This window comes from Tessaracoccus sp. ZS01 (assembly GCF_022342445.1).
Classification (GTDB): domain Bacteria; phylum Actinomycetota; class Actinomycetes; order Propionibacteriales; family Propionibacteriaceae; genus Arachnia.
Map to the genome: position 1 here is coordinate 1 of NZ_PQFE01000001.1, position 55,044 is coordinate 55,044.

At 67.6% G+C, this 55,044-nt stretch carries 61 protein-coding genes, 1 other RNA gene and 1 riboswitch (1 of these 63 only partly in view); of the genes, 43 read left to right on the forward strand and 19 right to left on the reverse strand.

The genetic code is table 11. The features are described from left to right. Positions 1-1,711 (reverse strand): hypothetical protein (locus C3E87_RS00005; RefSeq protein WP_143570823.1); only part of this gene is annotated, 1,711 nt, incomplete at its 3' end. 146 nt (positions 1,712-1,857) lie between these two features. Between C3E87_RS00005 and C3E87_RS00010 the strand changes: the two genes are divergently transcribed. From C3E87_RS00010 to C3E87_RS00090, 17 genes are all read left to right on the forward strand, one after another. After that, entirely contained in the window at positions 1,858-5,157 is a 3,300-nt protein-coding gene (locus tag C3E87_RS00010; protein WP_076058001.1) for an ABC transporter ATP-binding protein/permease, read from the forward strand. Positions 5,158-5,438: 281 nt separating this feature from the next. Continuing rightward, complete coding sequence (gene rplN, locus C3E87_RS00015; protein WP_076058004.1) at positions 5,439-5,807, forward strand: 50S ribosomal protein L14; 369 nt, start codon at positions 5,439-5,441, stop codon at positions 5,805-5,807. Position 5,808: 1 nt separating this feature from the next. Beyond that, positions 5,809-6,177: a 50S ribosomal protein L24 gene (rplX, locus tag C3E87_RS00020; RefSeq protein ID WP_076058006.1), complete on the forward strand. Its 369-nt coding sequence runs from the start codon at positions 5,809-5,811 to the stop codon at positions 6,175-6,177. Continuing rightward, positions 6,177-6,806, forward strand: coding sequence for a 50S ribosomal protein L5 (gene rplE, locus C3E87_RS00025; protein ID WP_076058008.1), 630 nt, complete (start codon positions 6,177-6,179; stop codon positions 6,804-6,806). The genes rplX and rplE overlap by 1 nt, the downstream gene beginning before the upstream one ends. A gap of 7 nt (positions 6,807-6,813) precedes the next feature. Continuing rightward, positions 6,814-6,999 (forward strand): type Z 30S ribosomal protein S14, encoded by a 186-nt coding sequence (locus C3E87_RS00030; protein WP_076058010.1) that lies wholly within the window; start codon positions 6,814-6,816, stop codon positions 6,997-6,999. Between the two features lie 76 nt (positions 7,000-7,075). Continuing rightward, a complete protein-coding gene (gene rpsH / locus C3E87_RS00035; protein ID WP_076058012.1) occupies positions 7,076-7,480 on the forward strand; it encodes a 30S ribosomal protein S8 in 405 nt (134 codons plus the stop codon). Positions 7,481-7,507: 27 nt separating this feature from the next. Continuing rightward, positions 7,508-8,050, forward strand: a complete 543-nt coding sequence (rplF, locus tag C3E87_RS00040) for a 50S ribosomal protein L6 (protein WP_076058013.1) — start codon at positions 7,508-7,510, stop codon at positions 8,048-8,050. A gap of 3 nt (positions 8,051-8,053) precedes the next feature. Beyond that, the gene (gene rplR / locus C3E87_RS00045) at positions 8,054-8,437 is read left to right on the forward strand and encodes a 50S ribosomal protein L18 (RefSeq protein ID WP_076058016.1); all 384 of its coding nucleotides are present in this window, start codon (positions 8,054-8,056) and stop codon (positions 8,435-8,437) included. A 24-nt stretch (positions 8,438-8,461) separates the two neighbouring features. Beyond that, a complete protein-coding gene (rpsE, locus tag C3E87_RS00050; protein ID WP_076058018.1) occupies positions 8,462-9,076 on the forward strand; it encodes a 30S ribosomal protein S5 in 615 nt (204 codons plus the stop codon). Then, on the forward strand, positions 9,076-9,258 hold the full coding sequence (gene rpmD, locus C3E87_RS00055) for a 50S ribosomal protein L30 (protein ID WP_076058020.1): 183 nt from the start codon (positions 9,076-9,078) through the stop codon (positions 9,256-9,258). The genes rpsE and rpmD overlap by 1 nt, the downstream gene beginning before the upstream one ends. Before the next feature lies 1 nt (position 9,259). Next, on the forward strand, positions 9,260-9,700 hold the full coding sequence (rplO, locus tag C3E87_RS00060) for a 50S ribosomal protein L15 (protein WP_076058022.1): 441 nt from the start codon (positions 9,260-9,262) through the stop codon (positions 9,698-9,700). A 183-nt stretch (positions 9,701-9,883) separates the two neighbouring features. Further along, positions 9,884-11,197: a preprotein translocase subunit SecY gene (secY, locus tag C3E87_RS00065; RefSeq protein WP_076058024.1), complete on the forward strand. Its 1,314-nt coding sequence runs from the start codon at positions 9,884-9,886 to the stop codon at positions 11,195-11,197. Continuing rightward, on the forward strand, positions 11,194-11,772 hold the full coding sequence (locus C3E87_RS00070) for an adenylate kinase (protein ID WP_076058026.1): 579 nt from the start codon (positions 11,194-11,196) through the stop codon (positions 11,770-11,772). Before secY ends, C3E87_RS00070 begins: the two co-directional genes overlap by 4 nt. Then, positions 11,769-12,587 (forward strand): type I methionyl aminopeptidase, encoded by an 819-nt coding sequence (map, locus tag C3E87_RS00075; protein WP_076058028.1) that lies wholly within the window; start codon positions 11,769-11,771, stop codon positions 12,585-12,587. Before C3E87_RS00070 ends, map (C3E87_RS00075) begins: the two co-directional genes overlap by 4 nt. Before the next feature lie 31 nt (positions 12,588-12,618). Beyond that, on the forward strand, positions 12,619-12,978 hold the full coding sequence (locus C3E87_RS00080; protein WP_076058030.1) for a DUF1707 domain-containing protein: 360 nt from the start codon (positions 12,619-12,621) through the stop codon (positions 12,976-12,978). Positions 12,979-13,100: 122 nt separating this feature from the next. Next, complete coding sequence (locus C3E87_RS00085; RefSeq protein ID WP_076058032.1) at positions 13,101-13,943, forward strand: neutral zinc metallopeptidase; 843 nt, start codon at positions 13,101-13,103, stop codon at positions 13,941-13,943. 185 nt (positions 13,944-14,128) lie between these two features. Beyond that, a complete protein-coding gene (locus tag C3E87_RS00090; protein WP_076058034.1) occupies positions 14,129-14,572 on the forward strand; it encodes a VOC family protein in 444 nt (147 codons plus the stop codon). Positions 14,573-14,576: 4 nt separating this feature from the next. Here C3E87_RS00090 and C3E87_RS00095 read toward each other — a convergent pair whose 3' ends face one another. After that, the gene (locus tag C3E87_RS00095; RefSeq protein WP_076058036.1) at positions 14,577-14,864 is read right to left on the reverse strand and encodes a YciI family protein; all 288 of its coding nucleotides are present in this window, start codon (positions 14,862-14,864) and stop codon (positions 14,577-14,579) included. 129 nt (positions 14,865-14,993) lie between these two features. Between C3E87_RS00095 and infA the strand changes: the two genes are divergently transcribed. From infA to C3E87_RS14765, 14 genes are all read left to right on the forward strand, one after another. Further along, positions 14,994-15,215, forward strand: a complete 222-nt coding sequence (infA, locus tag C3E87_RS00100) for a translation initiation factor IF-1 (protein WP_040284660.1) — start codon at positions 14,994-14,996, stop codon at positions 15,213-15,215. A 276-nt stretch (positions 15,216-15,491) separates the two neighbouring features. Continuing rightward, entirely contained in the window at positions 15,492-15,605 is a 114-nt protein-coding gene (rpmJ, locus tag C3E87_RS00105; protein ID WP_002514836.1) for a 50S ribosomal protein L36, read from the forward strand. Between the two features lie 192 nt (positions 15,606-15,797). Further along, positions 15,798-16,172 (forward strand): 30S ribosomal protein S13, encoded by a 375-nt coding sequence (gene rpsM, locus C3E87_RS00110; RefSeq protein ID WP_076058038.1) that lies wholly within the window; start codon positions 15,798-15,800, stop codon positions 16,170-16,172. Positions 16,173-16,222: 50 nt separating this feature from the next. Continuing rightward, a complete protein-coding gene (gene rpsK, locus C3E87_RS00115; protein WP_076058040.1) occupies positions 16,223-16,630 on the forward strand; it encodes a 30S ribosomal protein S11 in 408 nt (135 codons plus the stop codon). A 30-nt stretch (positions 16,631-16,660) separates the two neighbouring features. Then, positions 16,661-17,266, forward strand: coding sequence for a 30S ribosomal protein S4 (gene rpsD / locus C3E87_RS00120; protein WP_076058042.1), 606 nt, complete (start codon positions 16,661-16,663; stop codon positions 17,264-17,266). Positions 17,267-17,391: 125 nt separating this feature from the next. Further along, positions 17,392-18,414: a DNA-directed RNA polymerase subunit alpha gene (locus C3E87_RS00125; protein WP_076058045.1), complete on the forward strand. Its 1,023-nt coding sequence runs from the start codon at positions 17,392-17,394 to the stop codon at positions 18,412-18,414. Between the two features lie 36 nt (positions 18,415-18,450). After that, positions 18,451-18,987, forward strand: coding sequence for a 50S ribosomal protein L17 (gene rplQ, locus C3E87_RS00130; protein WP_076058046.1), 537 nt, complete (start codon positions 18,451-18,453; stop codon positions 18,985-18,987). Between the two features lie 88 nt (positions 18,988-19,075). Next, positions 19,076-20,038 carry an ABC transporter substrate-binding protein gene (locus tag C3E87_RS00135; protein ID WP_076058049.1) on the forward strand — a complete coding sequence of 321 codons (963 nt, stop codon included), beginning with the start codon at positions 19,076-19,078 and terminating at the stop codon, positions 20,036-20,038. Positions 20,039-20,115: 77 nt separating this feature from the next. After that, entirely contained in the window at positions 20,116-21,081 is a 966-nt protein-coding gene (locus C3E87_RS00140) for an ABC transporter substrate-binding protein (protein ID WP_076058052.1), read from the forward strand. A 7-nt stretch (positions 21,082-21,088) separates the two neighbouring features. After that, entirely contained in the window at positions 21,089-21,991 is a 903-nt protein-coding gene (locus C3E87_RS00145) for an ABC transporter permease (RefSeq protein ID WP_076058055.1), read from the forward strand. Beyond that, a complete protein-coding gene (locus C3E87_RS00150; RefSeq protein ID WP_076058057.1) occupies positions 21,991-22,782 on the forward strand; it encodes an ABC transporter ATP-binding protein in 792 nt (263 codons plus the stop codon). The genes C3E87_RS00145 and C3E87_RS00150 overlap by 1 nt, the downstream gene beginning before the upstream one ends. Before the next feature lie 63 nt (positions 22,783-22,845). After that, entirely contained in the window at positions 22,846-23,991 is a 1,146-nt protein-coding gene (locus C3E87_RS00155; protein ID WP_076058059.1) for a glycosyltransferase, read from the forward strand. Then, positions 23,988-24,632 carry a hypothetical protein gene (locus tag C3E87_RS00160; protein ID WP_083665280.1) on the forward strand — a complete coding sequence of 215 codons (645 nt, stop codon included), beginning with the start codon at positions 23,988-23,990 and terminating at the stop codon, positions 24,630-24,632. The genes C3E87_RS00155 and C3E87_RS00160 overlap by 4 nt, the downstream gene beginning before the upstream one ends. Positions 24,633-24,649: 17 nt before the next feature. Next, positions 24,650-26,617 carry an acyltransferase family protein gene (locus C3E87_RS14765; protein WP_076058067.1) on the forward strand — a complete coding sequence of 656 codons (1,968 nt, stop codon included), beginning with the start codon at positions 24,650-24,652 and terminating at the stop codon, positions 26,615-26,617. Between the two features lie 65 nt (positions 26,618-26,682). Here C3E87_RS14765 and C3E87_RS00170 read toward each other — a convergent pair whose 3' ends face one another. The 4 genes from C3E87_RS00170 to trmB all read right to left on the reverse strand — a co-directional run bounded on the left by C3E87_RS00170 (position 26,683) and on the right by trmB (position 29,514). Then, positions 26,683-27,294 carry a superoxide dismutase gene (locus C3E87_RS00170; RefSeq protein ID WP_076058069.1) on the reverse strand — a complete coding sequence of 204 codons (612 nt, stop codon included), beginning with the start codon at positions 27,292-27,294 and terminating at the stop codon, positions 26,683-26,685. Between the two features lie 108 nt (positions 27,295-27,402). Then, positions 27,403-27,999 (reverse strand): class I SAM-dependent methyltransferase, encoded by a 597-nt coding sequence (locus tag C3E87_RS00175; RefSeq protein ID WP_076058071.1) that lies wholly within the window; start codon positions 27,997-27,999, stop codon positions 27,403-27,405. Beyond that, a complete protein-coding gene (truA, locus tag C3E87_RS00180) occupies positions 27,996-28,799 on the reverse strand; it encodes a tRNA pseudouridine(38-40) synthase TruA (protein WP_076058073.1) in 804 nt (267 codons plus the stop codon). Before truA ends, C3E87_RS00175 begins: the two co-directional genes overlap by 4 nt. Then, the gene (trmB, locus tag C3E87_RS00185; protein WP_233120648.1) at positions 28,783-29,514 is read right to left on the reverse strand and encodes a tRNA (guanosine(46)-N7)-methyltransferase TrmB; all 732 of its coding nucleotides are present in this window, start codon (positions 29,512-29,514) and stop codon (positions 28,783-28,785) included. Before trmB ends, truA begins: the two co-directional genes overlap by 17 nt. Before the next feature lie 70 nt (positions 29,515-29,584). Between trmB and C3E87_RS00190 the strand changes: the two genes are divergently transcribed. Next, entirely contained in the window at positions 29,585-29,968 is a 384-nt protein-coding gene (locus C3E87_RS00190) for a YccF domain-containing protein (protein WP_076059354.1), read from the forward strand. Positions 29,969-29,980: 12 nt separating this feature from the next. Here C3E87_RS00190 and C3E87_RS00195 read toward each other — a convergent pair whose 3' ends face one another. Beyond that, on the reverse strand, positions 29,981-30,688 hold the full coding sequence (locus C3E87_RS00195; protein ID WP_198928169.1) for an NRDE family protein: 708 nt from the start codon (positions 30,686-30,688) through the stop codon (positions 29,981-29,983). A gap of 45 nt (positions 30,689-30,733) precedes the next feature. Between C3E87_RS00195 and coaBC the strand changes: the two genes are divergently transcribed. After that, the gene (gene coaBC, locus C3E87_RS00200; protein ID WP_076058077.1) at positions 30,734-31,921 is read left to right on the forward strand and encodes a bifunctional phosphopantothenoylcysteine decarboxylase/phosphopantothenate--cysteine ligase CoaBC; all 1,188 of its coding nucleotides are present in this window, start codon (positions 30,734-30,736) and stop codon (positions 31,919-31,921) included. Here coaBC and C3E87_RS00205 read toward each other — a convergent pair. Then, positions 31,918-33,996 carry an elongation factor G-like protein EF-G2 gene (locus tag C3E87_RS00205; RefSeq protein ID WP_076058079.1) on the reverse strand — a complete coding sequence of 693 codons (2,079 nt, stop codon included), beginning with the start codon at positions 33,994-33,996 and terminating at the stop codon, positions 31,918-31,920. The genes coaBC and C3E87_RS00205 overlap by 4 nt on opposite strands. Positions 33,997-34,345: 349 nt before the next feature. Here C3E87_RS00205 and rplM point away from each other — a divergent pair, with 349 nt between their 5' ends. The 5 genes from rplM (at position 34,346) to C3E87_RS00230 (ending at position 39,030) form a co-directional block, all read left to right on the forward strand. Beyond that, positions 34,346-34,789: a 50S ribosomal protein L13 gene (gene rplM / locus C3E87_RS00210; protein WP_076058081.1), complete on the forward strand. Its 444-nt coding sequence runs from the start codon at positions 34,346-34,348 to the stop codon at positions 34,787-34,789. Positions 34,790-34,806: 17 nt separating this feature from the next. Next, complete coding sequence (gene rpsI / locus C3E87_RS00215; RefSeq protein ID WP_076059356.1) at positions 34,807-35,334, forward strand: 30S ribosomal protein S9; 528 nt, start codon at positions 34,807-34,809, stop codon at positions 35,332-35,334. A 117-nt stretch (positions 35,335-35,451) separates the two neighbouring features. After that, positions 35,452-36,801 (forward strand): phosphoglucosamine mutase, encoded by a 1,350-nt coding sequence (gene glmM, locus C3E87_RS00220; RefSeq protein ID WP_076058083.1) that lies wholly within the window; start codon positions 35,452-35,454, stop codon positions 36,799-36,801. 55 nt (positions 36,802-36,856) lie between these two features. Then, entirely contained in the window at positions 36,857-37,597 is a 741-nt protein-coding gene (locus C3E87_RS00225; RefSeq protein ID WP_076058085.1) for a zinc ribbon domain-containing protein, read from the forward strand. After that, positions 37,597-39,030, forward strand: a complete 1,434-nt coding sequence (locus C3E87_RS00230) for an RNB domain-containing ribonuclease (RefSeq protein WP_076058087.1) — start codon at positions 37,597-37,599, stop codon at positions 39,028-39,030. The genes C3E87_RS00225 and C3E87_RS00230 overlap by 1 nt, the downstream gene beginning before the upstream one ends. A gap of 7 nt (positions 39,031-39,037) precedes the next feature. On the opposite strand, the gene C3E87_RS00235 is transcribed toward C3E87_RS00230, so the two are convergent. From C3E87_RS00235 to C3E87_RS00260, 6 genes are all read right to left on the reverse strand, one after another. Beyond that, complete coding sequence (locus tag C3E87_RS00235) at positions 39,038-39,226, reverse strand: DUF5302 domain-containing protein (RefSeq protein WP_076058089.1); 189 nt, start codon at positions 39,224-39,226, stop codon at positions 39,038-39,040. A 453-nt stretch (positions 39,227-39,679) separates the two neighbouring features. Further along, positions 39,680-41,098, reverse strand: coding sequence for an HNH endonuclease signature motif containing protein (locus tag C3E87_RS00240; RefSeq protein ID WP_076058093.1), 1,419 nt, complete (start codon positions 41,096-41,098; stop codon positions 39,680-39,682). A gap of 90 nt (positions 41,099-41,188) precedes the next feature. Next, positions 41,189-41,848, reverse strand: a complete 660-nt coding sequence (locus tag C3E87_RS00245; protein WP_076058095.1) for a TRM11 family methyltransferase — start codon at positions 41,846-41,848, stop codon at positions 41,189-41,191. A gap of 77 nt (positions 41,849-41,925) precedes the next feature. Then, positions 41,926-42,290, reverse strand: an RNA gene (gene rnpB / locus C3E87_RS00250) — RNase P RNA component class A. A gap of 77 nt (positions 42,291-42,367) precedes the next feature. Continuing rightward, positions 42,368-43,216: a type I methionyl aminopeptidase gene (gene map, locus C3E87_RS00255; RefSeq protein ID WP_083665281.1), complete on the reverse strand. Its 849-nt coding sequence runs from the start codon at positions 43,214-43,216 to the stop codon at positions 42,368-42,370. A gap of 46 nt (positions 43,217-43,262) precedes the next feature. Next, positions 43,263-44,108: a DUF2510 domain-containing protein gene (locus C3E87_RS00260; RefSeq protein WP_158069013.1), complete on the reverse strand. Its 846-nt coding sequence runs from the start codon at positions 44,106-44,108 to the stop codon at positions 43,263-43,265. A 118-nt stretch (positions 44,109-44,226) separates the two neighbouring features. Here C3E87_RS00260 and C3E87_RS00265 point away from each other — a divergent pair, with 118 nt between their 5' ends. Beyond that, a complete protein-coding gene (locus tag C3E87_RS00265; protein ID WP_076058101.1) occupies positions 44,227-45,519 on the forward strand; it encodes a glutamine synthetase family protein in 1,293 nt (430 codons plus the stop codon). Positions 45,520-45,523: 4 nt separating this feature from the next. Here the strand turns inward: C3E87_RS00265 and C3E87_RS00270 are convergent, their stop codons facing one another. Together C3E87_RS00270 and C3E87_RS00275 are read right to left on the reverse strand one after the other, a co-directional pair. Continuing rightward, on the reverse strand, positions 45,524-46,429 hold the full coding sequence (locus C3E87_RS00270) for an aldo/keto reductase (RefSeq protein WP_233120649.1): 906 nt from the start codon (positions 46,427-46,429) through the stop codon (positions 45,524-45,526). Between the two features lie 149 nt (positions 46,430-46,578). Continuing rightward, positions 46,579-47,007: a sterol carrier family protein gene (locus C3E87_RS00275; RefSeq protein WP_076058103.1), complete on the reverse strand. Its 429-nt coding sequence runs from the start codon at positions 47,005-47,007 to the stop codon at positions 46,579-46,581. A gap of 90 nt (positions 47,008-47,097) precedes the next feature. On the opposite strand from C3E87_RS00275, the gene C3E87_RS00280 reads away from it, so the two are divergent. The 4 genes from C3E87_RS00280 to C3E87_RS00295 all read left to right on the forward strand — a co-directional run bounded on the left by C3E87_RS00280 (position 47,098) and on the right by C3E87_RS00295 (position 52,864). Further along, positions 47,098-50,016, forward strand: coding sequence for a bifunctional [glutamine synthetase] adenylyltransferase/[glutamine synthetase]-adenylyl-L-tyrosine phosphorylase (locus C3E87_RS00280; RefSeq protein WP_076058104.1), 2,919 nt, complete (start codon positions 47,098-47,100; stop codon positions 50,014-50,016). 79 nt (positions 50,017-50,095) lie between these two features. Next, a complete protein-coding gene (locus tag C3E87_RS00285; protein WP_076059360.1) occupies positions 50,096-50,740 on the forward strand; it encodes an NAD(P)-dependent oxidoreductase in 645 nt (214 codons plus the stop codon). A 48-nt stretch (positions 50,741-50,788) separates the two neighbouring features. Further along, positions 50,789-50,917: riboswitch (FMN riboswitch) on the forward strand. 115 nt (positions 50,918-51,032) lie between these two features. Next, a complete protein-coding gene (locus C3E87_RS00290; RefSeq protein WP_158069014.1) occupies positions 51,033-51,872 on the forward strand; it encodes an ABC transporter permease in 840 nt (279 codons plus the stop codon). Further along, positions 51,869-52,864, forward strand: a complete 996-nt coding sequence (locus C3E87_RS00295; RefSeq protein WP_076058106.1) for an ABC transporter substrate-binding protein — start codon at positions 51,869-51,871, stop codon at positions 52,862-52,864. Before C3E87_RS00290 ends, C3E87_RS00295 begins: the two co-directional genes overlap by 4 nt. A gap of 98 nt (positions 52,865-52,962) precedes the next feature. On the opposite strand, the gene C3E87_RS00305 is transcribed toward C3E87_RS00295, so the two are convergent. From C3E87_RS00305 to C3E87_RS00315, 3 genes are all read right to left on the reverse strand, one after another. Continuing rightward, a complete protein-coding gene (locus C3E87_RS00305; protein ID WP_076058108.1) occupies positions 52,963-54,459 on the reverse strand; it encodes a catalase in 1,497 nt (498 codons plus the stop codon). Continuing rightward, positions 54,456-54,875 (reverse strand): Fur family transcriptional regulator, encoded by a 420-nt coding sequence (locus C3E87_RS00310; protein ID WP_076058110.1) that lies wholly within the window; start codon positions 54,873-54,875, stop codon positions 54,456-54,458. Before C3E87_RS00310 ends, C3E87_RS00305 begins: the two co-directional genes overlap by 4 nt. 66 nt (positions 54,876-54,941) lie before the next feature. Further along, a protein-coding gene (locus C3E87_RS00315; protein ID WP_076058112.1) for an MDR family oxidoreductase crosses the window boundary here: on the reverse strand, positions 54,942-55,044 show its final stretch. Its footprint extends 866 nt past the window's final position; 103 of the gene's 969 nt are visible here — the last part of the coding sequence; the start codon falls outside the window, past its right edge — the gene reads right to left on this strand; its stop codon occupies positions 54,942-54,944.

Sequence of the window (55,044 nt, forward strand, 5' to 3'; positions counted from 1 at the left end):
GTTCGGGGGTGGGCCGTGGTGCCGGGGTGACGAGGATGGTCTGTTCCGGGACGCCCAACGGATGCCGGCTGGTGCCCACAGTGGCGGTCCCGTGCCTGATGGTCACCGTCGCCTCCGCTGAGTAGCAGCCCGGCGTCGTCGGCGTAGAGCGCGCCAACCCGTCAAGTGATTCCCCTGTCCATGCCGTGTCTTCGTACTCGACGAGGGTGGCGGCATCCGTCCAGTCGGCGGCCTCGCAGGAGTCCCCGGCCGCCGTCCGGACGGCGGCCACGGGGCCGGCGATCCTCCCGGAGACGCTGACGCTGAGGGGCTCATCACTGCCGGGTACCTCCAGGCCGGGAGGGATGCCGCCGAGGTCGATCCGGTCCGCCAGTACCGTGCCGACCTCCGCGGGTTCCCGCGCCCCGTCGGCGGTCAGCACTGACGTGACGCTCGGGTTCAGCACCACGCTGGTCTCCGGCAGCTGTGGCCAGGCAGGGGGAGCGGGTGGCACCACCGTCGGCCGCGCGTCCAGGGATTCCGCCCAGGTGTAGTAGCCGGCCTCTGGGAAGCGGAGCTCGGTGGTGGCCACCTCCGCGTCGCCATGGGCGTCGTAGCTGCCGGAGAAGGTGGCGGTGTCCACCAGGGGCGCGTCCGAGCGCGAGGACGCCTTCAGTTCTGCCAGGGAGGCGAACGGCCCGTACAGCGCGCTGGTGCCGGTGAACTCCGCACCTGGCCGGCCCTTCGTCAGCGTGACGATGTCCACGGCCGGTGCCCCGCTGTGCGCGATGACGTCGCGGGTCCTGGTGGTGAGCGTGGGGTGGAAGACCTCTGGCTTCAATTCCACGCTCACGGAGTCGTTCAGTTTGACCAGGTCCGGAGCGGCGAGCAGGCGCTGCACGGTGGCCGGTTGGGGGAGGTACAGCTTCGGTCGGGCGCCGGGCAGACCCCGCACCTGGACCGACAACGTGCCCCGCACCGTGGACTCCTCAGGGGACGGGAGGGAAACCCGCACGTGGGCGCCGCCGCCCTCCCCAGTGGACGTGGGGGCCTCGACGATCTGAAGGTTGCCGCTTCCCGCGACGCTGAACGCACGATGCGGGACCGCCACCCCAGCCGCGCTCCGGACCGCCACGATCACGTGCCCCGTGGGGGACTTGCGCGATGGCCGGACCTGCCAGTTGAACTCCAGAGTGTAGGGGCCGGCATAGAGCCGTGCCTCTCTCTCGAGCCGGTCGAACTGGGCCCGCGCACCCGGGTGCGCCGTGACGACGGCGCCCCAGCGTTGCTCCTCGCGGGCCTGCTGGTGTGCGCCGTCGATGGTCCGTAGCCGCACGAAGTGCTCCACCGCCGCACCGATATCGGGCGCGGGTTGCTGTCCGGTGGCCATGAGGACCCAGGCCAGTTCTGCCAACTCACGGTCGGTGGCCGCGGCGCTGCCGTTGCCGTGAGTGCCGTGGCTGGCCCGGTTCTGCTTGCGGAGGACGTAGCCTGCCGGGGCCTGTACCCAGGACGAGGCGTTGCGGGGACCGTCCGCCATGAGGTCCGCGCAGTAGGCCGTCTGCCTGTCCACGTGGTAGGCGCCGTACCAGTTGGTGCCGGTGCCCGGAAGGGCCACCATGTGACCCGAATCGGTGAGGTGGCCGTCCTGCGGACGGGCGGAGGCAGTGGGGATCATGAGCGCGAAGGTGAACAGCGCGATCAGGGCGGTACAGAGCGGACGCCACGTCATTGTTTCTCCAAGGGGGATGGGGTCTGGCACCACCACTGTGGTCAAACCGTCCACGGGATCACCACGCGTTGCCGACCCTGTGGACAACCCGTTTTCGGTCAGTGGGAAACTGGAAGGGGATCACACGCCATCAGGAGAGGCCCGACATGCTCGAGTTGAGGGATGTGCGCAAGTCGTACACCACAGGCGACTTCAGTCAGGTCGCCCTCGACGACGTCTCCATCGCCTTCCGCGACAGTGAGTTCGTCGCGGTCCTCGGCCCCTCCGGTTCCGGCAAGACCACCATGCTCAACCTCATCGGTGGGCTCGACCAGTACGACTCCGGCGACCTGGTCATCGACGGCGTCTCCACCGAGCGGTACCGCGACCGCGACTGGGACACCTACCGCAACAACCGCGTCGGCTTCGTCTTCCAGAGCTACAACCTCATTCCGCACCAGAGCGTGCTGGCCAACGTGGAACTCGCGCTCACGCTGGCAGGTGTCACGCGTTCGGAGCGCCGCCGCCGGGCGCGGGCGGCACTCGAGGATGTGGGGCTGGGGGAGCACATCCACAAGCGGCCCAACCAGCTCTCCGGCGGGCAGATGCAGCGCGTCGCCATCGCCCGGGCGCTGATCAACGATCCGGAGATCCTGCTGGCCGACGAGCCCACCGGCGCCCTGGATTCGGCCACCAGCGTCCAGATCATGGCCCTGCTGACGAGCATCGCGATGGACCGGCTCGTCGTCATGGTCACCCACAACCCCGAGCTCGCCCAGCAGTACGCCACGCGCACGGTGCACCTCAGCGACGGCCGGGTGGTGGAGGACACGGATCCCTTCCTCCCCGCAGCGCTCGCCCCGGCCGGCCACGGTTGGGCCCGTCGCACGAGCATGGGCTTCCTCACCGCCATCGCGTTGTCCTTCAACAACCTGATGACGAAGAAGGGGCGCACGCTCATGACGTCGTTCGCCGGCAGCATCGGGATCATCGGCATCGCCGCCATCCTGGCCCTGGCCAACGGCGTCCAGGGCTACATCAAGGGTGTGGAGGAGGACACGCTCTCGCAGTACCCGCTCACCATTCAAGCGCAGGGTTTCGACATGACCGCGATGCTGGTCTCCGCCGGGCTGGGGGACGACGGGCCGGGCGGGGCGGACGACGCGCAGGTGCGTGAGGTGCCGCTCATGGCCAAGATGTTCTCGAGTGTGGGCACCAACGACCTGGGCTCACTCAAGACCTACCTCGACGACAACGGCGGCGGAATCGACTCGCTGGTCAACGCCGTCGAGTACACCTACGACGTCACCCCCCAGTTGTACGCCGACGACGGGGGCAGCGACCCCCGCCAGGTGAACCCCGACGCGGCCATGGTGGCGCTCGGCTTCGCGCGCTCCCCGGCGGCGGGCGGGGTGACCGCCGGGTTGCGGAGCAGCGCCTTCGACGAGTTGGTGGGTGACCTGGGTCTCGTCGAGGAGCAGTACGACGTGGTCTCAGGGCGCTGGCCCGCCGCGCACGACGAGATGCTCGTGGTGCTGACGGATACCGGCGGCATCAGCGACCTCGCGCTCTACGCAATGGGACTGCTCGATCCCGCCCAGCTCGACGAGATGGTCCGGCAGATGATGGCAGAGGAAGACGTCGTCACACCCACCACCACCCGGGACTTCTCCTACGACGAGGTGATGGACGTCTCGTTCAAGCTCGTGAACGCCGCGGAGTACTACGTGCACGACGACGACTTCGACGTGTGGACCGACCGTAGCCAGGACCAGAGCCACGTCGCACAGTTGGTGGCGGAGGGCACGCCGGTGAAGGTGGTCGGGATCGCGCGGCCCGCGGACGACGGCAACGCCACCCTGAGCCCCGGCATCTACTACACGCCGGCCCTGACCGAGTACCTGATGGCGGAGGTGGCGGAGGCACCCATCGTCCGCGAGCAACTCGCCGAACCATCGGTCAATGTGTTCACCGGCCGGGGCTTCACAGATGAGGCCCCCCGGGAGGAGCTGGACCTGACCTCGCTGTTCACCATCGACGAGGAGGCCGTCACAGCCGCGTTCACCGTCGACGAATCGAAGCTGCAGCCCGATCTGAGCGGCCTCGAGCTGGACCTCGACATGTCGTCGCTCAGCATCGACCCGGCGAAGCTGCCCCCGCTGGACCTCACCTCGGTGCTGGAGGGTCTTGATCCGGCCAACCTCATCCAGTTGCCCGAGATGCCCGCGGTGCCGATGCAGGAACTGCCCGCCGTCAGCACCGAACAGATCCTGGCCCAGCTGCCGGTCTTCCTGCAGACGTACACCATCTACGCCAATGAGAACGGTCTGGACCCGGCTGATCCGACCGTCGCCATGCCCGCCTTCCTGGCCTCACCCGAGGCGGACTCGACGCTCACGGCGATCGCGCTGGAACTGGGGATCGACCGCACCGCCGTCGAGACCCAGCTGGGTGCCTACCTCGCCTGGGCCGCCGAGCAGGGCCTGGATCCCGCTGACGTGACCGGCAACGCCCAGGTGTTCCTCGCGGACCAGCAGCAGGCGCTGCTCGACACCGCCCTGGACGTGGTGGACACCGACGCGCTGGAGCGGCAACTCCAGGCGGAGCTCGGCTCCTACCTCGAACAGGTGATGCAGGTCTACATGGGTGATGTCGCTGCGCAACTGACTGACGAGATCACCGCGCAGCTGGGTAGTGCGGTCGAATCCTCGATGGCCGGGTTGGCCGACGACCTGCGGGAGGCGGTGAGCATCGACCAGGACGCGTTCATGGCCTCGTTCCAGATGGACAAGAGCCAGGAGGAACTCACGCAGCTGCTGATGTCGACCGCCTCCACCCGGGCGGCGACCTACGAGTCCACCCTGAGGACCCTGGGCTACGCGTCGCCCGACGAGCCGTCGGCGGTCAACATCTATCCCATCGACTTCGAGTCCAAAGCGCAGATCACCGACCTGCTCGATTCCTACAATGAGCGGATGCGTGAGACCGGTCGCGAAGGACAGGTCATCACGTACTCCGACCTGGTGGGTGCGTTGATGAGTTCGGTCACCGACATCATCAACACCATCAGCTACGTGCTGATCGCGTTCGTGGCGATCTCCCTGGTGGTGTCGTCGATCATGATCGGCGTGATCACCTACATCTCGGTCCTGGAGCGGCGCAAGGAGATCGGCATCCTGCGCGCCGTCGGCGCCAGCAAGCGCGACATCCGTCGGGTCTTCAACGCCGAAACCCTCATCGTCGGCTTCGTCGCCGGCGTGTTGGGAGTGGCGATCACCGCGCTGCTCACCATCCCGGCCAACGCCATCGTCTATGCCCGCTTCGACGTCCCGAATGTGGCGGTCCTCCCGTGGCAGGCGGCGGTCGGCCTGGTCCTGATCAGCATGGCGCTCACCGCCGTCGCGGGTCTGCTGCCCGCCTCGTCCGCCTCGCGCAAGGACCCCGTCGAGGCGCTGCGGAGCGAGTGACGCCGCCGGCGTCGGCCACCGGGCCAGGGGAGTGGCGCTCAGGTCCGGTCGGCGGTGTGGGGTAGGGTGAACCGCTCAGTGGGGGCGATTTCGCGCGTTGGTGCCGCTGGGCTAGACTAATCAGGTTGCCTTGGGTCTGTGCCCCTTCGGGGGGACCTTTCCCAGGCTTCGCCACAACCTCCTCTCCCTCGAGCTGGGGGTTCCCTCCTGGCAAAATCCAGGGGGTTCGTTTCTAGTTTCACAAGGCCTTTAACGAGGAACCGGTGGAGCAAGGAGTAGTAATGATCCAGCAGGAGTCGCGACTTAAGGTCGCCGACAACACTGGTGCAAAGGAAATTCTCTGCATCCGTGTGCTCGGCGGTTCCGGACGTCGCTACGCATTCCTCGGCGACACCATCGTCGCCACCGTCAAGGACGCGATCCCTGGCGGCAACGTGAAGAAGGGCGACGTGGTCAAGGCCGTCGTCGTCCGCACCACCAAGGAACGCCGTCGTCCCGACGGTTCCTACATCAAGTTCGACGAGAACGCCGCCGTGATCCTCAACGCCAACGGTGAACCCCGCGGCACGCGCATCTTCGGGCCCGTGGCCCGCGAGCTGCGTGACAAGAAGTTCATGCGCATCATCTCGCTCGCCCCGGAGGTGATCTGACATGTCGCTCCACGTCAAGAAGGGTGACCGCGTCAAGGTCCTGTCCGGTAAGGACAAGGGCGTTGTCGCCGAGGTCATCGCTGTCGATCCCGCCAACGAGCGTGTGACGGTCCAGGGTGTCAACCTCGTCAAGAAGCACCGTCGTGAGTCCCAGACTGCGACCGGTCGCAAGGTCGAAGGCGGCATCATCAACGTCGAGGCCCCCATCCACGTCAGCAATGTGCAGCTCGTGGTGAAGGTCGACGGCAAGGAGGTCCCGACGCGCGTCGGTTACAAGCGTGTCGAGGTGTCCAAGCGTCGTCCCGACGGTTCCGAGTACAAGGCGGAGCGCTCCGTGCGCATCGCGCGCAAGACGGGGGAGGAGATCTGATGACCGCCACCGCTACCACCAACGCGATGCCGCGCCTGAAGACCAGGTACCGCGAAGAGATCGTGCCCGCACTCCAGCAGGAGTTCGACTACGCCAACGTCATGCAGATCCCCGGTCTTGTGAAGATCGTGGTGAACATGGGTGTCGGTGAGGCTGCACGTGACTCGAAGATCATCGAAGGGGCCCTCAAGGACCTCACGGCGATCACCGGTCAGAAGCCCACCGTCACGAAGGCCCGCAAGTCGATCGCCCAGTTCAAGCTGCGCGAAGGCATGCCGATCGGCGCCCACGTCACCCTCCGTGGTGACCGCATGTGGGAATTCGCCGACCGTCTCCTGACCCTGGCGCTGCCCCGTATCCGTGACTTCCGTGGCCTGAACGGCAACCAGTTCGACGGCAACGGCAACTTCACCTTCGGTCTGTCTGAGCAGGTCATGTTCCTCGAAATCGACCAGGACAAGATCGACCGCGTCCGTGGCATGGACATCACTTTTGTGACGTCGGCCGCCAACGATGAGGAAGGTCGCGCTCTGCTCAAGCACCTCGGCTTCCCCTTCAAGGCGCAGGACGACCCGAAGAAGCAGAAGACCAAGCGCGGTCCTGCGTTCTACGCCAAGAAGAAGAAGTGAGTAACTAATGGCTAAGACAGCACTCAAGGTCAAGGCAGCCCGCAAGCCCAAGTTCGCGGTCCGCGCCTACACCCGTTGCCAGAAGTGTGGCCGACCGAAGTCGGTCTACCGCAAGTTCGGCCTGTGCCGCGTCTGCGTGCGCGAGATGGCCCACGCGGGTCAGCTCCCGGGCGTGACCAAGTCGTCCTGGTGACGAGACCCACTACGTCAGAATCAACTAACACCAGGTCCGGGCAGCCGGAAACCGGTGTGAGAAAGAGGCAATAGTCATGACGATGACTGATCCGATCGCAGACATGTTGACACGTCTGCGTAACGCCAACCAGGCGTACCAGGACTCCACGTCCATGCCGTCGTCGAAGATCAAGGTGGGCATCGCCGAGATCCTCAAGAAGAACGGTTACATCACCGATTACGAGCTCACCGAGGTCGAAGGCCAGGTCGGCAAGGTCCTGAAGGTGACCCTGAAGTACGGCGACTCGCGCGAGCGCACCATCGTGGGCCTCAAGCGCGTGAGTAAGCCCGGCCTTCGCGTTTACGCGAAGTCCACCGATCTCCCCAAGGTCCTCGGTGGCCTGGGTATCGCCATCATCTCGACGTCGCAGGGTCTTCTGACCGACCGTGACGCCAAGGCCAAGTCCGTCGGTGGCGAAGTACTCGCCTACGTCTGGTGACCGGGCGAAGGAAGAGGAGAAACTGATATGTCGCGAATTGGCAGGATGCCCATCACCATCCCGTCCGGTGTCGACGTCAAGCTCGATGGCCGACAGGTCGACGTCAAGGGGCCCAAGGGCTCGCTGTCGCTGACCATTTCTGAGCCGCTGAGCGTTGACAAGACCGACGAGGGCCAGCTGGAAATCACCCGTCCCAACGACGAGCGTGAGTCCCGCTCCCTCCACGGCCTGACGCGCACCCTGGTCAACAACATGATCGTGGGCGTCACCGAGGGCTACGAGAAGAAACTCGAAATCGTCGGCGTTGGCTACCGTGTCATCTCCAAGGGTCCGAAGCAGCTCGAGTTCGCGCTCGGCTTCTCGCACCCGGTGATCATCGACGCCCCTGAGGGCATCGATTTCATCGTGGAGACCCCCACGAAGCTGACGATCCAGGGCATCGACAAGCAGGTTGTCGGAGAGACTGCGGCAAACATCCGCAAGCTCCGCAAGCCTGAGCCCTACAAGGGCAAGGGCGTCCGCTATGCGGGCGAGCACGTCCGCCGCAAGGCTGGAAAGGCTGGTAAGTAATCCATGGCGATTTCGATCAGGACCAACAAGACGTTGGCCGCCAAGAGCGCTGCGCGTTCGCGTCGCCAGCTCCGTGCCCGTAAGAAGATCAGCGGATCGCCTGAGCGCCCCCGCCTGGTCGTCACCCGCTCCGCTCGTCACCTGTTCGTTCAGGTGATCGACGACCGGGCCGGCAAGACGCTCGCTTCGGCCTCCACCATGGAAGCCGACCTGCGTACCGTTGAAGCCGACAAGTCCGAGAAGGCCCGCAAGGTGGGTGCTCTCATCGCTGAGCGTGCGAAGGCAGCTGGCGTTGAGAACGTCGTCTTCGACCGTGCCGGCAACAAGTACCACGGGCGGATCGCGGCACTCGCCGACGCCGCCCGCGAGGCCGGGCTCGGCTTCTAACGACGAAAGGAAAGGGATATCACGATGAGTGAAACCCAGCAGCGCCGTAGCGGTGCTCAGGGGGAGCGTCGTGGCCGTGACGATCGTCGTGGCCAGCAGGCTTCCAAGGAAGAGAACAAGTACCTCGAGAAGGTCGTGGCGATCAACCGTGTCGCCAAGGTCGTCCAGGGCGGTCGGCGCTTCAGCTTCACCGCACTGGTCGTCGTCGGTGACGGCGAGGGAATGGTCGGTGTCGGTTACGGCAAGGCGAAGGAGGTTCCGGCCGCCATCGCCAAGGGCGTTGAAGAGGCCAAGAAGAACTTCTTCCGCGTGCCGCTGATCCAGCGCACCATCCCGCACTCGGTTCAGGGCGAGAAGGCCGGTGGCGTCGTGCTGCTGCGCCCCGCGTCCCCCGGTACCGGTGTGATCGCCGGTGGCGCCACCCGTGCGGTGCTCGAGTGCGCCGGCGTGCACGATGTGCTCGCCAAGTCGCTCGGCTCGGCCAACGCCATCAACGTCGTCCACTCCACTGTGGTGGCGCTCAAGCAGCTCGAGATGCCGGAAGCCGTGGCCAAGCGCCGCGGTCTGCCGGTCGAGGATGTCGCCCCGGCGGCTCTCCTCCGCGCTGCCCGCGAGACCAAAGAAGGGGTGGCTTCCTGATGGCAGACCTCAAGATCACGCAGGCCAAGTCTTCGGCCGGCGGCAAGCAGTACCAGCGTGACACGCTGCGTACGCTCGGACTCAAGCGCATCGGTGACTCGGTGGTGCGGGAGGATCGTCCCGAGGTTCTCGGCATGATCCGTACCGTGGCCCACCTGGTCACCGTGGAAGAGGTGAAGTGAGATGGCGCTGAAACTGCATCATCTGCAGCCCGCCCCGGGCGCCAAGACGGCTAAGACCCGTGTTGGCCGTGGTGAGGGCTCGAAGGGTAAGACCGCAGGTCGCGGCACCAAGGGCACCGGCGCGCGTAAGAACACCCCTGCGAACTTCGAGGGCGGGCAGATGCCTCTGCACATGCGCCTCCCGAAGCTCAAGGGCTTCAAGAACCCGTTCCGTGTCGAATACCAGGTCGTCAACGTCGGCCGCCTCGCTGAGCTCTTCCCTGAGGGCGGCGAAGTGGGCGTCGAGGATCTGGTCGCGGCCGGCGCGGTGCGCGCAGGCAACCTGGTCAAGGTGCTGGGCAACGGGGATGTCTCCATCGCCCTCAACGTGACCGCCAACGCGTTCTCGAACTCCGCCAAGGCGAAGCTCGAGGGTGCCGGTGGCTCCGTGACCGAACTCTGATTCGGTCACCAGAGACAGAGACGGCGGGGTGGCTCCGGTTGCGGAGCCGCCCCGCTTTCCTGTCCCGCTCACTCACACTGTGAGTTGAGTTTCAGCAGGGACTATCAGCTTGATAGGCTGCCCTGGTTGCCGTGCAGCGATTGCGCGGTCGAAAGTATCTGCTACCTGGAAAGTAGGGGTCGGATGATCTCCGCCTTGGCTAATGCGTTGAGGACGCCGGACCTTCGTAAGAAGCTCCTCTTCACGCTGGGCATCATCGCCGTGTTCCGCCTGGGGTCGACGATCCCTTCCCCGAACGTGAACATGGCACGCATCGATGAGTGTCTGGCCATCGCCACTCAGGGGCCATCCGCTGGCATCTACAACATCATCAACCTGTTCTCGGGCGGGGCGCTGTTGCAGTTGACGATCTTCGCGCTGGGCATCATGCCCTACATCACCGCGTCGATCATCCTCCAGCTCCTCACCGTCGTCATCCCGCGTCTGGAGGCCCTCAAGAAGGAGGGTGCCTCCGGCACGGCGAAGATCACCGAGTACACCCGCTACCTGACGTTGGTCCTGGCCGTCCTGAACGCCACCGCGTTCGTGACGCTGGCCCGGACCGGTCAGCTGCTCCCCGGTTGTGAGGGCATCCTCTACTCCGACGAGCTGTTCCCGCTGGTCACCATGGTCATGGTCATGACCGCCGGCACCGGCATCATCATGTGGATGGGCGAGCTCATCACGGAGCGCGGCGTCGGCAACGGCATGTCGATCATGATCTTCACCCAGATCGTCGCCAGCTTCCCGACGGGCCTGTGGTCCATCAAGCAGTCGCACCAGGGTGCCACGGGCTGGATCCTCTTCTTCCTCGTGATCGGCATCGGCCTCCTGGTGATGCTCGGCATCATCTGGGTGGAGCAGGGTCAGCGCCGCATCCCGGTGCAGTACGCCAAGCGCATGGTCGGTCGTCGCCTCGTCGGCGGCTCCACCACCTACATCCCGCTGAAGGTCAACCAGTCCGGCGTCATCCCGGTCATCTTCGCCTCGTCGATCATGTACCTGCCGGTCCTCTACGCCACCTTCCGGCCGGAGAGCGGCGTCTCCCAGTGGATCCAGGCCAACTTCACCGGCACGGGCATGTACTCGTGGGTCTACAACCTGGTCCAGTTCGTGCTCATCGTCGCGTTCTGCTACTTCTACGTGTCCATCACCTTCAACCCTGAAGAAGTCTCGGACAACATGAAGAAGTACGGCGGCTTCATCCCGGGCATCCGCGCCGGCAAGCCGACCGAGCGTTACCTGGCCTACGTGCTGTCGCGTCTGACGGCGCCCGGCTCGCTCTACCTGGCCACCATCGCCCTCATCCCGACGATCGCCTTCATGGCAGTGGGCGCCCAGCAGAACTTCCCGTTCGGCGGCACCTCCATCCTGATCATCGTCGGTGTAGCCCTGGACACGGTCAAGAAGATCGAGAGCCAGCTCCAGCAGCGCAACTATGAGGGCTTCCTGCGGTGAAGCTACTGATCATGGGTGCCCCAGGGGCGGGAAAAGGCACGCAGGCGACAGCGCTGGCCGACCGCTACGGTGTCCCTGCGATCTCTACCGGCGACATCTTCCGGTTCAACATCAAGAACCAGACCCCGCTCGGCATCAAGGTCAAGGAGATCATCGACGCGGGAGAGTACGTACCCGACGACATGACGGAGCAGATCGTCGCGGACCGCCTGGCGCAGCCGGACTGCGAGCCCGGCTTCCTGCTGGACGGATTCCCCCGCACCATGCACCAGGTCTACTTCCTGGACCGCTACCTCTCGGAGCAGGACCAGCGGCTCGACGCCGTGGTATCGCTGCATGTCGAGCCTGAGGCGCTCGTCGAACGGCTCCTGGCCCGCGCGGCCAAGGAGGGCCGGGCGGACGACAACGCGGACACCATCCGTCGCCGCATGGAGGTCTACGCGGGCCAGACGGCCCCGCTGCTGTTCCACTACGAGTCGAAGGGCCTCCTCGTCGACATCGAGGGCACCGGCACCGTCGAGGAAGTGCAGCAGCGCATGTTTGACGAACTCGACCTGCACATCAGCCGCCGATGAGCATGATCGAACTGAAATCGGCCGATGAACTGCGCCTCATGCGCAGGGCCGGCCTGGTGGTCGCTGAAGGCCTCGACGCCATGGTGGCGGCAGCCACCGCGGGGGTCACGACGGCCGAGGTGGACGCGGTGGGCCGCGAGGTGCTCGCCCGCCACGGCGCCGGCTCCTCCTTCCTGGGCTACGGCGACTACGGCACCCCGTTCCCCGGCGTGGCATGCATCTCCACCAACAACGAACTTGTCCACGGCATCCCTGGTGACAGGGTGCTGCAGGACGGCGACGTGGTCTCCATCGACTTCGGCGCCATCGTGGAGGGCTGGCACGGAGACGCTGCCCGCACCATCATCGTGGGGTCGGGCGCCGCGGAGGACCAGGCCCTGATCGACGCCACCCGCGAGGCCTTCTGGGCCGGCGCCAGGGCGATGCGCGACGGCGGCCGGGTGGGCGACGTCTCCAAAGCCATCGAGGGCTATGTCAAGAGCCTGCCCACGCACTACGGAACGTTGCGGGAGTACACCGGGCACGGCATCGGCTCCGAGATGCACATGGACCCTGACGTGCCCAACTGGCACCGCCGTCGGCCCACCCCCAGGTTGTCCGTGGGCATGGCGCTGGCCATTGAACCCATGCTGACCACCGGCACACACCAGACCCTCGAGCTCGACGACGACTGGACCGTCGTCAGCCGCGACGGGTCGAACGGTTCCCACTGGGAGAACACGGTGGCCCTCACCGAGCACGGCGTCTGGGTGCTCACAGAACATGACGGTGGAGCCTCTAGGCTCGGTGACCTGTTCGGTCCGCTGTCCGACTGAGCGGCTCCCACAGCGGCCTATGATGGTCCTCATGCCGCTGCCACCGAGCTCGAAGTACCTGCAACGCCCAGGCGACCCCATCGACGAGACGGAGCGCGCCTCCATCACCCAGCGGCTCAATGACGCGTTCGCCGACGGGCGTCTCACCCACGACGAGTACGCCACCGCCATGGACGTGGTCTACGACGCACGCACCCTCGGCGACCTGGTCCCCGTGATGGAGAAGCTACCCGCCGCCGCCGCCCAGGTGCCGGCCATCGTCGAGCAGGGCGGGGTCCCGGCAGGACAGATCACGCAGTCGCGCACCCTGGTGCCCGTCGCGATGATGGTGGGCGTCGTCGGCGTTGCCCTGGTGGCAGTGTTGATCATCCTGCTCGTGCTGATCTTCTGAGATACTTCCTGCACGCGCAGTGCAGCCGACGGGGGGAGTGACGGATGCGCACTTCAGCCCATACCGTTCGCCCTCGGCGGGCCAGGCCGCGATTCCGGCTGGGGCTCACCACCCTCATCGCTGTGGTGACCACCTTGGTGCTGTCGCTCGCCCTCGTCATTTTCGGCATGAACCTGAAGCCCCCTCCTGATGCCGGACCGGCCCCTGCCGGGGGTCAGCAGGTCCCGGAGCCGGGAGCCGGGCCGGGGGAGTGGGAGCTGCCCAGGCAGACCTGGGAGCCGTTGCCGGGGCCAGACCCGGTGTCGCCGCTCTACGACGCGCAGGTCACCACCCTGAACGCCCTGGCCCCGGTCGCGCTGGAACACTGCGCCTCCCCGAAGACCGTCCGCGACGAGGCGGAGTGGGAGGCGGCGGTGCGCGACCAGTGGTTCTGCGTGCACCGTTCCTGGGTGCCCACGTTCCAGCAGTTGGGGTGGCTGACGGCGGCTCCGGGCGTCCAGTTCTTCACCGGTGAGGGCGACGACAGCGCCTGTGGCTACCTGGAGGCGCCCGCGTTCTACTGTTCGGCCGAGGGCGGCAGCGTCCACTTCGGTGCGCGGCACTTCGACATGGCGCGCACGTGGGACCTGTCGGTCAACGAGATGGTCAACCACGAGTACGGGCACCACCTGCAGAGCCTGGCCGGCATCACGCGGGCCAAGACAGCGATGGCCAACACCCCCGTGCTGGAGCGGCGCGCGGAGTTGCAGGCCACCTGCTGGTCAGCCGCCATGACCCGTCACAACAGCGCCTTCCGGTTCGGGCAGGAACAGTATGAGTCCTGGATGGAGCGACTCGCGACGATGCGCGCCGACGGGGTGCACGGTTCACGCGAGTCGCTCCTGTACTGGGGTACCCGCGGCCTCTACGCGGCCACCATGAACGACTGCAACACCTGGACGGTGCCGGACGACGAGGTCGCCTAGGAGCTTCTGGTGGGGGAGCTGGCCTGCGAGCATCGCGGCCAGTGCGAGGATGAACCCGCCGAGTTGGGGGAGGGTGAGACTTTCGCCCGGGCCACGGCGGAGGCCGCCGCCGCCCGTGACTGCGCGCAGGGGCTTCTGTCTGAACCCCGCTGCTCGTAATGTCGGGAGAGAGCAGGAGGTTCGACATGCCCAAACCCTATGGAATCCAGATCTGCGTCGACACGCGCGACGCCCACAACCTCGCGGACTGGTGGGCGGAGTCCCTCGGCTGGACGGTGGAGCCCAGCGATCCTGTGTTCATCCAGCGGATGATCGACGGGGGATACGCCACCGAGGCGGACACCCAGACACACAGGGGGAACCTGGTGTGGAGGGGGGCGGCAGCCATCTGCCCGCCGGACGAGGTGGGCAGCCCGGGGCGGCGCCGCATCCTCTTCCAGGATGTGCCTGAGGAGAAGCAGACCAAGAACCGCCTGCACTACGACGTCCACTCCGGTGGCGACGACATCGACGCCCTGCGCGACGAGTTCCTCGCCCGCGGCGCCTCGTACGTCGACTCCCACAACCAGGGGACGCACCGGTGGCACGTCATGCTGGACCCCGAAGGCAACGAGTTCTGCGTCAGCTGACCACTCAGTTGTCGGCGAACACGCCGATGATGGGATTCCATTCCTCGACGAGGCGCTCGCCGATGAGGCCCGCAGCCCAGAAGGGGTCGGCGTCGAGGGCCGACGTCACCTCGTCCCCGGATCCGGCCCGCAGGAGGAGCAGTGCGCTGGGGCGCGCCGCACCGACGAACGGGCCACTGGCCACCAGCGGGCCGGCCGTCAGGGAAGCGAGGAATTCCCGGTGGCTGGGGCGCACCCTGTCCAGCTCGGCGGTGTCGTCGGAGTAGGTGTAGCGGACAGCGAAATAGGCCATGGGGACAGGGTAGTGGCGAGGCAGGGGCGGGCCCCCGTTTGGCCAGCGACGGCTGTGGGCGTAAACTTGCCGATTGCAGTATCATCCGGCGCGCGCTCAGAGCGCCCGGTGGCGAACAGAAGAGAGTTTATGGCGAAGAAAGAGGGAGCTCTCGAACTCGAGGGCACCGTGGTCGAGGCCCTGCCCAACGCGATGTTCCGCGTCGAACTGGCCAACGGCCACAAGGTGTTGACCACGATCAGTGGCAAGATGCGGCAGCACTACATCCGCATCCTGCCGTCGGACCGCGTCGTCGTGGAGCTGTCGCCCTACGACCTCACCCGCGGACGCATCGTCTACCGACACAAGTGAGACCTGCGGCTCCGGCCGCACCCTCTCGAGCGCTGCCCGGTCCCTTCGTGGGCCGGCGGCGCTTTCTATTTTGGATACCGGCCAGTACGCCGTCGGCCCGCACCGCAGCGGGCCCTGAGCGTGCTTTTGCCTTCCGCGCACGCCTAGCGTAAAGTTGCTCCTCGGTCGTCAATGCCCGTGCGCGCCCGCGTGCCCGTGGCCACTTCGACCAAGCTCATCCACCGCAAGATTGGGCGCGCCCTGCGCTCCCAGTCGCCGATTGAAAAGGTTGCTCGAATGAAGGTTCAGCCGAGCGTCAAGAAGATCTGCGACAAGTGCAAGGTCATCCGCCGGCACGGTCGTGTGATGGTGATCTGCGACAACCCGCGCCATAAGCAGCGCCAGGGCTGATCACAGGCCACCGCGGACGAGGGCCCCAGGCCTGGTTCCGCCTGACAACTGAAACAACGTGATAGCTAGATCCCCCAGCGGGATCGACCACCCTTGGACGAAGGCCAAGGCCCCGTCGGTGCTCGAGCCGAGCACCATAGGCGGCGGGGACGCGTCACGCCCACACCTTCGCATAGGAAAGGAAACCGCCTGATGGCACGCCTAGTTGGTGTTGACCTGCCGCGCGAAAAGCGCCTCGAGGTCGCACTCACCTACATCTTCGGCATCGGCCGTACCCGCGCCGCCGAAACCCTCGCCGCGACTGGAGTCTCCGGCGATCTCCGCGTCCACCAGCTGACCGACGACCAGCTCGTCGCGCTGCGCGACCACATCGAAGGCAGCTACGAGATCGAGGGTGACCTCCGTCGTAGCACTGCCGCCGACATCCGCCGCAAGGTCGAGATCGGTAACTACCAGGGCCGTCGCCACCGCAGCGGCCTCCCGGTTCGTGGTCAGCGCACCCGCACCAATGCCCGCACCCGCAAGGGCAAGAAGAAGGCCGTCGCTGGCAAGAAGAAGGCACGCTGACCTCCGGGTCGAGCGCCTCCTCTCAAGGACTCAAGGAGACTTAAGAACATATGGCTACTGCAAGCCGCAAGGCCGGCGCCAAGACCAAGGGCCGCCGCAAGGAAAAGAAGAACGTGCTCGCCGGTCAGGCGCACATCAAGAGCACCTTCAACAACACCATCATCTCGATCACCGACCCCACGGGCAATGTGATTTCGTGGGCCTCCGCCGGCACCGTCGGCTTCAAGGGCTCGCGTAAGTCGACCCCGTTCGCCGCTCAGATGGCCGCCGAGGCCGCTGGTCGTAAGGCCATGGAGCACGGCATGAAGCGCGTCGACGTGTTCGTCAAGGGCCCGGGCTCGGGCCGCGAGACCGCTATCCGTTCGCTCGGTGCCGTCGGCCTGGAGGTCGGCGCCATTTCCGACGTGACCCCCACACCGCACAACGGCTGCCGTCCGCCGAAGCGCCGTCGCGTCTGATCCGGCCCGAGAGAATAGGACTAATACATTATGGCTCGTTATACCGGCCCGATCACCAAGAAGTCCCGTCGACTCGGGACTGACCTTGTCGGCAACGACAAGGCCTTCGAGCGTCGTCCGTACCCTCCGGGTCAGCACGGCCGCGGTCGCACGAAGGACTCCGAATACTCGCTGCAGCTTCGTGAGAAGCAGAAGGCGCGCTTCGCTTACGGCGTGCTCGAGAAGCAGTTCCGTCGCTACTACGAAGAGGCCGACCGTCACCCCGGCAAGACCGGTGACCGTCTGCTGCAGATCCTGGAGTCGCGTCTCGACAACGTCGTGTACCGCTCCGGTTTCGCTTCGACGCGTCGTCAGGCCCGTCAGCTCGTCGTCCACGGCCACTTCCTGGTCAACGGTGGGCGCGTCAACATCCCGTCGTACCGTGTCCGCGCCAAGGACATCATCGACGTGGCTGAGAAGTCGCTGAACCTGACCCCGTTCGTCATCGCCCGTGAGACCCACGGCGAGCGTTCCGTTCCCGCATGGCTGGAGGCCCGTCCCAACCGGATGCGCATCCTCGTGCACCAGCTCCCCGTCCGCGAGCAGATCGTGGTCGATGTCCAGGAGCAGATGATCGTCGAGCTCTACTCGAAGTGATCCGTCGGGGCCTCGTGCCCCACCACCGCCCCGTCCGGCTCGCTCCGGGCGGGGCGCTGGGCCCGACGGTCGGGCTCAGCACTATTCGCGCCTTCATATAGCGGTCGGCGCGGGGAGGAAACACCATGCTCATCGCACAGCGCCCGGGCCTCACGGAAGAGGTCGTCTCGGACCACCGGTCCCGGTTCATCATCGAGCCCCTCGAGCCCGGCTTCGGCTACACGCTCGGCAACTCGCTGCGCCGCACCCTGTTGTCGTCCATCCCGGGTGCCTCGGTCACCAGCATCAAGATCGAAGGCAACCAGCACGAGTTCTCCACGGTGGAGGGCGTCGTCGAGGACGTCACCGAGATCATCCTGAACCTCAAGGGCCTCGTGATCTCCTCGGAGGAGGACGAGCCCGTCGTCATGTACCTCCGCAAGGCAGGCGCCGGATCCGTCACCGCCGGTGACATCCAGCCCCCGGCAGGCGTCGAGATCCACAACCCCGAGCTGCACATCGCCACTCTCAACGAGACCGGCAAGCTCGAGATGGAGCTCGTCGTCGAACGCGGCCGTGGCTACGTCAGCGCAGTGCTGAACAAGGATCCCGATTCCGAGATCGGCCGCATCCCGGTCGACTCGATCTACTCGCCGGTGCTCAAGGTCACCTACAAGGTCGAGGCCACCCGCGTCGCCCAGCGCACCGACTTCGACCGTCTCATCGTCGACGTCGAGACCAAGCCGTCGATGACGCCGCGTGACGCCGTCGCCTCGGCCGGTACCACCCTCGTCGAGCTGTTCGGCCTTGCCCGCGAGCTCAACGTGGACGCCGAAGGCATCGAGATCGGCCCGTCGCCCGTCGACGAGCAGATCGCCGAGTCGTTGAACCTCCCTGTCGAGGATCTGGAACTGTCGGTCCGCTCCTACAACTGCCTCAAGCGCGAGGGCATCCACACCGTGGGTGAGCTCGTGGCCCGCAGCGAAGAGGATCTGCTCGACATCCGCAACTTCGGCAGCAAGTCGATCGACGAGGTTCGCGAGACCCTCGCCAACCTCGGCCTGTCGCTGCGTGACTCGCACCCGGGCTTCGACCCGCTGCAGGCCATCGAGCGCTACGACGAGGACAACGACGAAGACGCTGACTTCGCCGAGACCGAGCAGTACTGACCGCCCACACCGCTACTCACACTGGAGAATTGATCAATGCCTAAGCCGACCAAGGGTGCCCGTCTGGGCGGTAGCCCGACCCATCAGCGCCACATCCTGCGCAACCTGGCCACCCAGCTCTTCGAGCACGGCCGAATCACCACCACCGAGACCCGTGCCCGGCTGCTGCAGCCGGTTGCCGAGCGTCTGATCAGCAAGGCCAAGCGCGGTGACCTGCACAACCGTCGCCTGGTGCTGCAGTCGGTCACCGACGTCGACGTCGTGCGTCGTCTCTTCGACGAGATCGCCCCCACCTTCGAAGGCCGCAACGGTGGCTACACCCGCATCACCAAGATCGGCCCCCGCAAGGGCGACAACGCCCCCATGGCAGTGATCGAACTGATCACCGAGGCCGTGGCCCCGAAGGCCAAGGCGCCCAAGGCCGCACCGGCCGAGGAGCCCAAGGCCGAGGAGATCGCAGAGGTTGAGGAGACTGATCAGGTCGCCGAAACCGACGAGGTCGCCGAGACCGAGGAGTCGCCCGCCGCGGCCGACGAGACGGCCGCTGACGAGGACGCTGCAGAGTCCAAGTGACACCATCCGGAAGGGGCCCCCGTCGTGGGGCCCCTTCTGTTTTACCGGTAGGGTTTCGTTAGTTTTGGCCGTTCAGAGGAGACACCAGATGCTGCGACGGGTTCTTGCAGGTGCGGCTGTCGCCGCCCTGCTGCTCACTGGCTGCGGCGCGCAACAGAGCGCCCCGGACCAGGTGTCGATCGGTGGAGTGACCATCGTTTCCCACCCGTCGCTGGACCTCATCTGGGAGGGCGTGAAGGAGGGCCTCGCCGAGGCGGGTTACGTCGAGGGGGAGAACCTCACACTCGAGTTCCAGAACCCCCAGGGGGACCAGCCCACTCTGACCAACATCGCCAACACCTACGCCGCCTCTCAGCACGACCTGTTCGTGGCGATCGCCACGCCGCCGGCCCAGGCCATGGCGCAGGTGATCCAGGACCGGCCCATCGTGTTCGCGTCCGTGACCGATCCGGTCGCCGCGGGCCTGGTGGATTCGATGGAGAAGCCGGGCGGCAACGTCACGGGTACTTCCGACCAGTTGCCCACCGACCAGCAGTTGAAACTGATCCTCGACATCGACCCCACCGTCGAATCCGTGGGTATCGTCTACTCGGCCTCCGAGGTCAACGCCCAGGTGCAGGCCGAGAAGGCCATCGAGGCGGGCAGGCAACTCGGGGTCGAGGTCAAGACCGCCACCATCCAGAACTCCTCCGAGGTGCAGCAGGCCGCTGAGTCGCTGGACGTCGACGCCTATTTCACCCTCGTCGACAACACCGTCGTCTCGGCGATGGAGTCCATGGTGCAGGTGGCTGAACAGAAGCAGGCGCTGCTGGTCAGTTCGGATCCTGATTCGGTGGAGCGCGGTGCCGCCGCGGCACTCTCGACCGACTACAAGGCGCAGGGTCTGCAGACAGCCAAGATGATCGTCGAACTCCTCAAGGGAGGGGAGCCGGCCGACACCAGCGTCCAACTGCAGGAATCCCTGGAGACCGTGGTCAACCCCGCCGCCGCTGAGCGGATGGGCGTGACCATCCCCAAGGCAGTCATCGAGGAAGCCGCCACCACGTACTGAGGGGTGGACGCCGGCGCCCACCGGCGCCGCGGAAGCCTACGCTTTACAGGCACTCACCCTTTCGCGCAAGGAGAAACATGAAACTCAAGGTTGTCGCGCTCGGCACCATCGCCGCGCTCGCACTGACCGGCTGTGGCGCCGCAGAGGAGGGCTCCACCGAGTCCTACAAGATCGGCATCGCCACCATCGTCTCCCACCCGGCGCTCGACGCCGTCGCAGACGGCTTCAAGGAAGCCATGGCGGAGGCCGGTTACACGGAGGGCGAGAACCTCACCATCGACCTGCAGAACGCCCAGGGCGACCAGTCGACGCTCACGAGCATCGCCAACACGTTCGCCAGCGCGGACTTCAACGGCTACCTCGCCATTGCGACCCCCACTGCCCAGGCACTGGCCAACGTGATCACCGACAAGCCGATCGCCTTCGCCGCCGTCACGGATCCGGTCGCCGCCGGCCTCATGCAGGAGTGGGACGCCCCAGACGCCAACATCACCGGCGTGTCGGACCTCAACCCGATGGACGCGCAGCTCGACCTCATCAAGGAGATCCTGCCCGAGGCCGTCACCGTCGGCATCGTGTACTCCTCCGGCGAGGTCAACTCCGAGGTCCAGGTCGCTGAGGCCGAGAAGGCCGCCGAATCCCGTGGCATGGAGATCAAGACGGCCACCGTCACCAACTCCGCAGAGGTGCAGCAGGCCGCCGAGTCGCTCGACGTCGACGCCTACCTGATCCCCACCGACAACACCGTCGTCTCCGCCGCAGAGTCCCTCGTGCAGGTGGCCGAACAGAAGTCCGTCCCGGTCTTCGCCTCGGACGAGTCGACCATGGAGCGTGGCGCCACCGCAGGCCTTTCGGTGAACTACATCCAGCAGGGCAAGGATGCCGCTGCCGTGCTGCTCAAGATGCTCGAGGGCACTCCCGCCTCCGACATCCCGGTCGAGACGCAGAAGCAGTTCGACCTGTTCGTCAACGAAGAGGCGGCCGCAGCCCAGGGCATCGAGTTGCCCCAGGCGGTCCTCGACCGCGCAACCAAGAAGTTCTGAGTACCAGATGATCATCGCGCTCGAGATCGGCCTGCTCTACGCCATCATGGCGTTGGGCGTCTACCTCACCTACCGGGTCCTGGATTTTCCTGACCTGACGGTGGACGGCTCGTTCACGACAGGTGCCGCCACGTGCGCCATCCTGCTCGTGAACGGGGTGCCGGTCTGGGCCGCGATGATCGCCGGGATGGTCGCCGGCATGCTCGCCGGCGCCATCACCGGGCTGCTCCACGTCTGGGGCAACATCAACCCCCTGCTGGCAGGCATCCTGACCCAGATCGCGCTGTACTCCATCAACCTGCGCATCATGGGCAACCGGGCCAACGTGCCGCTGCTGCGCACCGACACGCTGTTCAGCTGGTTCCGGGGCGAACGGCTGCTCGGCACCTGGATGTCGGTGGCGGCGTTCAGCGTCGTCGTGCTCCTCGTCGGGCTGGTGGTCTACTGGTTCCTCGGCACCAGCTTCGGGGTGTCCATCCGCGCCACCGGCGACAACGAGATGATGGCCCGTTCGCAGGGCATCAACACCGGCGTCACCAAGATCGTCGGCCTGATGATCTCCAACGGCATGGTGGCCCTCTGTGGCGCGCTCGTGGCGCAGTACCAGGGCTTCTCGGACATCTCGATGGGGATCGGCCTCATCGTCGCAGGCCTGGCCTCGGTCATCGTCGGCCAGGCCATCTTCGGGATGACCGCCGTGTGGCAGGCCGTGCTGGCCGCAGCCCTCGGCTCGGTCATCTACCGTGGCGTCATCCAGATCGCCCTCAACAACGGCTTCAACCCCAACGACATGAAGCTCATCTCGGCGGTGCTCGTCGTGCTCGCCCTGGTGCTGCCGCAGTGGGGTCCCCTCAAGAAACTGCGCCGCCAACGCCGTCGTCGTCAGGCCGCAGAGGCAGGAGTCGCCTGATGCTCGAACTCGCCTCAGTCACGAAGCGCTTCTTCCCCGGCACCGTCAACGAGCGGGTCGCGCTGGACGCCATCAACCTCACCCTCCACGAGGGAGACTTCGTCACCGTCATCGGCTCCAACGGCGCCGGTAAGTCCACCATGCTCAACGTGGTCTCCGGGCGGTACCCCGTGGACGGCGGCACGGTGACGATCGACGGCAAGAACGTCAGCCGCACCCCGGAACACCAGAGGGCCAAGTGGGTCGCGCGCGTCTTCCAGGACCCCATGGCCGGCACCTCGCCCCACCTCACCATCGAGGAGAACCTGGCCATCGCGTTCGAGCGTGGCCGCAAGCGCGGTCTGCGGATGGCCGTCACCAGCCCCAAGCGCGCGGTCTTCAAGGAGGCCCTCACCACGCTGGAACTCGGGTTGGAGAACCGCCTCGACATGCGCGTGGGCATGCTGTCGGGCGGCCAGCGCCAGGCACTCAGCCTGCTGATGGCCACCTATGCGCAACCGGCCATCCTTCTCCTCGACGAACACACGGCCGCGCTGGATCCGGCGCGCGCCGCCCTGATCACCCGCCTGACAGGCGAGGCCGTGGAGCGCCATCGGCTGACCACCCTCATGGTCACCCACAACATGCACCAGGCCATCGAGCTGGGCAACAGGTTGATCATGATGCACGAGGGCCGCATCGTCCTCGAGGTCGACGACGAGGCAAAGAAGTCGATCACGGCCGAGCAGCTCACGCAGGAGTTCGCCAAGATCAAGGGCGCCAGCCTGTCGGACCGCACGCTGCTCGACTGACGCTCAGGCTCAGTCCCTCGTCCACTGGGAGCTCACGCCCCACAGAATGGGTACGGTAGGGCAATGCGCATCGCCCAGCTGGCCAACTTCGTCGGCCCCACGTCTGGGGGTATGAAGGTGGTCATCGAAACCCTGGGCCAGGGCTACGTCGACGCCGGGCACACGCGTATCTTCGTCGCGCCGGGGGAGAAGGACCAGATCCTCGAGACCGAGGCCGGCATCCTCGTGCAGGTCCGCGCCCCCAAGGTCACCGAGCAGTACCGCATGATCTTCCAACCCTGGCGGGTGCTCGACGTGCTGGACAGGTTCCGGCCCACCTCCATCGAGGTGTCGGACAAGTGGACCCTCTCGCCGGCGGCGAACTGGGCCGCCAAGCGCAGCGTCGGTTCCGTGCTCTTCAGCCACGAGCGGCTGTCCGACATGTTGGCGATGTTCGTGCGCTCCAGCTTCGGCGTCGAGACCATCGTGGGCGGGCTCAACCGCCGGCTGTCCCGCAACTTCGACACCGTCGTGGTCACCAGCCGCTTCGCGGAGGAGGAGTTCGCCGACACCGGCGCCAACCTGGCGCTCGTCCCACTGGGCGTGGACCTGGAGACGTTCCACCCCGACAAGGGGGAACCGGCCGACGACGGCGTGCTCAAGTTCTGTTACGTGGGCAGGCTCTCCCACGAGAAGAGCCCCCAGCTGGCCGTGGCCACCGTCGTCGAACTGCACCGGAGGGGCCATCAGGTCCGGCTGGACCTGTACGGCACCGGCCCCGACCAGGCCGAACTGGAGGCGGTCGCCGGCAGCGCGCCCGTGTTCTTCCACGGCTTCGTGCCAGGCCGGGACGAGGTGGCCAGGCGCATCGCGCAGCACGACATCTCGTTGTCCGTCTGTCCTGCGGAGACGTTCGGCCTCGCCGTGCTCGAGGCGCTGGCGTGCGGCACCCCCGTCGTCAGTTCCACCAGCGGGGGAGCCAGCGAACTGGTCGACGCCACGTCCGGCGAACGCGGCGACGCCAACCCACTGTCGCTGGCAGACGCCGTGGAACGGCTGATCCCGCGTCTCGGCCCAGAGCTGCGGCGTGCGGCACGGGCGCGCGCCGAGCAGTATCCCTGGCAGCGCACCACCGACGCGATGTTGGCGCTGCACAGACACCTGGCAGACGAGGTGCCGTACCGGAAGCTGCGGGGCTTCGCGCACAATCCGAAGGGGAAACGGCTGTGAGAAGGAAGAAGCGGCTCAAGATCGGTTGGTCGCCGCTGGTGGCGCTGATCGGTGCGCTGGTCCCGGTGGCGGCCCTGGCGCCGCGCAGACCGTTGGTGTCCGGACCGCACACCGTCGCCGCCCTGGCGCAGCAGTGCCGCGAGACGGGCGCGACCGGGAGGGCCCTGGCCGACGAGGCGGTGAAGGCTGTCGCGCGGGCCTTTCCCTACTATTCGCTGTGGCACCTCTGGGAGCCGCCGGAGCGCGCGCTCAGGTCGCACCGGGGTTGGTCGCACCAGTACAACACGGTGCTCCTCCTCGTGCTGCGCGAACTGGGCTTCAAGACCCGTCTGGTGCACTCGGCCATGGTCCGGGGCTTCCAAAATCCATGGTGGCTGCGCGGGCACACCTGGGCCAAGGTGGCCGTGGGCGGCTACGAGCTCGACGCCTGCGCCTCGGACGAGACGAACCGGGTGGGGGCCGTGAACTTCGTCCCGCTGACCAGGGAGCTGCCGCTGCGCCGCGTGACCCGGTGGGCACTGGGCGCCTGGATGGGCTCCTTCGTCGCGATCGCGGTCTGGCACGCCTGGCTGACGGGCCGGGAGGTGGCGCCCTGGGTGTACGGCCGCAAGGTGCGCCGGGGAAGGGCTTCCGCGACCTGACGCGTTAGACTCCCGGGGTGCAGCCGCCAGACAACATCACCTATGTGCCCAGCCTTGATGGTCTCCGCACCATCGCTGTGGGCCTGGTCATCGCGTTCCACCTCAGCGTTCCCAACCTGGAACTGGGGTTCGCCGGCGTCGACGTGTTCTTCGTGCTGTCCGGTTACCTGATCACCTCCGGCCTGCTGCGCGACACCCTGCGGCACGGGAAGCCGCAGTACGGGAAGTTCTGGCAGCGCCGGTTCCGCCGCCTACTGCCCGCCGCCACGCTGGTCCTGCTGCTGGTACTCCTCTACGCCACGTTCCTGATGCCGTTGTTCCGCAAGGCCAGCGCGAGCTGGGACATCTTCTGGACGGTGCTGTACCTGGGCAACTGGCGGTTCATGGGCGCCAACAGCTACTTCGCCTCCGACGGCACACCGTCGTTGCTGCTGCACATGTGGTCCTTGGCCGTTGAGGAGCAGTTCTACTTCTTCTGGCCGGTGCTGATCGGCATCGTCGCGTTCGCCGCCGGGAAGCTGGGCGGCAGGAAGCGGGTCACCACCATCATCGGGGTGGTGGCGGCAGTGCTCATCGTCGTCTCGGCGGCCCTGCTGATGGTGCTGTACGACCCCGCATCGCCCGACCGCGCCTACATGGGCACCGACAGCAAGGCGTTCGAGCCCCTGCTCGGTGCCCTGCTGGCCATCGTGATGAGCAACCACGGGGTGCGCACCGTCTTCCACCGCCACCACCGTCTCATCGCGGCCGTCGGCGTGGTGACGGCCGTGGCCGTGCTGCCGTTCCTGGCCGGACCGAGCGCCTTCTACTTCCAGGGCGGCGCGGTGATCCTCAGCGTCGGCGTCACGCTGCTGATCGGTGCGCTGGTGGTCTCTCCGCCGACGATGCTGTCGGGTTTCCTGTCCTGGCGGCCGATGACCTACCTCGGGCAGATCTCCTACGGGCTGTACCTCTGGCACTGGCCGTGGAGCGTGTGGCTGGACGTGGCCCACAAGGAGGAATTCCGGATGCTGCGGGCTCCGGTGGCGCTGGCGGCGACGCTGATCTGTGCGGTGCTGAGCTACCACTTCGTGGAGGAGCCCATCCGTCGCGGCCGCTTCACCACGTGGCTCACCTTCAAGCGCACGATGCTCACCGTCGCAGTGATCATGGTGATCATCATGACCTGGGCCACGGCGCTGCGCGGGCTGCCCGTGCCCAGCTCGCGCCCGCCCGCGACACCCGTCAGCCCCGGCGGCTCGCCGGTGCCGCAGACCAACCCGGACCTCGTCATCGTGGTGGGCGACTCCGTGCCGTTCCGCCTCATGGAATCGCTCGACCAGGTGGCCAGCGACAACGGCTTCGTCGTCGACAACGCCTCCCGTGGTGGCTGCCCGCCCCTCTCGATCGAGTTGCAGGAGTACCTCAAGCCCGACCACGAGGGTGCAGGCGACTGCACCATGGTCGCCGACATCCAGACCGAGAAGATCGACTCCGAGCGTCCGGCGACGGTGTTCTGGTGGTCGCGCTACGAGGTGCACCAGCGCTGGATCGACGGACGGATCGTCGGCCCCGACGAAGAGATCTTCTGGGAGGCGCTCGAGGAGGACCTGGCGGCCAGCGTCGACCGGCTCACCTCCCAGGGAGCGACTCTGGTGATCGCCCAGACCGAGCGCCCCGGCACCGGCATGCTCAGCCGCTGCACCGAGGACGAGTGCCACCCGCTGCTGGACCTCATGGTCAACCACGACGAGTACCGCCGCCGGTGGAACGACATCGTCGTCGACCTGGCCCAGCGCGACGACAGGGTGGAGACCTTCCGGATGGATCCGTTGCTGTGCAGGGACCCCGAGCCCGAGACGGCCGACGGCCCGGCGCTGTGTGACGACTCCCAGCCCGGTGGGCAGCTGTTGCGGCCCGACGGCAGCCACATCCTGGTGGACCCCTTCGGCTACGAGACCGCCGAGAAGGTGCTCGAGAACGTGTTGACAGCCGCCAGCAGCTGATCTGCGGCTCAGCCGAAACGAGAAGACCCCGGGCCTGGCCCGGGGTCTTCGTGTTACGCGGTGGCTCAGTAGGTGAGCTGGACGTTCTTGGCGGCGGTGAGGCGCTGCGCCACGTCGTCCCAGTTGATGACGTTCCACCAGGCGTTGACGTAGTCGCCCTTGACGTTCTTGTACTGGAGGTAGAAGGCGTGCTCCCACATGTCCAGCTGCAGCACGGGCAGCTGGCCGACCGGCACGTTCGACTGCTGGTCGAACAGCTGGTTGATGTTGAGGCGCTGGCCGAGGGTGTCCCACACGAGCATGGCCCAGCCGGAGCCCTGCAGGCCGTTGGCGGCGGCGTTGAACTGCTTCTTGAAACCGTCGAACGAACCGAAGAACTCGCCGATCGCCTCAGCCACGTCGCCGGTGGGCTCGCCGCCGCCGTTGGGCGACATGTTCTTCCAGAAGACGGAGTGGTTGATGTGACCACCCAGGTGGAAGGCGAGGTCCTTCTCGAGCTTGTTCACTGCGCCGAAGTCGCCCTTGTCGCGCGCGGCGGCGAGCTGCTCGAGGGCGGTGTTGGCACCGGCCACGTAGGCGGCGTGGTGCTTGCTGTGGTGCAGCTCCATGATCTCCGGGGCGATGTGCGGGGCGAGTGCCCCGTAGTCGTAGTCGAGGTCGGGAAGGGTGTAGGTCATGGTGTCTCCTGATCGTTGACTCGCGCCGATGCGCGCTGACGAATCCCATCCTATGCCGCCCATTTGGTCACCGCTTCAACTTCTCACCGGGTTCCGCTGGCGGGGAAATCAGGCCTCTGAAGCGGCGACCTTGAGCACGCGGAAGCCCTTGGCGGACGCCACGCGCTCCGTCGGATGGCCCTGATCCGTCAGCCAGCGCTGCAGCGAGTCACCGCCGAGATTCTTCCCGACGACCAACCAGGCGACACCGTCAGGCGTGAGCCGCGGCAACCACGTCAGGAGGAGTTCGTGCAGCGCCTGCTTGCCGATCCGGATCGGGGGGTTCGACCAGATCTCGTCATAGCGCACGTCAGCCGGCACCTCGTCGGGGGCGACGGCGTGCACCCGCTCGGCGACTCCGTGCCGCTGCGCGTTCATCCGGGTCAGCTCGACGGCGCGGCCGTTCACGTCGACCGCGTCGACGGTGACGCCGGGCGCCGCCACGGCCAGCCCGACGGCGATGGTGCCGACTCCGCACCCGAGGTCCAGCAGATGGCCCCGCTCGGGTGGGCTCACCTCACGCAGCAGGACGGAGGTGCCCAGATCGAGGCGGCCGCCGGAGAACACGCCACCGGCTGTCGTGAACGTCAGGTCGTTGCCGAAGACGGTGGCGTTGAACTCGTGCGTGACCAGCGGCTGGTCAGGGGTGTCGAAGTAGTGGCTCATGATGTCTCCAGGGTGCGCATGGCGCGCGCCGCGGTGGCGCGGGCGGCCAGTTCATCGTCGGGCGGATAGCCCACCTCTTCCAGCGTGAGGCCACGGGCCGGCATGACCTGCACCTCGCCATGGCGGACGCTGCTGGCGGCCACCTCCTCCAACCAGGAGAGGCTGCGCCGCCCCGCCGCCACGGCGGTCAGCGCGCCCATCAGGGAGCGCACCATCGAGTGGCAGAACGCGTCCGCCAGCAGGTGCACCTCGATCACGCCGTCGGGGCGGCGGGTGGCGCTGAGCTCCCGGAGGTCGCGGATGGTGGTGGCACCCTGGCGCGGCCGGCAGAAGGCGGCGAAGTCCCGCAGCCCGATCAGCAGTTCCGTGGCGGCGTTGAGCGCGCCGACGTCGATCGGTTCGCGCGACGGTGTGATGTGCCCGCGCAGCAGCGGATCGGCGACCCCGTCGGTCAGGCGGTAGCAGTAGCGCCGCCAGATGGCCGAGAACCGCGCGTCGAAACCTTCGGGGGCGGGGGTGACGTCGCGGACGGCGATGTCGTCCGGGAGGACGCGGCGGAGACGGCGCAGCAGGGTGGCCGACGGGTCCTCGTCGAGGTCCAGGTCGGCGTGGCAGGTCTGGCGTCTGGCGTGCACGCCCGCGTCGGTGCGGCCCGCGACCACCAGGGTGTGCGGCCCGGCCAGGCGCAGCACCTTGCCGATCCATTCCTCGAGGGTGGCCTGCACCGTGCGGAGGCCGGGTTGGGTGGCCCAGCCGTGGAACTCGGTACCGTCATAGGCCAGATCAATCCTGAGTCGCATCGGCCCTCCCGTAGGTGAGGTCGAAGACGGCGCGGCCCGCGGCCAACCCACGTGCCTCGTACTTGGTGACGGGGCGCTCCTCGAGCCTGGGGGCCCAACCGTCGTGCACGTTGACCAGGCCGGGATGGTCGTCGAGGTGCTCCCGCATCCAGAGCGCGTAGTCCTCCCAGTCGGTGGCCAGTCGCCACACCCCGGACGGCGCCAGTTTGGCGGCCACGACATCGGCGAACCCGGTGCTGACGAGGCGACGCTTGTGGTGGCGCTTCTTGTGCCAGGGGTCTGCGAAGAACGTCCACAGTTCGGTGACCGAGCCGTCGTCGAACAGGCGGGGGAGCGCCTGCGCCCCGTCGATCAGGGCCAGACGCACGTTGGTGGCGCCGATGCGGCCCAGCCGGCCGAGCGTGGACGCGACGGCCGGCTCGAACACCTCGAACGCCACGACGTTGGATTCGGGGCGGCCGGCGGCCATGGGGACGAGGGAGTCGCCAGCGCCGGAGCCGATCTCCACGATCAGCGGCGCCTCACGCCCGAACTCCGCGGCCCAGTCGACGTGGGCCTCAGGCGCCACGGAGGTGTCCAACTCGCCGCGCGGGATGTCCACGAGGTATTCGGCGGCATGCCGCTCCCAGGCCTTGGTCTGCGACTCGTTCATCCGCGTGCTGCGGCGCACGAAACTGACGATGTCGCGGCGGGGGCGTGGGGGTCGGGAAATCACCGGCCCAGCCTACCGGTGACCGCACGAACTAGACTGTGAGGTGCTGATCGGCAACCACGAGGAGTCATCGATGCGCACCATTCTCAACGTCATCTGGGTCATCCTGGGCGGCTTCTGGCTGGCCCTGGGCTACATGCTGGCGGGAGTGATCGCCTGCATCTTCATCGTGACGATCCCGGCCGGGCTCGCGTCGTTCCGCATGGCCAACTACGTGCTCTGGCCGTTCGGCCGCACCGTCGAACCGAAGCCGGGGGCGGGTTGGGGATCAGGGCTCATGAACGTCATCTGGTTCGTGGTGGCGGGCTGGTGGCTGGCGCTCCTGCACATCACCTCGGCGCTCGCGCAGTCGCTGACCATCATCGGTATCGCCAATGCGTGGGTGTCGCTGAAGATGATCCCCGTGACCTGCTTCCCCTTCGGCAAGCGGATCGTGCCGAGGGGCGGGATCCTCTGAGCCGACAGCTGCTCAGGGACGGGGGAGGAGGGGAGCCACCGGTTCCCAGATGCCCGGCTCCCCGAGCACACCCATCGCGCTGGTGACGTTGCCGGGGCCGATCGACGCCACGACGGCCAGCAGCGACAGCGTCGGGAAGCCGTGGGCGCGGTTGTCGCGGATGAGCGCGCGGTCGTCGGTGGGGTCCAGGTTCCGGCCGCCCTCGTCGAGCACCTTGGCCCACTCCGTCCACCAGCGCACACCCTCGGTGGGGGCGTCGGCGAAGCGGTGCAGCCAGTACGCGATGCGCTCCGCCCCGAAGTCGTCGACGTCCGAGTGCGCGATCATGTGCGTGCCCGGCTCGAGGTCGACGGTGCGCGTCGCGCCTCCCTCCCAGGAGGTGACGCGCACGCCGTCGAAGGTGGCCTCCACCAGGTTGAACCCCAGGGTGGTGGGTGTCGCCGGGACCTGGCGTCCCGTGAGAGAGCCGATGACGAGGTCGCCCCGGGTCGTCGGGATGATGCCCTCAGGAGGGCCGCCCGCGCGGTTCAGGAGGACACTGAGCCGCGACTGGTTGTGGGCGAGCCAGGCTCCGCCGGCGGACAGGTCCTGGATACCGGTGATCTCGGGGTGCTGGGGCCACCACTGGCCCAGCGGCCGCCACGGCCGACCCGGGTCCTCGTCCCGGATGGCCAGCAGCCTGACGCGGCCCGGCCCGGGCTCGGGAACGCGAATCACCACGGTGCACATGGTCAGTCAGCGTACCCGGATGAAAGAATCACGGTCATGAACATTGTGGTTGGGGTCAGCGGGGGCATCGCGGCGTACAAGGTGGTGCACCTGGTGCGGCTGCTGATCGGCGACGGGCATGAGGTGCATGTCGTGCCTACAGAGGACGCGCTGCGGTTCGTGGGGCGTCCCACCTGGGAGTCGCTGAGCCGCAACCCGGTCACGACCTCCGTACACGACGACGTCCCCCGGGTGCGCCACGTGGCGCTCGGACAGAACGCCGACCTGGTCATCGTGGCGCCGGCCACGGCCAACACCCTCGCCGCGATGGCCGCCGGTCTGGCGTCGGACCTGCTGGGCACCACGCTGCTGGCCACGAAGGCGCCGGTGCTGGTCGCCCCGGCCATGCACACGGAGATGTGGCTGCATGCCGCCACACAGGCGAACATGGCGACGCTGCGGAGCCGCGGCGTGCACGTCGTGGGCCCCGACGACGGCCCGCTGACCGGTGGTGACTCCGGCCCGGGCAGGATGAGTGAACCCGAGGCCATCTACGAGGCCGCCATGGCGCTGGCCGGTCGTCGACGGGATCTGGAGGGCGTCACCCTGGCCGTGTCGGCCGGCGGTACCCGCGAGCCCATCGACCCGGTGCGTTTCATCGGCAACCGCTCCAGCGGCAAGCAGGGCGTGGCGATCGCCGTCGCCGCTGCCGAACGCGGTGCGCGAGTGCTGCTGGCCGCAACCAACGTCGAGGCGGACGTGCTGCGCCCGGCCCAGCGTCCGGGCGTCGAGATCACGACGGCGGGTTCTGCTGCGGAACTCGCCGGGGTGATGCGCTCACTTGCCGCCGAGGCCGACGTGGTGATCATGGCCGCGGCCGTGGCGGATTTCCGCGTGGCGGAGGTCTCAGAGGGCAAACTCACCAAGGAAGTCGGGGGAGTGCCGTCGCTCACCCTCGTCGAGAACGAGGACATCGTTGCGGGCCTTGCCGCTGAGCGCCGCGACGGACAGACCATCGTGGCCTTCGCGGCGGAAACCGGGGCGGACTACCTCGAGCGCGGGCGTCGGAAACGGCAGAAGAAGGGAGTCGACCTCCTGGCGGTGAACCAGGTGGGCTGGGACAAGGGCTTCGAGACGTCGCACAACACGGTGTACGTGCTGGATGCGCAGGACGAGGTCGTGAAGGAGGCGTCGGGCTCCAAACGTGAAGTCGCCGACGCCCTCCTAGACGTGCTCACCAGCTAGGCGGTGGGCCAGGCCTCCTGCGGCATGAGTTCGTAGCCCACGAACTCGCGGGTGAAGGTGCCCGTGCCCTGAGCGACGCCGCGCAGGTCGATCGGGTAGCTCACCAACTCGATCGCAGGCACCAGCGCCTCGACCACGGCGTGGCCATTGCCGTCCATCTCCGTGCCCTGCACCTGCGCGCGTCGTGCGCCGAGGTCGGTCAGCGCGGCGCCGAGATACTGGTCGCCTACTCGCACCCGGACCCGCTCGATGGGTTCCAGGAGCCCGACCTGACCCTTCTCCGACGCGTCGCGCAGCGCGTACTGCCCGGCGACCTGGAAGGCCATGTCGGAGGAGTCGACGGAGTGGGACTTGCCGTCGTAGAGCGTGACCCGCACGTCGACCATCGGCACGCCGAACTTGGTGCCCAGAGCCAACTGCTGCTCAATGCCCTTCTCGACCGATCCGATGTAGGCGCGGGGCACGGACCCCCCGACGACCTTGTCGACGAACTGGAAACCGGCGCCGCGCTCGAGCGGTTCGAGTTGGATGTTGCAGATGGCGTACTGACCGTGGCCACCGGACTGCTTCACGTTGCGGCCGAGGCCCTTCGACGGCGTCAGTACGGTTTCGCGGAGCGCGACGCGCACCTCCTCCTCGACGACGTTGAGCCCGAAGCGGTCCTTCAACTTGCTCAGCGCGAGGTCCTTCTGCGCCTGGCCCATGACCCAGAGCAGTTGCTGTTCGGTCTCGGGGTTGCGTTCGAGCCGCACGGTGGTGTCCTCCATCGAGATGCGGTGGAGGGCGCCGGCGAGCTTGTCCTCGTCGCCGCGGGTGGTCGCCTTGATGGCCACCGGCAGGAGGGGTCTGGGGAGTTCCCACGGCTCGATCAACGCCGGCCGCTCCGGGGCTGACAGGGTGTCGCCCGTCTCCGCCCTCGACAACTTGGTGACGAGCACGATCTCGCCGGCGATCGCCTGGTTCAGCGGGGTGAACTCGGTGCCGTAGGGCGCCGACATGGGGCCCATCCGCTCCTCTTCGTCCTGGTCCGGGCGCATCGGGTCCGGGTCCCAGCCGAACAGCTCGCGGTTACGTGAGACGTGGACCACCTGGTCGCCGCGGAGCGTGCCGCTGAAGACGCGCACGAGGGAGGAACGGCCGAAGTTGTCGGACGTGGTGCGCACCACCTGGGCCACCAGCGGGCCGCCGGGGTCACAGGTGGCGTCGGGCAACCGCGCGCCGTTGGGCGTGGTGACCGGGGGCACGGGCAGCATCGACGGGGGCGGGAAGCCCTGTTCGATCCAGCGCAGCAGCTCCTCGGTGCCCTTGTCGGAGGTGGTGTGGGCGGGCAGGACGGGGAAGAAGCGGGCGCCGACGACCGCGCGCAGCAGCGCGCCGTTGGCTTCCTCCACCGCGATCTCCTCGCCCTCGAGGTAGCGCTCCATCAGGTCGTCGTCCTGGACCTCGGTGATGATCGCCTCGAGCAGGTCCGCCCTGGCGGCGTCGATCAGAGCGAGTTCCTCAGGAGTGGAGTCGCGGGAGACGCGCTGGCCGCTGGAGTAGTCGTGGGCGCGTTTGTTCAGCAGGGAGAGGTTGCCGACGTTGGTGCCGTCCTTCTCCAGCGGGATCAAGGCCGGGATCACACCCGCGCCGAAGGTCGTCTGGCAGGCCGCGACCATGTCGGCGAACGACGCGCGGCCCTGGTCCAGCTTGGTGATCGCGATGATGCGCGGGGTGTTGGTCTCCGTGCACTCCTCCCACAACGCGACCGTCGTGGGATCGATGTCGTCGCCGGCGGGGACCACGAAGACCGCGGCGTCGGCCGCACGCAGACCGGCGCGCAGCTCACCCACGAAATCCGGGTGCCCGGGAGCGTCGAGGAGGTTGATCTGGACGTCGATCGCCGGGATGGATGCCAGCCACAGCGTGGCGGCACGCTCCTGGGTTTCCTTTTCGCCGCGATATCCATCCACCCGCGCACGCAGGAGGTGTTCGAACAGGGTTGTCTTGCCCGATCCGCTCGCGCCGACGAGGACGACGTTGCGTACATCGTCCGGGGACGTGATCGTGATCTGGGAACTCGTCTTTGAGGCCATGCACATACGTTAGTGTGCGCGGTGCCGCCGTGGGCCCCGACCCCCTCAAATGGCCTGCCAAAGGTCAATCGGTGCGGTCTGCGAGGGTGCCGACGGCCATCTTGCGGCGCGCCAACATGACGTCGATGTCGACGACGATGGCCACTCAGACCACCTCGTCGAGTTCGGAGCGGAGCGCCCGCACCTCGGACTCGCGCGCGGTGGCCTGGATGAGCTGGAGCGGCCATTTTGCAGATGGGGCGCGCGGCACTTAGGATGGGTAGCTGTTGTACGCCATCTTTTCGGGGCCTAATGGGGCGCTGTCCCGGTGTGCAACCCCCATCAGTTAAGTATGAATGGAAGTGGGACTGTGTCTACGTACACCCCAAAGCCGGGCGAGATCGTCCGCAACTGGCACGTCATCGATGCCGAAAACATCATCCTGGGTCGCCTCGCTGCCCAGATCGCCAACCTGTTGCGTGGCAAGCACAAGCCGCAGTTCGCGCCCCACGTCGACATGGGTGACTTCGTCGTCGTGATCAACGCATCGAAGATCGCGCTCTCCGGCAACAAGCGCTCGGACGATTACCGCTACTCGCACTCCGGTCGTCCCGGTGGTCTGAAGGCCGTCTCCATTGGTGAACTGCTTGACAGGGATCCGCGCCGCGCCGTCGAGAAGGCTGTCTGGGGCATGCTCCCCAAGAACAAGCTCTCCCGTCAGATGCTGAGCAAGCTCAAGGTCTACGCGGGCCCCGAGCACCCCCACGCTGCCCAGAAGCCGCAGCCGTTCGAGATCATTCAGATCGCCCAGTGAGCCGAGGACCGAAGAACATGACTGAGACCAACGAGATCGACGAGACCGTCGTCGAGGAGATCACTCCCTTCGTCGACGAAGAGAACCGCGAAATCGCGTACCGCTCCGACGCCGACCCGGTCGCTGCCTCGGGCATCGACACCCGTCCGGCCATCGTCGCCCCCGGCGGCGGCACCGGTCGTCGCAAGGAAGCCGTCGCCCGCGTGCGTATCGTGCCCGGCTCCGGCACCTGGAAGATCAACGGCCGCAGCCTCGAGGAGTACTTCCCGAACAAGCTGCACCAGCAGCACGTCAACGAGCCGTTCGTGATCGCGAACGTCGAAGGCTCCTACGACGTGATCGCCCGCATCGACGGTGGCGGCACCTCCGGCCAGGCCGGCGCCCTGCGCCTCGGTGTGGCCCGCGCCCTGAACCAGGTCGACGCTGAGGCGTCGCGCGCCGCTCTGAAGAAGGCCGGCATGCTGACCCGCGACTCGCGCATCATCGAGCGCAAGAAGGCCGGTCTGAAGAAGGCCCGTAAGGCCCCGCAGTACAGCAAGCGCTGATTTCTGCACGTCGAACGCCCATCCTGCTACTGCAGGGTGGGCGTTTGCCTTTCCTCGGTGCGGGGCCGGGCGCGGCGATTCGCTCAGTGTCGATGCGCGACTGTAGAGTCTCCAGACGTGGCACGACTCTTTGGAACCGACGGCGTCCGCGGCGTCGCAAACGTTGAACTGACCGCCGAGCTTGCGCTGGACCTTTCGGTCGCCGCAGCGCACATCCTCGGGGAGGCCGGAGCGTTCCGCGACAACCGGCCGTTGGCCCTCGTGGGCCGCGACCCCCGGGCGAGCGGTGAATTCCTGGAGGCGGCGGTGATCGCCGGGCTCGCGTCGGCGGGTGTCGACGTGGTGCGGCTCGGTGTGGTGCCCACACCCGCCGTCGCGTACCTCGTCAACGAGATGGACGCCGATCTGGGCGTCATGATCTCCGCCTCGCACAACCCCATGCCGGACAACGGCATCAAATTCTTCTCCCGCGGCGGCGTGAAGCTCGACGACTTCCTCGAGGACGCCATCGAGGCCCGGATGGGCGAGGACTGGAAGCGTCCCACCGGCTCGTCCGTCGGCCGCATCCGCAGCGACCTCGGAGCCGTGGAGGCCTATGTGGCCCACCTGGTGGCGTCGCTGGGGGACCCCTCCCTCGAAGGGCTGAAGGTCGTCATCGACTGCGCGAACGGCGCGGCCTCCCAGACCGCCCTCGAGGCGTTCGCGGCCCAGGGTGCCCACATCATCCCGATCCACGCCGAGCCGGACGGCATCAACATCAACGATGACTGCGGCTCCACCCACATCGGCGACCTCGTGAAGCGCGTCGTGGACGAGGGCGCGGATCTGGGCATCGCGCTGGACGGCGATGCCGACCGCTGCCTCGCCGTGGACCACGAGGGCAACCTCGTGGACGGCGACCGCATCCTCGCGATCCTGGCCATCGCCATGAAGGAGGAGCACCGCCTGCACTCTGACACGGTAGTAGCGACGGTGATGAGCAACCTCGGCCTCGTCAATGCCATGCGCGAGCACGGGATCCGCGTCGACCAGACGAAGGTGGGGGACCGCTACGTCCTGGAATCCATGAACGCCAACGGCTTCGCCCTGGGCGGCGAGCAGTCCGGCCACGTGATCATCTCCGAGTTCGCCAACACCGGCGACGGCACGCTCACCGGCCTGCACCTCGCGTCCCGGATGAAGTCCACCGGCAGGTCACTCAAGGACCTTGGGTCCGTGATGACGGTGTTGCCGCAGGTGGTCATCAATGTGCGCAACGTCGACAAGCTGCGCGCGGGCATCGACCCGGATGTCCAGGCTGCCGTCACGGCCGCCGCGCGCGAGCTCGGCGACACCGGCCGCGTCCTGCTGCGCCCCTCCGGCACGGAACCGGTGGTGAGGGTCATGTGCGAGGCGCCCACCGTCGAGCAGGCCCAGCGGATCACGGAGCGGCTCGCGGCGAAGGTGACTGAGCGCCTGAGTCTCTGACGGTCGCCCCCGTCCTAGTAGAGTGAGCCCCACCCAACTGGACAAAGGATTCGCGATGCTCGCTGACCCCGCTGATCAACGCACTCTGCTTACCCTGGCAGAGCTCGACTCGGAGGTGGCGCGCGTCCAACACGCGGCGCGCTCGCTCCCGCAGCACAAGACCATCGCGGAGCTGATGAGTGCGCGCAAGAGTGTCGCTGATGAGCTGGTTGCCTCCAGCACCCGCGTCGACGATCTGCAGATCTGGGTCCGCAAGGCGGAGACGGACCTGACCCCGGTGAAGGCGCGGCTGGAGCGCACGGACCAGCGGTTGGCCGACGGTTCGGTGGGGGACCCGAAGACGCTGCGCTCGCTCACCGAAGAGGTCGAGCACCTCAAGAAGCGCATCATCGAGCTCGAGGACGACCAGCTCGAGGTGATGAGCCGCTTGGAGGACGCGGTCGCCCATCGCGACCGGGTCGCTGCGCGCAAGGTGGAGATTGAGAACGAACTGCACGCCGAGGTGGCCGCCCGCGATGAAGCGGTGGCGAAGCTGAGCAGGGAGGCCAAGGACCTGGCCGCCGATCGTGGTCCCGTCGCGGCGAGGGTGGCGCCGCCGCTGATGTCGCTCTACGAGAAGCTGCGGGCCTCCACAGGGCTGGGCGCCGCGACGCTGAAGGCGGGGCGTTGCACCGGCTGCCAGCTGCAGTTGACGCTCTCTGATCTGGACTCCTACAAGAAGGCCCCCGCGAACCAGGTGTTGCGCTGCGTCGAGTGCGATCGCATCCTGGTGCGTACGGCTGAGTCTGGTCTCTGATGCCCTCGCTGCATCTCCGGGTCCATGGGATCCCCGAGTCCCTCCGGGAGGCCATCCAGCTCCTGCAGGAACGGCTGGAGATGCCGCTCCGCTTCCCGGACGAGGTCGTGGCCGACGCGGAACTCGCCGCTCGGCAATCGGCCGACGACCACGCGGATTTCACCCACGTCGAGTTCGTCACGATCGACCCGCCCACGTCCAAGGACCTCGACCAGGCCATCCAGATCGAGCGTGAGGGCGACGGTTACCTGGTCCGCTACGCCATCTCCGATGTGCCGCATTTCGTGCGGCCCGGGACGGCGTTGGAGGCCGAGACCCATCGTCGTGGGATGACGAAGTACGCGCCCAGCGCGCGTATTCCGCTGCACCCGTCGGTGATCTCCGAGGACGCGGGGTCCCTGTTGGCCGACGGGAAGCCTCGGCCGGCCTTCGTGTGGGAACTCCATCTGGACGCGGGCGGCGAGGTGGTCGACGTCGGCCTGACGCGCGCCTTGGTGCAGAGCCGGGCCAAGCTGAACTACGAGGGCGTCCAGGCAGATTTCGACGGCGGCACGCCTCATGCGAGCATCGCCCTGCTGCCTGAGGTGGGGAGGCTCCGTCAGCAGTTGGAGATCGAGCGCGGCGGCGTGTCGTTGAACCTGCCCGATCAGGAGATCGTCGAGCGCGACGGCACCTGGGAACTGGAGTTCCGTGCGCTCGTGCCGGTGGAGAACTGGAACGCGCAGATTTCGCTGATGACTGGTTTCGTGGCGGCGCAGACCATGCTCAAGGGCAAGGTGGGCGTCCTGCGGACGTTGCCGCCGGCTGAGGAGTGGTCGCTGCAGAAGCTGCGGCGGGCCGTGCGCTCGTTGGGTGTGCCGTGGCCGAAGGAGATGCCGTATCCGGAGTTCGTGCGGTCGCTGTCCCCCAAGGACCCGAAGCAGCTGGCGGCGTTGACCAAGTGCACGATGTTGTTCCGTGGAGCCGGGTACCTGGCCTTCGACGGCGAGGTGCCGGAGGAGAACTTGCTGCACGCGGCGCTGGCCGCGCCCTACGCGCACACGACCGCGCCGTTGCGGAGGCTGGTGGACCGCTACGTCCTGGTCATTTGTCATGCGCTGATCAACGGCCTCGAGGTGCCGCAGTGGGCCCGTGACGGGCTGGCCGCACTGCCGGAGGAGATGGCCGAGACAGGCCGGTCGGCTCGGGCCTACGAGCGTGGCGTCATCGACCTCACGGAGGGCCTCGTGCTCAGTAACCGGGTGGGTGCGATCTTCACCGGCGTCGTCACCGACGTCGACCCCAAGACGCATGTGGGGACGGTGCAGATTGCTGAACCCGCCGTCGAACTCAGGGTGCCGGCCAAGGCGAGCGAAGTTGGCTCCGAGGTGCGGGTGCGTGTGGACAAGGTGGATGTCCGGAGGGGACAGGTCACCCTGTCCCGTCCGAACTGATCAGGCTTTAACCGCCGGACTTGCGGCGGAACTCGCGGCGCCCGACGGCGGGCCCGTGGGCCTGGCCGCCCTGCTTGCGGTCCCCGTGGGTTCCGGCGTTGGCGGAGAGGTGCTCAGCCTGCTTCTTGCGTTCAAGGGCCTGCCGCATGGCCTCTTTGGGGTCCAGCGGGGCGTCGGTCTGCTCAGCGTCACTCATGGCGCAACTGTACCCGGCTGCGGGGTAGCGCGGCGGCGACGTTGTCTCAGGAGCCGCCCCAGGTAAACGGCGCGGCCGGCGAAGGCCGCGACGAGCAGCCACCAGACGGGGCTGTGGACAATTGCCAGCACCATCCCGACGGCAACAACGCCGATGGGAGTGAGCAGGTGTGCTGCCTGGGGGTACTCCCTGTTTTCGCCGTACATGTGTGGTGCTTCCTTCCTCTGTCCTGACGCCCACCCTACGAGAGCGCTCGGACGCGCCAGCTTCGGCTCCCTGACACGCGCGGGCGCGGAGTCAGCCGTGGTCGACATCTATCGGTATGCAGAACGCATCCCTGCCACGGCAGCGCGCTACCTGGAGGAGTGACGGCCTATTGGCCCCGCGGCGCCCGCGTTGAGAGTGGCGCGGCGCGGGCCCGTCCGCCCAGGAGTCGCAGAGCGAACCGGGCCGTCACACGCGCCTCGGGCCGTTGAAGCGCTCGGGTGGGAGTACCTCCGGTGTGCCGGTCATTGGATCGAACTGGATCTTCCATTGGTCTCGGCGGCCGTTGACGTCCGGTTCCACGATGTTGTGGTGGTGCCCGCAGAGCAGCACCAACTCCCTGAGGTTGGTTTTCCCGCCGAGGTTCCAAGGGTTGGTGTGATGGGCGTCGCATTCCTCCGGAGTCTTCGTACAGGTGGGAAAGACGCAGCCTCCGTCGCGCAGCTCGAGAGCTCGGCGTTGTGCGGGCATGACGAGCCTGGAGGCGCGGCCCATGTCCAGAATCTCCGAGCTGCCACCGAGGACGAAGGGGATGATCTCCGCCTCTGCGGCCAGACGGCGCAGCTGGCCGGGCGTCAGTTCGGTGCCCGAATCCAGAACCCCACCGGCGCCGGCGCGGTCGAGGAGATCTGCCAAAGAGATCGTCACGCGGATCTGCGCCCTGGGGGAGCGGCTCCCCCTGTCACGTGGGCACGCGACTCCCTCGGCCCTGACGGCGTCGCTGTGGGCGGATAGCTGAACGGTGGGCTCGTCACCCAGGGGAGTGCGGGTGGCGGGTTCCCCGAAGAGGGTGATGAGTGCGTCCGCGTTGCGCTGCGCCGGGGTGCGCTGCCTGTCGGGGCGGGTCAGGGCACGGCGGGTGCGGGCATTGATCTGCCCGTGGCGTGCCGCCTGCTCCTGGTCCCGCTCTGCCCGCTTGTCCGCCGCGACCATGGCCGACAAGGTCCGGATCCACGGCTCTGCTTCGAGTTCGGGGAGTTGGCCGGTGAACCAGATGGAGCCCTCGCCATCGTTGCCCCACGTGAAGCGGCGGTTCTTGACTGCGTTGGCCCGCTGGCGCTCGACACGTTGGAGCGAGTCTTCGTCCCGGAGCGCGTGCTGCGGAGCGACTGCGGCCAACACATCCGGAGCGAGCCTCGCGAGTTTCCTCGCGGGGACCCCTGCGGCCCTGGCCACGAAGGTTTCGGCGACTTTGGCCATGATCTCTGCCGGCAGCTCCGGAAGGTCCGCGATTCCCTTGGAAATGGCGGCTGCCTGCTGCGCAGAGATGGTTCCGTCGAGTGCCGCCTGCTTGGGCGCCTCGTGTCGGACCATGTCCCCGGCCAAGGCAACCTGACCCGCGGCCTGCCGGTTGTCGAGGTTCTCGTCCAGCGCGATCAGCGAGGTGGTGGGGGTGCCCACGGCCTTCATCGAAGCCTGGCGCCGATTGACATGGTCAGTCACCACGCAGGCCAGCGCGTCGATGCGGCTCCGGAGCCTCCGCGCGCTGCGCATCACATTGACCAGCTCAACCTCGGGACAGGACGCTAGAGCCTCCACGTCAATGCCGGAGAGCAACGCGTCGACGGCGCTGAGCGCCTCGACTGCCGGGTGCTGACCGATCTCCATGGCACCCACAATATTCGCTCGCAGTAACAATTCGCGGCGTGGTGTCCCGGCTGTGGATAAGTACGGCCCGCGGATCGCAGGCGCTGCGGCTCAGCGCTGATCGGCCCCGCGTTGCGCGACGAGCAGGTAGTCGCCCGCGAGGTCGTGCCAGGACCGGTCCCAGCAGACGAAGACGTCCTGGGCCAGGCGCCCGACATCGCCGAGCATCCTCCCCACATCCCACGCCAGGGGGGTGAAATGCGTGCCCGTGTCGATGTTGGCGACGTTCACGACCAGGTGTCCCTCTGGCGTCAGCAGTTCGAGGCACTGCGCCAGGACTCCGCGGAGCTCGGCCAGGTAGCGGTCGTAGGTGCTCGCGCCGGTGTAGGCGGACAACGGATCCTCCGGGCCGTCATCCGCGGCCATGTAGGGCGGGGACGTCAGGATCAGGTCGAAGGGGCCCTCGACCAGCCGCGCGAGCCGGCGGGCGTCGCCTTGCACGATCAAGGCGTCCGGGGCCACCGCGGCGGCGACGGCGCAGCGTTCGGGCAGGAGTTCGACGCCCACAGCCTGTCTTCCCATGGCCGTCGCGACGTGGAGCGTGGTGCCGAAGCCGGCGAACGGGTCGAGCACCCGGTGGTTCGGCTGGGACAGGTCCTCCACCACTGCTGCCACCACTGAACGGGAGAAGTGCACGTTCTCGTCCGCCAGTGGGTGACGCTCGGCCACCACCTGATCGTGCTTGACAAGAAGATGGGGGCGCAGACGCATGTCTGCATCGTAGGCCGCCGGGGTGCAGGCGGATCGAGCCGGCGCTGCGCGCCGCAACACGGCCTGCGGAAGGGTGGGGGACGAGACGGCCGGTAAGCCGGGTTCTGTCGACGGATGATCATCTATCTGAGGCCCACCGTTGCCGGTGCGCTCATGCAACCTACCCGGACACCTCGCGCGAGCAGCGCTCGAACGGTGTCCGCAGCCGGCCCTGGGGCCGGCCTTCTTGGTCTTGCTCCGAGTGGGGTTTACCTAGCCGCTCCGGTCACCCGGAGCGCTGGTGGTCTCTTACACCACCGTTTCACCCTTACCCATTGCTGGGCGGTCTGTTTTCTGTGGCACTGTCCCGCGGGTCACCCCGGGTGGGCGTTACCCACCACCCTGCTCTGTGGAGCCCGGACTTTCCTCAGCTGTTTCCAGCCGCGATCATCTGGCCGTCTCGTCCAACCAACGATTCTACCGTGGATCGGGCCTTCGGCACACCGTCGCCAGTTCGTAGCGACGGGAGGCGGAGACTCGTCAGGGAAGCGTCAGGATCTCCGCGCCGGTCGCGGTCACGACGAGGGAGTGCTCGTACTGGGCCACGCGCGAACGGTCGGCGGTGACGACGGTCCAGTCGTCGTCCCACACCTCCGTGTCGTACCCGCCCAGCGTGAGCATGGGTTCGATGGTGAACGTCATGCCCGGCACCATCACGGTGTCGACGCGCGGCTCGTCGTAGTGCAGGACGACCAGGCCGGAGTGGAAGGCGGTGTGCACGCCGTGACCGGTGTAGTCGCGGATCACGCCGTAGTTGAAGCGCTTCGCGTAGCTCTCGATGACCCGACCGATGACAGAGATGGGGCGACCTGGCCGCACGGCCTTGATCGCCCGGTTGAGCGACTCCAACGTGCGCTCCGCCAGCAGCCTGGACTCCTCGTCGACATCGCCGCAGAAGAACGTGGCGCAGTTGTCGCCGTGCACGCCGTCCTTGAACGCGGTGCAGTCGATCTTGACCAGGTCGCCGTCCTCGAGCGGCCGCGTGTCCGGGATGCCGTGGCAGACGACCTCGTTCACGGAGGTGCAGATCGACTTGGGGAATCCGCGGTAGCCCAGCGACGACGGGTAGGCGCCGTGGTCCAGCATGTACTCGTGCGCGATGCGGTCCAGTTCATCTGTGGTCACGCCCGGCGCGATCGCCTTGGCCGCTTCATGCATGGCCCGGGAAGCGATCCGCCCCGCCACCCGCATCTTTTCGATCACTTCGTCGCTCTGGACATCGGAGCCGGTGTAGCGCTTCGGCGCCTTCTTCCCGACGTACTCCGGACGCAGGATGCTGCGGGGGACGTCGCGAACGGGGGTGATGGTGTGCGGAGTAACAGGATTCACAGTCAACGAGTCTATCCCGCCGCTCCCGCCGGCCCCTCTGTACGCGTCAACCCTCGTACGCCAGTGACTCCAACACCGGCTCGACCTCGCTGATGTTCTCCTCGTGGCCGATGGTCACGCAACTGACGTAGACGGCCAACCGGTCCTTGTCGTCGGTGGGCACGATGATGATGTCGACGGTGTCGCCCTCGATGCCTTCGTGGCTCCAGTCGTCGACGTAGACGTTCGACGTGAGCCGCCACGCCGGCCTGCCGGAGACGTCCCACTCCTCGTTCCACAGGACGGTGCGCCTGGTGAAGCCGAGGAACATGCCCGACGACGCCATGCAGTTGACGAACTGCTCGGCCGCGGCGCGGGGATTGGCCGAGAAGCCGTCCGAGACCTTGATGTAGCCCACGTTGACGTTGCTGATCCAGCCGAAGACGATCTCGCGCAGCATTGAGTTGCCGTCGTACATCCAGTCGATGTGGGCGGGGCTCATCCGCCACTTCTCGCCCTGGGGTGCGTCTACGCTCAGCCCGCCACCTTCGAGGCGCCCGTCCGTCAGTTCGCTGCGCGGCCAGTCCTCACTGGAGGGACAGTCGATGGACTCGCCGAACTGCGATTCGATCTCGGTGGGGGTGGGCGTCTCTGACGGCACCCGCTCATCCCACTGCTTGCCGGTGGGGCGGGCGGTGCGGGTGTCCTCCGGCGTGGGGGCGAAGGGGTTGGCCCGGCTGGGGAAGATGAGCAGCGCTGCCACCAGGGCCGCGACCACGACCAGGGCGACCGACAGCCACACCCAGCCCGCGCGGCCCTTGCGCGGGGGCGTGGGGTCCACCCATCGCTGACCATCCCAGTAACGGCGCCCATCGGGCGCCGTGGGATCCGCATACCAACCTGGCTGAGCCATGTGCCCCAGTCTAGGGGCGGTCCGGAGCGCGCCCAGAACGCAGAATGTCACGCGGCTGTAACATCTTCGCGGCAAACTTGCGCGCATGGATAGGCAAACGGAGTTCGTTCTCCGCTCCATGGAGGAGCGCGGGATCCGGTTCGTCAGGCTGTGGTTCACCGATGTGCTCGGCTCACTGAAATCTGTGGCGATCGCTCCGGCTGAGGTCGAGGGCGCCATCGCGGAGGGCGTCGGTTTCGACGGCTCCGCGATCGAAGGCTTCGCCCGTGTCTACGAGTCGGACATGGTTGCGCACCCGGACGCGTCGACGTATCAGGTGCTGCCGTGGCGGCAGGCCGGCCGCTCGACGGCGCGGATGTTCTGCGACATCAAGCTGCCCGACGGCTCACCGAGTTTCGCGGACCCCCGTTTCGTGCTGAAGCGCGCTCTCGGCAAGGCGGCCGATCTCGGCTACACCTTCTACATCCACCCTGAGATCGAGTTCTTCCTGCTGCGCTCGCTCAACCCCCTCGTCCCGCTGGACCAGGGCGGCTACTTCGACCACACCACGCTGGGCGACGGCACCGACTTCCGCCGCGACGTCATCACCATCCTCGAACAAATGGGCATCTCCGTCGAGTTCAGCCACCACGAGGCGGCTCCGGGGCAGCACGAGATCGACCTGCGCTACGCCGACGCCCTCACCATGGCCGACAACATCATGACGTTCCGCGTCGTGGTGCGGGAGGTGGCCGTCAGCCAGGACATCCACGCAACCTTCATGCCCAAGCCGTTCTCCGAGCACCCGGGCTCCGGCATGCACACCCACATGTCGCTGTTCGAAGGCGACACCAACGTCTTCTACGACGCGGCGGACCAGTACAACCTCTCCAAGACGGCCAAGCAGTTCATCGCCGGCCTGCTGCACCACGCGCCGGAGATCACCGCCGTCACCAACCAGTGGGTCAACTCCTACAAGCGCCTCGTCGGCGGGGGAGAGGCCCCGTCGTACGCGTGCTGGGGACGAGCCAACCGCTCGGCCCTCGTGAGGGTTCCCCAGTTCACGCCGGGGAAGACGTCCTCGGCGCGCATCGAGTACCGCGCCATCGACTCGGCGGTCAACCCGTACCTCGCCTACGCCGTGATGCTCAACGCGGGCCTCAAGGGGATCGAGGGCGAATACCAGCTGCCCGAGGAGACCGAGGACGAGGTGTGGCGCCTCTCGGACCGCGAGCGCAAGGCGATCGGCATTCAGGAACTGCCCCGCAACCTTGACGAGGCCATCCGCATCATGGACGAGAGCGAACTCGTGGCGGAGACGCTCGGCGAGCACGTCTACGAGTACTTCATGCGCAACAAGCGCAAGGAATTCGCGGCCTACCGCCAGCAGGTCACGCCCTGGGAACTGGACCGCCACATCCGCGTGATGTGACCGTTCAGATCAACTCGAGCGGTGCATCATCGCGGGGCTTGGGGAACGCAGCGTCCAGCTCGGCGTGATCCTCAGCGGTGAGTTGGATGCTGACGGCCGCGGCGTTCTCACGCACGTGGGCCGTAGATCCAGCCTTCGGGATGGCGAACACGCCCGGCTGCGAGATGACCCACGCAAGCGCGACCTGTGCCTCGGTGGCTCCGTGGCGGCGGGCGACGGTGGTGAGCGCCGCCCTGCGCCTACCTCCTCCGGCCAAGGCGCCCTGTTCGATCGGTGAGTAGGCCATGAGCGGGATCTGCGCCGCGCGGAGATCCTCCAGCAGCCCGCCCTCCGGCCAGCGGCGCTGCAGGTTGAACAGCACCTGGTTGGTCGCCGGGCGATCCTGAGGCCGGCTCCCACCGGACCCGACGGCGGCGCGCGCCGCCACTGTCGCTTCGGCCATGAGCGCTCGGTCGAAGTTCGACACGCCCCAGGCGCCGATCTTGCCCTGCGCGCGCAGCTCCTCGAAGGCACCGAAGGTTTCCTCCAGCGGGTACGAACCTTCCCAGTGCAGGAGGTAGAGGTCGAGGTGATCGGTGCCCAGGCGGCGCAGGCTCTGCTCGCAGGCGCGGAATGTGCCGTCGTGGCTCGCATTGTCTGGCAGCACCTTGGACACCAGGAACACCTCCTCGCGGCGACCCTTGATGGCTTCGCCCACCAACAGTTCGGCCCGGCCTGAGCCGTACATCTCCGCCGTGTCGATCAGCGTCATGCCGAGGTCCAGGCCTGTGCGCAACGCTGCGATCTCTCCCTCTCTGCGCGACGATGCGTCCCCCATGTGCCAGGTGCCCTGGCCCAGCGCCGGGACGCTTCGCCCGGCGACCTCAAGGGTGCGCATCGGATGGTGTGACGCGGAGACTTCGGGGCTCATGCGTCCAGTCTGTCCGTTGCCGGGGCCATGGGTGGCGCTTCTCCCGGAGTAAGCGCCGGACGCCCTCGCTGAGTTCGAGGGTGTCACCACCGCCACGCCATCGGATCCGGTTGGGTCGTCCGGAGGGCGGATGAACGCCAGCTGAACCCTCAGCAGAGGGGGAAGGCCACGGAGGCCTCGTCGGCATGGACGCCCGAGGCGCGCAGGTCGGCCTCGGCCCATGCCCGGCGTCCGGTGGCCAAGGCCGCGAACGTCTCGCCGCTCATCTCCACCACGTTCGGCGGAGTGCCGCGGGTGTGCCTGGGACCGGTCTCGAAGCCGATCTGGACCGCTGCGAACGGCGGCACCCGCACCTCGATGGTCGCGCCCGGATGCCGCTCACCCAAGAGGGCGCATCCCGCGCGGCAGACGGCGGCCAGGAGCTCGCGGCCCAGCGGCGCCGGATCGGAGGCGGCGCGCAGCAGCAGCCGCGTGAGATCCGGGCGGCGCAACCTGAGCTCCACCTCGAGCGCGGCCAGGCCCTCGTCGTCGAGGCGCGCGCGCAGCGCGGCGACGACCTTCGGCGTGGGTTTGAACATCGATTCAGCTTAACGGCTGGCGCCCAGGGCCCGTCGCGCAGGTCGGAACGTCGCGACCCCCCGGGGAGCGCAGCGCACTAGTCTGAGCCAATGGGTAGATACCAGTCGCCGATGGGGGAGTTCGCCCGTCGCGGCTTTGATTCCGCGAGCGGCGCCGCCCGCGTCTGGGAGCGCTGGACGGACAGGCTCGGCGGGGAACCCCCGGTGGATCTCGCGCTGTTCGAACCCGTGGCAGACCGAGACCTGGCGCTCGATTCGCTGGAGCGGCTCGAGGCCGCGTCGCCGGAGGTCTTCCGTGAGATGGCGTCGGACGAGGCGTGGCTCCGACGGCTGCTGCTGGTCATGGGCGGCTCCAGCGTGCTGGCCCACACGCTCGTGCGGAACCCGGCCGAGGCGCGCATCCTCGCCGTCGAACCCGTGCACCGTGGGCTGTCCGGGTGGCGCGCCTTCTTCAATGCCCGGATCCACCTGGACGACGGGGTGGCCGCCGGGAGCGCGGACCAGCTCCGGCTGGCCAACCGGGCCGCGCTGATCGAGATCGCCGCGCGCGACCTCTCCGCTCCGCAGCCGGACGCCCTGGTCCACGAGATCGCCGCCGAACTGTCGCATGTCGCCGACGTGGTCCTCGACATGTCGCTGGCCTTCGCCCGCGCGGAGGTGCCCGGCTGGCGGCGGGCCCGCGTCGCCGTGCTGGCCATGGGCAAGACGGGCGCCCAGGAGCTCAACTACATCTCCGACGTCGACGTGATCTATGTCGCCGAACCGGCGGAGGGCGCAACGGCCGACGAAGCGGTCGCCGTCGCCGGCAAGCTCGCCGCCGCGCAGGCCCGGATCTGTTCGTCGCACACCAATGAGGGCAGCATCTGGCAGCTCGACGCGGCCCTGCGCCCGGAGGGGAAAGCCGGCCCGCTGGTCAGGACGCTGGCCAGCTACCGCGCCTACTACGCGAAATGGGCCAAGAACTGGGAGTTCCAGGCCATGCTCAAGGCCCGTCCCGCAGCAGGCGACCTCAGCCTGGGCCAGGAGTTCGTCGACGCCGTGTGGCCCCTGGTCTGGCAGGCGGGGGAGCGGCCCGAGTTCCTGCCTGAGGTGCGCGCCATGCGGGAACGGGTGATCTCCCTGATCCCCGCTAAGCAGGAGGATCGCGAGATCAAGCTCGGCTCCGGCGGTCTGCGCGACACCGAGTTCTCCGTCCAGCTGCTGCAGTTGGTGCATGGCCGCGCCGATGAGCGGATCCGCACCCGCGGCACGTTCGACGGACTCATGGCGCTGATCGGCAACGGCTACATCGGCAGGGCCGACGGCGCCGAGATGGCGCGCGCCTACCGGTTCCAGCGGGTCCTGGAGCACCGCATCCAACTGCGCCGCCTCCGCAGGACCCACCTCATGCCGGACGACGAGCTGGCCCTCAGCCATGTCGCCCGCTCGATGGGATCCTCGGCGGAGGACCTGCAGAAGCGGTGGCGCGATTCCGCCCGCCGGGTCCGGCAGCTGCAGCAGCGACTGTTCTTCTCGCCGCTGCTCGACGTCGTCAGCCAGGTCCGCACGGACGAGTTGCAGTTGAGCACCGAGGCCGCGAAGACCCGCATGCGGGCCCTGGGCTTCGCTGACCCGCAGGCGGGCCTGGGCCACATCCGCGCGTTGACCATCGGCCGCGACCGCGGCACCGAGATCCAGCGCCAACTGCTCCCCGCGATGCTGCAGTGGTTCGCCGACGGGCCGAACCCCGACTTCGGGCTCCTCGCGTTCCGCCAGCTGTCGGAGTCGCTCGGCAAGACCTCCTGGTACCTGCGGGCACTGCGCGACGAGGGCTACATGGCCCAACGCCTGGCCCGGGTGGCGTCGTCGAGTCGCTACGTGGTCGACCTCCTGAAGCGGGCGCCCGAGCACATCAAGATGCTGGCCAGCACCGACGACCTGCGGCCACGCTCCGTCGAGGAACTCACCGCCGCCCTCACCCGGGCCGCCAACCGTTACGACGACCTTGAGCAGTCGGTCGCCTCTGTCCGGGCGCTGCGCCGCGCCGAGTTGTGCCGGATCGCGCTGAGTGACGTGCTGGGGCACGCGGACCTCGCGGCGGTGGGCGGCGCGCTGAGCGACCTCGCGTCCGCCACCGTCGAGGCCGGCCTGCAGTTGGCGCGCCGCACCATCGACGCCCCGCCGGTGGGCGTCATTGCGCTCGGGCGGTGGGGCGGCTATGAGGTGAGCTACTCCTCCGACGCCGACTGCATGTTCGTCGTTCCCGACGGCACGGAGGGCGAGGAACTCGCCAGGGCGACCGACCTGGTCCGGCGCGCCGCCGAGATCATCGGCAAGCCGGGCCCGGATCCCGCGCTGGTGATCGACACCGACCTCCGCCCCGAGGGCAAAGGTGGCCCCCAGGTGCGCACGGTGTCGTCGTACCTCACCTATTACACCAAGTGGGCCTCCACCTGGGAGGCCCAGATGCTCCTGCGCGCCCGCCATGGCGCGGGGGAGCGGGCGCTCTCGGAGGAGGTGCTCGCGGGGATCGACTGGTTCCGCTACCCCGAGGCCGGCCTGAGCCGCGCGCAGATCTCTGAGATCCGCAAGCTGAAGTCACGGATGGAGAACGAGCGCATCCCCAGGGGCGTGCCGCGCGACCGGCACCTCAAGCTGGGGCCCGGCGGCCTCTCGGACGTCGAGTGGACGGTGCAGTTGCTGCAGCTGCAGCACGGCCATGAGCATGCGGTGCTGCGCACCACGTCCACGATGGACGCACTGGCGGCGCTGGCCGAGTTGGAGATCGTGCCGGAGAGCCAGGCGGCCCGGCTGCAGGAGGCCTGGCACCGGGCCAGCATGCTGCGCGACGCCATCATGCTGGTGCGCGGGCGGGCCAGCGACGCGTTGCCGTCCGACACACGCGAACTGGCGGCCATCGCCCTCTTGCTCGGCTACCGGGCAGGTGAGGCGTCCAGGCTGGTGGAGGACACCCGTCGGTTGCTGCGACGCGCGGCCGACGCCGTCGACGCGATCTTCTGGGCCGCCTGATCCGGCCTGACGGCTGGAGGGCAGGACTAGGTTTGCCCCAATGGGCAGCTACCAGAGGCCCCGGAGAAAGGACTGCACCATGGCACGCATCGTGATCATCGGCGGCACCGGCTACGCCGGCAGCAACATCGTCCGCGAGGCCTCGTCCCGCGGCCACGAGGTCACCGCGGCCTCCCGTCATCTCCCCGACGAAAAGGCCGGCGCAGTGACGTACCGCACCTGTGACGTCTCGGACCGCAGCGCGCTCCGCGAACTCGTCGCCGGCGCTGACGTGGTGGTGACGGCCCTGTCGCCGCGCGGTGAACTTGAGGGCCACCTGCGGGAGGTCATGGCGACGATCGCCGAGGAGGCCCGCGCGGCAGGCGCCCGGCTGGCCGTCGTCGGAGGCGCCGCGTCGCTGGAGGTCGCCCCAGGCGGCCCCCGCCTCGTCGACACGGAAGGCTTCCCGGACTGGCTCAAGCCGGAGGCCACCGAGATGGCCGGGCTGCTGGAGGACCTGCGCGCCAGCGACGCGTCGCTCGACTGGTTCTTCCTCAGCCCCGCCGGTGGCTTCGGAGCCTTCGCGCCGGGCGAGCGGGTGGGCAGTTTCCGCCTTGGCGACGACGTGCTGCTGACCGATGACGAGGGCAATTCGTTCATTTCGGGCGAGGACTACGCCCAGGCCTTCGTCGACGAGATCGAGCGCCCGGCGCACCGTCGCCAGCGGTTCACGGTCGCCTACTGAGAGGGCGGAAACGCGCACTCCGGCGCCGCAGTGCTAATGTTGACGGCAAACGTGTTCCGGGGTCGGTGTAAGTCCGAACCGGCGGTGACAGTCCGCGACCTCTTCTGGTTCTCCAGAAGGGCTGACTCGGTGAAATTCCGAGACCGACAGTTAAAGTCTGGATGGGAGGAACTCGTCGCCGACGGCGTGCTTGATGCGCCCTGACGTCTCGCGATCCAGCGAGGTGTCGAGGGTCTGCTCGGGTCATACTGTCGACGCGTGCCCCGGGCCTGGACAAGGAGTGACGGGGCAGATGACCACCGATGAGCGACGTAGGGCGCGCAGGCTTGCGCACCTCGGGCTCTGGTCCGCCTACCCCGCACGCACCAGGCCCACCGCCGGCCGCTGGATCCCTGCCACCATTGCGCTCATCCTCGCGGTGGGCGTGTGGTGGGCGGTGACCGGCGCCGGCCTGATCGAACCGCTCTACCTGCCCGGCCCTGGCGACGTCGTCGCCCGCATGGTCTCGCAGGCGCAGCTGGGGATCGCGTGGCGCTATCTGTCGCCGACGCTGATCGCGGCCCTCCTGGGTGTCGCCTTCGCCGTCCTTGTCGCGATCCCGTTGGGAATCGTCATCACCCATTCCCGGCTGCTCGCAGCGGTGATGGAGCCCGTCGTCGCCATCACGCAGACAGTGCCGCTCGTAGCGACGGCGCCGCTGCTGGTGCTCTGGATCGGCTACGGAACCATCCCCATTGCGGTGCTCTGTGCGATCGTCGCCTTCTTCCCCATGGTGACCACCACCATCGTCGGATTCCGGTCCCTCGACATGCGTGTGGTGGAGAACGCCCTTCTCGACGGTGCCAGCGCCTGGCAACGCCTGATCCACATCGAGGGGCCCATGGCGGCCCCGTCGGTGCTGGCCGGCGTGCGCGGCGGTGTGGTGCTCGCCATGACCGGTGCGGTCGTCGGCGAACTCGTCATGGGCGGCGCCGGTCTGGGCACCCTGCTCACGTTGTCCCGAGAGGCTGCAGACACCGCCGGCGTCTTCGCCGTGGTCGCCTGGATCAGCCTCTCAGCCATGGCCCTGTACGCGTTCGTCCAGCTTCTGGAGCGAGCGGCAGTGGCGCGCCTACAAGGAGAAACAACATGATCAGTCGACGCAGCATGCTGCTGGGTGGCCTCGCCGTGGGAGCGGGGGCCACCCTCACCGCCTGTGGTAGCCGGCAACCGGAGGCGGCGGGGGACGGGAAGCTCACCGTCGGGCTCACCTACATCCCGAACGTGCAGTTCAGCGCGTTCTACCTCGGCGTGAGGGAGGGTTTGTTCAAGAAGCACGGCCTGGACGTGACGCTGCGTCACCACGGCCAGCAGGAAGACCTGTGGGGTGCCGTGCTGGGCGGCAAGGAGGACATCGTCTTCGCGTCCGCCGATGAGGCGATGGTGGCCAACGCCGGCGGCAACGACCTGCGGACCTTCGCCACCTCGTACCAGACCTACCCGCTGCGGGTGATGGGCGGCGACCCCGCCACGCTCGGGGCCGACCCGGGCCTGGACGTACTCAACGGGGCCACGCTGGGCATCCCGGGTCACTTCGGCTCCAGCTACTACGCGGCGCTCTGCGCGATCCACCAGGCCGGCCTCACGGAGAACGAGGTCACGCTCGTCGACATCGGCTTCACGACGCTCTCTGCGCTGGCCGCCAAGCAGGTGGACTTCGCCATGGGCTTCATCAACAACGAGGGCGTCCAACTGGAGAACCAGAACATCGCGTCGGTCTCCATCCCCGTCTTCGAACCCGGCGAGGCGCTGCTGGTCGGGCCCAGCCTGATCGCGCCCGGCACGAAGGTGTCCGAGGACATCCTGCGTGCCGTGGCGCTCGGCATGAAGGAGGCCGAAGAGGCCGTCGTGGCAGACCCGCAGGCCGCACTGGACGCCACGGCGGAGCACATCCCGGCGATGGCTGAGCCGGAGCAGCGGGCCACCGCCGAGAAGGTGCTGGCCGCCACCGCCGAGCTGTGGAAGCGCGACGGTAAGGTCAGCGTCGCCGTCGACACCGCGGCCTTCGCCCGGATGGGCGAGTTTCTCACCCAGGCCGGTGTCATCGAGGCAGCACCTGCAGAGGCGTACCTCGACGTCCTCTGAGCGGTTCGTCCTATGGGTTGCGCAAAAGCGGCAGCAAGGTGGCACGGAAAGAGGGGCGGGCCGCCCGCCAGCAGCCCGCCCCCCGTCAGTGGCCTGGATCAGGCCACTGAATCCTCGTCCTCGATGGTCGAGAGGCCGCGGACCTTGTTCTCGATGCGCTGGCCGATGTTCTCGTCGACCTGCTTCCAGTACCAGAAGCCGCGCTCCTGGACCTGCTGCTCGCACTGGGAGAGGCCACCGGCGACGGTCTCCACGAAGCGCTCACGCTGAGCGTCGTCGTAGACCTCGCGGACCAGCGTGCCCGCCTGGCCGAAGTCGTCGTCCTCCGCGTGCCGGGTGACGGCGGCGCGCACGAGCGAGCCGTCAGCCTCCCAGCCCGCCTCATCGACAACCTCGGCGTCCGAGTACGGACGCCCGTAGCTGTTGAAGGTGTGGACCGGGGCCGCGCCCGTGTGCAGGTACTGCATGTGGCCCTGCTCGGCGAAGTTGTTCGTCTGCGTGATGGGCTGGTTCACCGGGAGCTGGTGGAAGTTCGAGCCGATGCGGGCGCGCTGGGCGTCCGGGTAGGCGAACACGCGGGCGGTGAGCATCTTGTCCGGCGAGATGCCGGTGCCCGGGATGAAGTTCGACGGTGAGAACGCTGCCTGCTCGATCTGCGCGTAGAAGTTGACCGGGTTCTCGTTGAGCTCCATGACGCCGACCTCGATCAGCGGGTAGTCCTTGTGGGACCAGATCTTGGTGAGGTCGAACGGATTGAAGCGGTAGGTCTTGGCCTCCTCGTACGGCATGACCTGCATGTGCAACGTCCACGACGGGAACTCGCCGCGCCTGATGGCGTCGAAGAGGTCGGCACGGTGGAAGTCGGCGTTCTCGCCGGCCAGCCGCTGGGCCTCGTCGTTGGTGAGGTTCTTCTCACCCTGGTTGCTGCGCCAGTGGTACTTCACCCAGAACTTCTCGCCCTCGCCGTTGACCCACATGTAGGTGTGGGAGGAGAAGCCGTGCATGTGGCGCCAGGTGGCCGGCAGGCCCCGGTCGCCCATGAGGTAGGTGACCTGGTGGGCGGTCTCCGGCGAGTTGGTCCAGAAGTCCCACTGCATGTTCGTGTTGCGCAGGCCGGTGGCGGGGTGGCGCTTCTGCGAACGGATGAAGTTGGGGAACTTCAGCGGATCCTTGACGAAGAACACCGGGGTGTTGTTGCCCACGATGTCGAGGTTGCCGGCGGTGGAGTAGAAGCGCACGGAGAAGCCGCGCACGTCGCGCCAGGTGTCCGGGGAGCCCTGCTCTCCGGCGACCGTGGAGAAGCGCGTCAGCATGCGGGTCTCGGCGCCGGGCTGGAACGGGGCAGCCTTGGTGTATTTGGTGACGTCCTGGGTGACGGTGAAGGTGCCGAAGGCGCCCGAGCCCTTGGCGTGGGGGCTGCGCTCCGCCACCCGCTCGCGGTTGAAGTGGGCGAGCTGCTCGACCAGGTGGACGTCGTGCAGGACGATCGGGCCGTCGTTGCCGACGGTCAGTGAGTGGGCATCCGACTCGGCGGGGGCGCCGTTCAAGCGGGTCGAAGGGCCGGTGGGCTGGTACTCGCCGGAGAAGTGGGTCATTGTTTCCTTTCGTTGCAGTTCGCACAGGTTCCCCAGTAGATGACCTCGGCCTCGTCGATGACGAAACCGTGGTCGTCCGCTGCGGAAAGACACGGGGCGGCGCCGACGGCGCACGGGACATCACGCATGTCTCCGCAGCTGCGGCACATCAGGTGATGGTGGTTGTCGCCGTTCTCCAACTCGTAGCGCGGCGGTTGTCCTGCGGGCTCCACGCGCCTGATGAGGCCGTGGGAGTGGAGGACGGCGAGGTTGTCGTAGACCGCCTGGACGGACGCGCTGCCTGTGCGTTCCCGCACCGCCTCCGTCAGGTCGCCGACCCGCATGTGCGGGTGGTCTGCCAGGGCGGTCAGGACGGCGACGCGGCCCGCTGTGACGCGCATGCCGGCGTCCTTGAGCGAGGTGGGCCAATCGTGCATGACACGAACCCTAGCGCCTTTTCTGGAAACAATCCAAAGAAGGAAAAGGCCCGATGAACAGTCCGGTCAGATGGTGACGAGCGTGCGGCCGTGGCGCTGGCCGGCCATCATCTCTTCCGCGGCTGCGCGCACGCCGTCGAGGTCCACCCGCTCCGTGATCGCGTCGAGC

Coding starts and splice junctions, on each gene's coding strand:
- C3E87_RS00225 (WP_076058085.1), top strand. CDS start 36,857: ATGCTCGCTGACCCCGCTGATCAACGCACTCTGCTTACCCTGGCAGAG.
- rpsE (WP_076058018.1), top strand. CDS start 8,462: ATGAGTGAAACCCAGCAGCGCCGTAGCGGTGCTCAGGGGGAGCGTCGT.
- rpsK (WP_076058040.1), top strand. CDS start 16,223: ATGGCTACTGCAAGCCGCAAGGCCGGCGCCAAGACCAAGGGCCGCCGC.
- rpmJ (WP_002514836.1), top strand. CDS start 15,492: ATGAAGGTTCAGCCGAGCGTCAAGAAGATCTGCGACAAGTGCAAGGTC.
- rplO (WP_076058022.1), top strand. CDS start 9,260: ATGGCGCTGAAACTGCATCATCTGCAGCCCGCCCCGGGCGCCAAGACG.
- rplE (WP_076058008.1), top strand. CDS start 6,177: ATGACCGCCACCGCTACCACCAACGCGATGCCGCGCCTGAAGACCAGG.
- C3E87_RS00145 (WP_076058055.1), top strand. CDS start 21,089: ATGATCATCGCGCTCGAGATCGGCCTGCTCTACGCCATCATGGCGTTG.
- C3E87_RS00155 (WP_076058059.1), top strand. CDS start 22,846: ATGCGCATCGCCCAGCTGGCCAACTTCGTCGGCCCCACGTCTGGGGGT.
- C3E87_RS00090 (WP_076058034.1), top strand. CDS start 14,129: ATGCCCAAACCCTATGGAATCCAGATCTGCGTCGACACGCGCGACGCC.
- C3E87_RS00310 (WP_076058110.1), bottom strand. CDS start 54,875: ATGCACGATTGGCCCACCTCGCTCAAGGACGCCGGCATGCGCGTCACA.
- C3E87_RS00230 (WP_076058087.1), top strand. CDS start 37,597: ATGCCCTCGCTGCATCTCCGGGTCCATGGGATCCCCGAGTCCCTCCGG.
- C3E87_RS00190 (WP_076059354.1), top strand. CDS start 29,585: ATGCGCACCATTCTCAACGTCATCTGGGTCATCCTGGGCGGCTTCTGG.
- infA (WP_040284660.1), top strand. CDS start 14,994: ATGGCGAAGAAAGAGGGAGCTCTCGAACTCGAGGGCACCGTGGTCGAG.
- C3E87_RS00235 (WP_076058089.1), bottom strand. CDS start 39,226: ATGAGTGACGCTGAGCAGACCGACGCCCCGCTGGACCCCAAAGAGGCC.
- C3E87_RS00265 (WP_076058101.1), top strand. CDS start 44,227: ATGGAGGAGCGCGGGATCCGGTTCGTCAGGCTGTGGTTCACCGATGTG.
- C3E87_RS00170 (WP_076058069.1), bottom strand. CDS start 27,294: ATGACCTACACCCTTCCCGACCTCGACTACGACTACGGGGCACTCGCC.
- truA (WP_076058073.1), bottom strand. CDS start 28,799: ATGCGACTCAGGATTGATCTGGCCTATGACGGTACCGAGTTCCACGGC.
- C3E87_RS00125 (WP_076058045.1), top strand. CDS start 17,392: ATGCTCATCGCACAGCGCCCGGGCCTCACGGAAGAGGTCGTCTCGGAC.
- rplR (WP_076058016.1), top strand. CDS start 8,054: ATGGCGATTTCGATCAGGACCAACAAGACGTTGGCCGCCAAGAGCGCT.
- C3E87_RS00290 (WP_158069014.1), top strand. CDS start 51,033: ATGACCACCGATGAGCGACGTAGGGCGCGCAGGCTTGCGCACCTCGGG.
- rpmD (WP_076058020.1), top strand. CDS start 9,076: ATGGCAGACCTCAAGATCACGCAGGCCAAGTCTTCGGCCGGCGGCAAG.
- C3E87_RS00135 (WP_076058049.1), top strand. CDS start 19,076: ATGCTGCGACGGGTTCTTGCAGGTGCGGCTGTCGCCGCCCTGCTGCTC.
- rplN (WP_076058004.1), top strand. CDS start 5,439: ATGATCCAGCAGGAGTCGCGACTTAAGGTCGCCGACAACACTGGTGCA.
- rpsM (WP_076058038.1), top strand. CDS start 15,798: ATGGCACGCCTAGTTGGTGTTGACCTGCCGCGCGAAAAGCGCCTCGAG.
- C3E87_RS00280 (WP_076058104.1), top strand. CDS start 47,098: ATGGGTAGATACCAGTCGCCGATGGGGGAGTTCGCCCGTCGCGGCTTT.
- map (WP_076058028.1), top strand. CDS start 11,769: ATGAGCATGATCGAACTGAAATCGGCCGATGAACTGCGCCTCATGCGC.
- rpsH (WP_076058012.1), top strand. CDS start 7,076: ATGACGATGACTGATCCGATCGCAGACATGTTGACACGTCTGCGTAAC.
- C3E87_RS00080 (WP_076058030.1), top strand. CDS start 12,619: ATGCCGCTGCCACCGAGCTCGAAGTACCTGCAACGCCCAGGCGACCCC.
- C3E87_RS00150 (WP_076058057.1), top strand. CDS start 21,991: ATGCTCGAACTCGCCTCAGTCACGAAGCGCTTCTTCCCCGGCACCGTC.
- C3E87_RS00245 (WP_076058095.1), bottom strand. CDS start 41,848: ATGCGTCTGCGCCCCCATCTTCTTGTCAAGCACGATCAGGTGGTGGCC.
- C3E87_RS00030 (WP_076058010.1), top strand. CDS start 6,814: ATGGCTAAGACAGCACTCAAGGTCAAGGCAGCCCGCAAGCCCAAGTTC.
- C3E87_RS00285 (WP_076059360.1), top strand. CDS start 50,096: ATGGCACGCATCGTGATCATCGGCGGCACCGGCTACGCCGGCAGCAAC.
- C3E87_RS00140 (WP_076058052.1), top strand. CDS start 20,116: ATGAAACTCAAGGTTGTCGCGCTCGGCACCATCGCCGCGCTCGCACTG.
- C3E87_RS00010 (WP_076058001.1), top strand. CDS start 1,858: ATGCTCGAGTTGAGGGATGTGCGCAAGTCGTACACCACAGGCGACTTC.
- C3E87_RS00275 (WP_076058103.1), bottom strand. CDS start 47,007: ATGTTCAAACCCACGCCGAAGGTCGTCGCCGCGCTGCGCGCGCGCCTC.
- C3E87_RS00175 (WP_076058071.1), bottom strand. CDS start 27,999: ATGAGCCACTACTTCGACACCCCTGACCAGCCGCTGGTCACGCACGAG.
- coaBC (WP_076058077.1), top strand. CDS start 30,734: ATGAACATTGTGGTTGGGGTCAGCGGGGGCATCGCGGCGTACAAGGTG.
- C3E87_RS00260 (WP_158069013.1), bottom strand. CDS start 44,108: ATGGCTCAGCCAGGTTGGTATGCGGATCCCACGGCGCCCGATGGGCGC.
- rplF (WP_076058013.1), top strand. CDS start 7,508: ATGTCGCGAATTGGCAGGATGCCCATCACCATCCCGTCCGGTGTCGAC.
- rpsD (WP_076058042.1), top strand. CDS start 16,661: ATGGCTCGTTATACCGGCCCGATCACCAAGAAGTCCCGTCGACTCGGG.
- rplQ (WP_076058046.1), top strand. CDS start 18,451: ATGCCTAAGCCGACCAAGGGTGCCCGTCTGGGCGGTAGCCCGACCCAT.
- C3E87_RS00295 (WP_076058106.1), top strand. CDS start 51,869: ATGATCAGTCGACGCAGCATGCTGCTGGGTGGCCTCGCCGTGGGAGCG.
- C3E87_RS00205 (WP_076058079.1), bottom strand. CDS start 33,996: ATGGCCTCAAAGACGAGTTCCCAGATCACGATCACGTCCCCGGACGAT.
- C3E87_RS00095 (WP_076058036.1), bottom strand. CDS start 14,864: ATGGCCTATTTCGCTGTCCGCTACACCTACTCCGACGACACCGCCGAG.
- secY (WP_076058024.1), top strand. CDS start 9,884: ATGATCTCCGCCTTGGCTAATGCGTTGAGGACGCCGGACCTTCGTAAG.
- rpsI (WP_076059356.1), top strand. CDS start 34,807: ATGACTGAGACCAACGAGATCGACGAGACCGTCGTCGAGGAGATCACT.
- rplX (WP_076058006.1), top strand. CDS start 5,809: ATGTCGCTCCACGTCAAGAAGGGTGACCGCGTCAAGGTCCTGTCCGGT.
- C3E87_RS00270 (WP_233120649.1), bottom strand. CDS start 46,429: ATGAGCCCCGAAGTCTCCGCGTCACACCATCCGATGCGCACCCTTGAG.
- C3E87_RS00305 (WP_076058108.1), bottom strand. CDS start 54,459: ATGACCCACTTCTCCGGCGAGTACCAGCCCACCGGCCCTTCGACCCGC.
- C3E87_RS00240 (WP_076058093.1), bottom strand. CDS start 41,098: ATGGAGATCGGTCAGCACCCGGCAGTCGAGGCGCTCAGCGCCGTCGAC.